The 56507-nt window shown below is 62.6% G+C and carries 53 protein-coding genes and 1 pseudogene (1 of these 54 only partly in view); 41 read left to right on the top strand and 13 right to left on the bottom strand.

Annotated features, from left to right (window positions below):
• Positions 1–615 (bottom strand): cyclase family protein (locus C5L10_RS17920; protein WP_105430771.1); only part of this gene is annotated, 615 nt, incomplete at its 3' end.
• 457 nt (positions 616–1072) lie between these two features.
• On the opposite strand from C5L10_RS17920, the gene C5L10_RS17915 reads away from it, so the two are divergent.
• Positions 1073–1588 carry a MarR family winged helix-turn-helix transcriptional regulator gene (locus C5L10_RS17915; RefSeq protein WP_105430770.1) on the top strand — a complete coding sequence of 172 codons (516 nt, stop codon included), beginning with the start codon at positions 1073–1075 and terminating at the stop codon, positions 1586–1588.
• A gap of 15 nt (positions 1589–1603) precedes the next feature.
• On the opposite strand, the gene C5L10_RS17910 is transcribed toward C5L10_RS17915, so the two are convergent.
• Both C5L10_RS17910 and C5L10_RS17905 read right to left on the bottom strand, forming a co-directional pair.
• A complete protein-coding gene (locus C5L10_RS17910) occupies positions 1604–2278 on the bottom strand; it encodes an amino acid ABC transporter permease (RefSeq protein WP_105430769.1) in 675 nt (224 codons plus the stop codon).
• 76 nt (positions 2279–2354) lie between these two features.
• Positions 2355–3152, bottom strand: a complete 798-nt coding sequence (locus C5L10_RS17905) for an ABC transporter substrate-binding protein (RefSeq protein WP_105423175.1) — start codon at positions 3150–3152, stop codon at positions 2355–2357.
• 373 nt (positions 3153–3525) lie between these two features.
• Here C5L10_RS17905 and C5L10_RS17900 point away from each other — a divergent pair, with 373 nt between their 5' ends.
• The gene (locus tag C5L10_RS17900) at positions 3526–4230 is read left to right on the top strand and encodes a hypothetical protein (RefSeq protein ID WP_105430768.1); all 705 of its coding nucleotides are present in this window, start codon (positions 3526–3528) and stop codon (positions 4228–4230) included.
• 25 nt (positions 4231–4255) lie between these two features.
• Here the strand turns inward: C5L10_RS17900 and C5L10_RS17895 are convergent, their stop codons facing one another.
• The 4 genes from C5L10_RS17895 to C5L10_RS17880 form a co-directional block, all read right to left on the bottom strand.
• Positions 4256–6133, bottom strand: a complete 1878-nt coding sequence (locus C5L10_RS17895; RefSeq protein ID WP_105430767.1) for an ABC transporter ATP-binding protein — start codon at positions 6131–6133, stop codon at positions 4256–4258.
• Between the two features lies 1 nt (position 6134).
• Positions 6135–7010 carry an ABC transporter permease gene (locus tag C5L10_RS17890; RefSeq protein WP_105430766.1) on the bottom strand — a complete coding sequence of 292 codons (876 nt, stop codon included), beginning with the start codon at positions 7008–7010 and terminating at the stop codon, positions 6135–6137.
• Between the two features lies 1 nt (position 7011).
• Complete coding sequence (locus C5L10_RS17885) at positions 7012–8028, bottom strand: ABC transporter permease (RefSeq protein ID WP_046605374.1); 1017 nt, start codon at positions 8026–8028, stop codon at positions 7012–7014.
• A gap of 76 nt (positions 8029–8104) precedes the next feature.
• Positions 8105–9640, bottom strand: a complete 1536-nt coding sequence (locus tag C5L10_RS17880) for an ABC transporter substrate-binding protein (protein WP_105425742.1) — start codon at positions 9638–9640, stop codon at positions 8105–8107.
• A 403-nt stretch (positions 9641–10043) separates the two neighbouring features.
• Between C5L10_RS17880 and C5L10_RS17875 the strand changes: the two genes are divergently transcribed.
• From C5L10_RS17875 to C5L10_RS17850, 6 genes are all read left to right on the top strand, one after another.
• Entirely contained in the window at positions 10044–10472 is a 429-nt protein-coding gene (locus tag C5L10_RS17875; protein ID WP_105430765.1) for a hypothetical protein, read from the top strand.
• A gap of 10 nt (positions 10473–10482) precedes the next feature.
• Positions 10483–12096: an AMP-binding protein gene (locus C5L10_RS17870; protein ID WP_105430764.1), complete on the top strand. Its 1614-nt coding sequence runs from the start codon at positions 10483–10485 to the stop codon at positions 12094–12096.
• Positions 12097–12166: 70 nt separating this feature from the next.
• On the top strand, positions 12167–12592 hold the full coding sequence (locus C5L10_RS17865; RefSeq protein WP_105430763.1) for an organic hydroperoxide resistance protein: 426 nt from the start codon (positions 12167–12169) through the stop codon (positions 12590–12592).
• Positions 12592–13767: a thiolase family protein gene (locus C5L10_RS17860; RefSeq protein ID WP_105430762.1), complete on the top strand. Its 1176-nt coding sequence runs from the start codon at positions 12592–12594 to the stop codon at positions 13765–13767. The genes C5L10_RS17865 and C5L10_RS17860 overlap by 1 nt, the downstream gene beginning before the upstream one ends.
• Entirely contained in the window at positions 13764–15011 is a 1248-nt protein-coding gene (locus C5L10_RS17855; RefSeq protein WP_245448031.1) for an SDR family NAD(P)-dependent oxidoreductase, read from the top strand. The genes C5L10_RS17860 and C5L10_RS17855 overlap by 4 nt, the downstream gene beginning before the upstream one ends.
• Positions 15008–15799 (top strand): cyclase family protein, encoded by a 792-nt coding sequence (locus tag C5L10_RS17850; protein ID WP_105430760.1) that lies wholly within the window; start codon positions 15008–15010, stop codon positions 15797–15799. The genes C5L10_RS17855 and C5L10_RS17850 overlap by 4 nt, the downstream gene beginning before the upstream one ends.
• Here C5L10_RS17850 and C5L10_RS17845 read toward each other — a convergent pair.
• A complete protein-coding gene (locus tag C5L10_RS17845) occupies positions 15778–16320 on the bottom strand; it encodes a winged helix DNA-binding protein (protein WP_051903914.1) in 543 nt (180 codons plus the stop codon). The genes C5L10_RS17850 and C5L10_RS17845 overlap by 22 nt on opposite strands.
• Positions 16321–16418: 98 nt before the next feature.
• On the opposite strand from C5L10_RS17845, the gene C5L10_RS17840 reads away from it, so the two are divergent.
• Positions 16419–17225 carry an aspartate/glutamate racemase family protein gene (locus C5L10_RS17840; RefSeq protein ID WP_105430759.1) on the top strand — a complete coding sequence of 269 codons (807 nt, stop codon included), beginning with the start codon at positions 16419–16421 and terminating at the stop codon, positions 17223–17225.
• 6 nt (positions 17226–17231) lie between these two features.
• On the opposite strand, the gene C5L10_RS17835 is transcribed toward C5L10_RS17840, so the two are convergent.
• Entirely contained in the window at positions 17232–18158 is a 927-nt protein-coding gene (locus C5L10_RS17835; protein WP_105430758.1) for an NADP-dependent oxidoreductase, read from the bottom strand.
• Between the two features lie 28 nt (positions 18159–18186).
• Entirely contained in the window at positions 18187–18942 is a 756-nt protein-coding gene (locus C5L10_RS17830) for an HpcH/HpaI aldolase/citrate lyase family protein (RefSeq protein WP_105430757.1), read from the bottom strand.
• Positions 18943–19136: 194 nt separating this feature from the next.
• On the opposite strand from C5L10_RS17830, the gene C5L10_RS17825 reads away from it, so the two are divergent.
• From C5L10_RS17825 to C5L10_RS17815, 3 genes are read left to right on the top strand one after another with little or no spacing between them, the layout of a single operon-like run.
• On the top strand, positions 19137–19844 hold the full coding sequence (locus tag C5L10_RS17825; protein ID WP_105430756.1) for a GntR family transcriptional regulator: 708 nt from the start codon (positions 19137–19139) through the stop codon (positions 19842–19844).
• Positions 19841–20935 carry an LLM class flavin-dependent oxidoreductase gene (locus C5L10_RS17820; RefSeq protein ID WP_105430755.1) on the top strand — a complete coding sequence of 365 codons (1095 nt, stop codon included), beginning with the start codon at positions 19841–19843 and terminating at the stop codon, positions 20933–20935. The genes C5L10_RS17825 and C5L10_RS17820 overlap by 4 nt, the downstream gene beginning before the upstream one ends.
• On the top strand, positions 20932–21441 hold the full coding sequence (locus tag C5L10_RS17815) for a flavin reductase (RefSeq protein WP_105403783.1): 510 nt from the start codon (positions 20932–20934) through the stop codon (positions 21439–21441). Before C5L10_RS17820 ends, C5L10_RS17815 begins: the two co-directional genes overlap by 4 nt.
• 43 nt (positions 21442–21484) lie before the next feature.
• Here the strand turns inward: C5L10_RS17815 and C5L10_RS17810 are convergent, their stop codons facing one another.
• Positions 21485–22762 carry a cysteine desulfurase-like protein gene (locus C5L10_RS17810; RefSeq protein ID WP_105430754.1) on the bottom strand — a complete coding sequence of 426 codons (1278 nt, stop codon included), beginning with the start codon at positions 22760–22762 and terminating at the stop codon, positions 21485–21487.
• Positions 22763–23012: 250 nt separating this feature from the next.
• On the opposite strand from C5L10_RS17810, the gene C5L10_RS17800 reads away from it, so the two are divergent.
• Positions 23013–23705 carry a GntR family transcriptional regulator gene (locus tag C5L10_RS17800; RefSeq protein WP_105430752.1) on the top strand — a complete coding sequence of 231 codons (693 nt, stop codon included), beginning with the start codon at positions 23013–23015 and terminating at the stop codon, positions 23703–23705.
• A 41-nt stretch (positions 23706–23746) separates the two neighbouring features.
• Here the strand turns inward: C5L10_RS17800 and C5L10_RS17795 are convergent, their stop codons facing one another.
• Positions 23747–24565: a sugar phosphate isomerase/epimerase gene (locus C5L10_RS17795; RefSeq protein WP_105430751.1), complete on the bottom strand. Its 819-nt coding sequence runs from the start codon at positions 24563–24565 to the stop codon at positions 23747–23749.
• Between the two features lie 401 nt (positions 24566–24966).
• Here C5L10_RS17795 and C5L10_RS17790 point away from each other — a divergent pair, with 401 nt between their 5' ends.
• The 17 genes from C5L10_RS17790 (at position 24967) to C5L10_RS17710 (ending at position 43131) form a co-directional block, all read left to right on the top strand.
• Positions 24967–26604, top strand: coding sequence for an ABC transporter substrate-binding protein (locus tag C5L10_RS17790; RefSeq protein ID WP_105430750.1), 1638 nt, complete (start codon positions 24967–24969; stop codon positions 26602–26604).
• Between the two features lie 108 nt (positions 26605–26712).
• Complete coding sequence (locus tag C5L10_RS17785; RefSeq protein WP_105430749.1) at positions 26713–27726, top strand: ABC transporter ATP-binding protein; 1014 nt, start codon at positions 26713–26715, stop codon at positions 27724–27726.
• Positions 27723–28706 (top strand): ABC transporter ATP-binding protein, encoded by a 984-nt coding sequence (locus tag C5L10_RS17780; RefSeq protein WP_105430748.1) that lies wholly within the window; start codon positions 27723–27725, stop codon positions 28704–28706. The genes C5L10_RS17785 and C5L10_RS17780 overlap by 4 nt, the downstream gene beginning before the upstream one ends.
• A gap of 12 nt (positions 28707–28718) precedes the next feature.
• Complete coding sequence (locus C5L10_RS17775) at positions 28719–29645, top strand: ABC transporter permease (protein ID WP_105430747.1); 927 nt, start codon at positions 28719–28721, stop codon at positions 29643–29645.
• Between the two features lie 12 nt (positions 29646–29657).
• Positions 29658–30539, top strand: coding sequence for an ABC transporter permease (locus C5L10_RS17770; RefSeq protein WP_105430746.1), 882 nt, complete (start codon positions 29658–29660; stop codon positions 30537–30539).
• Between the two features lie 375 nt (positions 30540–30914).
• Positions 30915–31568: a TerC family protein gene (locus tag C5L10_RS17765; protein WP_105430745.1), complete on the top strand. Its 654-nt coding sequence runs from the start codon at positions 30915–30917 to the stop codon at positions 31566–31568.
• Between the two features lie 278 nt (positions 31569–31846).
• Positions 31847–32803 (top strand): VOC family protein, encoded by a 957-nt coding sequence (locus C5L10_RS17760; RefSeq protein WP_105430744.1) that lies wholly within the window; start codon positions 31847–31849, stop codon positions 32801–32803.
• 15 nt (positions 32804–32818) lie between these two features.
• Positions 32819–33547 (top strand): PIG-L deacetylase family protein, encoded by a 729-nt coding sequence (locus C5L10_RS17755; RefSeq protein ID WP_046665258.1) that lies wholly within the window; start codon positions 32819–32821, stop codon positions 33545–33547.
• 16 nt (positions 33548–33563) lie between these two features.
• Positions 33564–34235 (top strand): 4-carboxy-4-hydroxy-2-oxoadipate aldolase/oxaloacetate decarboxylase, encoded by a 672-nt coding sequence (gene ligK / locus C5L10_RS17750; RefSeq protein WP_205837061.1) that lies wholly within the window; start codon positions 33564–33566, stop codon positions 34233–34235.
• Between the two features lie 52 nt (positions 34236–34287).
• Positions 34288–35343, top strand: coding sequence for a 4-oxalomesaconate tautomerase (locus tag C5L10_RS17745; RefSeq protein WP_105430743.1), 1056 nt, complete (start codon positions 34288–34290; stop codon positions 35341–35343).
• Between the two features lie 15 nt (positions 35344–35358).
• Positions 35359–36231 carry an NAD(P)-dependent oxidoreductase gene (locus tag C5L10_RS17740; protein ID WP_105430742.1) on the top strand — a complete coding sequence of 291 codons (873 nt, stop codon included), beginning with the start codon at positions 35359–35361 and terminating at the stop codon, positions 36229–36231.
• A 158-nt stretch (positions 36232–36389) separates the two neighbouring features.
• Positions 36390–37145, top strand: a complete 756-nt coding sequence (locus C5L10_RS17735) for a GntR family transcriptional regulator (protein ID WP_371411948.1) — start codon at positions 36390–36392, stop codon at positions 37143–37145.
• Between the two features lie 161 nt (positions 37146–37306).
• Positions 37307–38719: an aminomethyltransferase family protein gene (locus tag C5L10_RS17730; RefSeq protein WP_105430740.1), complete on the top strand. Its 1413-nt coding sequence runs from the start codon at positions 37307–37309 to the stop codon at positions 38717–38719.
• A gap of 92 nt (positions 38720–38811) precedes the next feature.
• The gene (locus C5L10_RS17725; protein WP_105430739.1) at positions 38812–39735 is read left to right on the top strand and encodes a 5,10-methylenetetrahydrofolate reductase; all 924 of its coding nucleotides are present in this window, start codon (positions 38812–38814) and stop codon (positions 39733–39735) included.
• A gap of 81 nt (positions 39736–39816) precedes the next feature.
• Positions 39817–41067: a LysR substrate-binding domain-containing protein gene (locus C5L10_RS17720; RefSeq protein WP_105430738.1), complete on the top strand. Its 1251-nt coding sequence runs from the start codon at positions 39817–39819 to the stop codon at positions 41065–41067.
• A gap of 96 nt (positions 41068–41163) precedes the next feature.
• Positions 41164–41943 (top strand): IclR family transcriptional regulator, encoded by a 780-nt coding sequence (locus C5L10_RS17715; RefSeq protein WP_105430737.1) that lies wholly within the window; start codon positions 41164–41166, stop codon positions 41941–41943.
• Between the two features lie 174 nt (positions 41944–42117).
• Positions 42118–43131: an amidohydrolase family protein gene (locus C5L10_RS17710; RefSeq protein WP_105430736.1), complete on the top strand. Its 1014-nt coding sequence runs from the start codon at positions 42118–42120 to the stop codon at positions 43129–43131.
• Between the two features lie 56 nt (positions 43132–43187).
• Here C5L10_RS17710 and C5L10_RS17705 read toward each other — a convergent pair whose 3' ends face one another.
• Complete coding sequence (locus tag C5L10_RS17705; RefSeq protein ID WP_105430735.1) at positions 43188–43991, bottom strand: MBL fold metallo-hydrolase; 804 nt, start codon at positions 43989–43991, stop codon at positions 43188–43190.
• 196 nt (positions 43992–44187) lie between these two features.
• Between C5L10_RS17705 and C5L10_RS17700 the strand changes: the two genes are divergently transcribed.
• From C5L10_RS17700 to C5L10_RS17655, 11 genes and pseudogenes are all read left to right on the top strand, one after another.
• On the top strand, positions 44188–45267 hold the full coding sequence (locus C5L10_RS17700) for an acyltransferase (protein WP_105430734.1): 1080 nt from the start codon (positions 44188–44190) through the stop codon (positions 45265–45267).
• 59 nt (positions 45268–45326) lie between these two features.
• Positions 45327–45908: a DUF2239 family protein gene (locus C5L10_RS17695; protein ID WP_105430733.1), complete on the top strand. Its 582-nt coding sequence runs from the start codon at positions 45327–45329 to the stop codon at positions 45906–45908.
• A 166-nt stretch (positions 45909–46074) separates the two neighbouring features.
• Positions 46075–46878: an SDR family NAD(P)-dependent oxidoreductase gene (locus tag C5L10_RS17690; protein ID WP_105430732.1), complete on the top strand. Its 804-nt coding sequence runs from the start codon at positions 46075–46077 to the stop codon at positions 46876–46878.
• Between the two features lie 324 nt (positions 46879–47202).
• Positions 47203–49059 carry a TRAP transporter large permease subunit gene (locus C5L10_RS17685; RefSeq protein ID WP_105430777.1) on the top strand — a complete coding sequence of 619 codons (1857 nt, stop codon included), beginning with the start codon at positions 47203–47205 and terminating at the stop codon, positions 49057–49059.
• Between the two features lie 45 nt (positions 49060–49104).
• Positions 49105–50124 (top strand): TRAP transporter substrate-binding protein, encoded by a 1020-nt coding sequence (locus C5L10_RS17680; protein WP_046638027.1) that lies wholly within the window; start codon positions 49105–49107, stop codon positions 50122–50124.
• 35 nt (positions 50125–50159) lie between these two features.
• Positions 50160–51035 (top strand): IclR family transcriptional regulator, encoded by an 876-nt coding sequence (locus C5L10_RS17675; protein WP_105430731.1) that lies wholly within the window; start codon positions 50160–50162, stop codon positions 51033–51035.
• 16 nt (positions 51036–51051) lie between these two features.
• On the top strand, positions 51052–52221 hold the full coding sequence (locus tag C5L10_RS17670) for an acetyl-CoA acetyltransferase (RefSeq protein WP_105430730.1): 1170 nt from the start codon (positions 51052–51054) through the stop codon (positions 52219–52221).
• Positions 52218–53858, top strand: a pseudogene (locus tag C5L10_RS34345) (acyl-CoA synthetase); the annotation flags it as partial. The gene C5L10_RS17670 and the pseudogene C5L10_RS34345, both read left to right, overlap by 4 nt.
• Before the next feature lie 123 nt (positions 53859–53981).
• Entirely contained in the window at positions 53982–54722 is a 741-nt protein-coding gene (locus C5L10_RS34910) for a PCC domain-containing protein (RefSeq protein ID WP_371411949.1), read from the top strand.
• A 2-nt stretch (positions 54723–54724) separates the two neighbouring features.
• Positions 54725–55474, top strand: coding sequence for an SDR family NAD(P)-dependent oxidoreductase (locus C5L10_RS17660; protein WP_105430728.1), 750 nt, complete (start codon positions 54725–54727; stop codon positions 55472–55474).
• A gap of 136 nt (positions 55475–55610) precedes the next feature.
• On the top strand, positions 55611–56507 hold the 5' end (the start) of the coding sequence (locus tag C5L10_RS17655) for an alpha-2-macroglobulin family protein (RefSeq protein WP_105430727.1). The gene runs 4551 nt beyond the window's last position; 897 of the gene's 5448 nt are visible here — the first part of the coding sequence; it begins with the start codon at positions 55611–55613; its stop codon lies beyond the right edge, outside the window.

The raw sequence follows: 56507 nt of genomic DNA, 5'->3' as shown, positions 1-56507 counted from the left end.
GTTCATGCCGCCGGCCGAACCGGCGTCGGTGCCGATGGTTTCCTGGCCCCAGCCGATAATGTCCTTCGAAATCAGGTATTGGATCGCTTCGGCGGTCGGGCCGGGAGAGTGCGGGCCGTTCTCGTCGGCATTCAGGAAGGTGTCGGTCGAGCCGTTGCGCTTGTACCAGTCGGAGCGCATCAGCACCCAGCTGCCGGCTTCGATCGCGCCGTGCTCGGCTTCCCATTCCTTGATGCTCTCGACGGTGAGCAGATAATCCGGGTTTTCGGCGGCTTCCCTGGAACGGTCGATGACATTGACCGGCGCCACGAAATTCTGCGGCGGGATGGTGTCGGTCGTGTTGTTCGGTTTGTCCTTACCGGTGATCCAATGACAGGGCGCATCGAAATGGGTGCCGGTGTGCTCGCCGAGCTCCAGCCAGTTCCAGGCCCAGAACGGACCGTCCTCGTTGTATTCGGAGATCGTATGGACGGCGACCTTAGGCGTGTTCTTGCCGAACTGCGGCGGCAGGTAAAGAACGGGGGTGTCCGGCCCGAGCGGCGCCGTCAGGTCCACGACCTTGACCGAGCCGGAGAGAAGAGCGGAAGCGAGACTGGTGAGCGTGCTGGAAGACATGGTGCCGGGGTCCCCTTGAATGACCGGTTTCGTTAAGCCGGGCAGCAGCCGGTTTCCTCTCCGGATGCCGCTAACCGATGAAGGAGCCTATTGCAGAAAATATGAGGATGCAAGCAATCGGGTGGGGCTGCGTCGAGCAAATTTCCGTGGCGCATTCTCGAACAAAACCGCAAGTTTCCATAGGAAGCAGCTTGTTTCTGACTTCATAGAGGGCAAGTTCGAGCGGCAATTCGCCTGCCGGCAAATTGCCCATCCATGCTCCTCTCGTGAGAAAGTATATGCATATGGATGAATAATAGGACCGAGTGAGGGCGCCTTTTGACCCGGCGGTGATCGAGCGGCGGCGATAAAGGGCTTGCGAGCGGCATCCGTCAGCGGGGCAATGGCAGCCTGCGAACCTTTGACATTTCAAATATCTGCTTCTAGACGGTGGTCAGTGACAGAGGCAACATTCGGAATGGCAGAAGCGGATGCGATCGACGTCGATCTGGAGATCATCGTCCATGGCGCCCATGGGCGGTCGAAGCCCGAGCTACGCCTGTGGCTGCGGATGCTGTCTACCACCAAGCTGATCAGCCAGGAAATCCGCCGCCGGCTGCGTGCCGAATTCGGCGCGACCCTGCCGCAGTTCGACCTGATGGCGCAGCTTTATCGCGAGAAGGACGGGCTTCGTCTCGGCGAACTTTCCAAGCGCACCATGGTCACCAACGGCAATGTCACAGGGCTCGTCGAGAGGCTCGAAGCGGACGGCTACGTCCAGCGGGTGACGCCGCAGGGCGATCGCCGCGTGACGGTCGCAAAACTCACCGAGGCGGGTGCGACACTGTTTGCGGCGATGGCCGCGGCGCACGAAGGCTGGCTGCAGGACATGATGGCGGATATCGGCCCGGATGCGGTTGCTGCGCTCTGGGCGGAGATCGGCACGGTCAAGACCTCCGCCAACAACCACCTTTCCGGCGCCGCCTTCGAATAGGCTATGCCGCCGGCGTCAGCGCTTCTTTTCCTTGTTGAACCTCTGTTCGAGCAGATTGACCAGCCGCACCATCGGCCAGAGGAAGGCGATGTAGATCAGCGCAGCCCCGATCAGCGGCGTCGGGTTGGCATGAAGCGCCTGCGCGTCCGTGGCTTCCTTGAGGAGCTCCGGTAGCGCAACGGTTGAGGCGAGCGAGGTATCCTTGAACATCGAGACGCAGTTGTTGGTCATCGGCGGAATGACGATGCGGATCGCCTGCGGCAGCACGACCTTGCGCAGCGTGACGAAGAAAGGCAGGCCGAGGGCCGCCGCCGCCTCGAACTGGCCGCGAGGAATGCCCTCGATGCCGGAGCGGAAGATTTCGGCCGAATAGGCGGCCATGACGATCGAGAAGGCAAGGCCCGCGGATGTCCAGGAGGACAGGCGGATGCCGACGAACGGCAGCGCGTAGTAGATCAGGATCAGCACCACCAGCATCGGCGCCGCGCGGAAGATGTCGATGTAGAAAACCGCCAGATACCGCACCGGCTTCGGTCCGTAGAGGCGCAGGAGCGCGATCACCAGGCCGATCGGAATGCCGATGCCGATGCCCGCCACGCCGAGCAGGAAGGTGTTGATCAGTCCGCGCAGCAGCGCCGGAAACGCGTCGCCGAGAACCCCGAGGTTGAAGAATGTATCGAGGAGGGTCATTTCCTGGTGCCTCTAAGCTCATGAAAAAGCCGGCCGTCGCCGGCCGGCATGATTGGGTGCAATATCGGTAGCCGGCTCAGGGCTTCGGCAGCGGCTGTTCGACGGCGGAGGCGGAACCGGCGGCCGGATCTGAGCCGAACCACTTCTTGTGGATCGCGGCCAGCGTGCCGTCCTTCTTCATGGCGGTGATCGCGTCGTTCGCCTTGGCGAGCAACGGATGGTCCTTGGTCATCATCAGGCCGTACTGTTCGCCGGTCTTGATGCGCACCTTCACGGCAAGATCCTTCATCTTGAGGAAGGCATATTCCATGCCCGGGACGTCGCTGACGGCCACGTCGGCACGGCCGGAGGAGAGATCCATCAGCAGATCCTGCTGGGCATTGTAGCTCTTGATGTCGGTGATACCGTATTTTTCCTTGTTGTCCTTGGCCCACTTGTCGCCCGTGGAGCCGGCCAGGACGCCGACGACCTTGCCCTTCAGGTCTTCGACCTTGGACACGGTCGCTTCCTTGCGGGTGGCGATGCCCATGTCGGCGTCATAATAGGCCTGCGTGAAGGACTGGCTGCCGAGACGCTCCTTGGTGATGGTGATCGAGGAGATCGCCACATCGATGCGCTTGGAGGAGGTGGCGGCGAACAGAGCCTGGAAGCCGAGGTCTGAAATCTCAACCGTCATGCCGAGGCGCTTGGCGACTTCGTTGACGATGTCGACCTCGAAACCCTCGAAAGTACCCGTCGCCGTCTTGTATTCGAAGGGCGGATTGCTCGGATAGGAGCCAACGGCAAGCGCTGCGGCGGAGGCCAGACCGGCGCTTGCGACGGACAGGGCGGCAGCACCCGCGAGGCCTAAAACGGCGCGGCGGAAAAGGCTCATGGTCATGATTGCGTTCCCTCTGTTTTGGTGACCGGCGGGCGTTTTTTCTGCCGGATCGGATGCGAAATTGTTCTTGATGGCCGGCAGGTGGAGCTACGTGACGCAAGCCCTCTCCCAAGAGCTATCCGGCGGCGTCCCTATCCTCTTCAACGCGCGTGGAAGCGGATCGTGATCGAAAATCCAGCAAGATTCAAGCGGAAAGATTGAAGCTTAAATCATGTCGGGGTGGTTCGTTTTGGTCAGGTAAACCTGCTTGAAAAATAGTTTAGGTCTAAACTTGTTTTTCGCCGCCAGCGGTTCGATAGTGGACCACCAACGGGGAACAGAGGCCGCCCGCAATCGTTGCGGTCCCATAGAAGCAGGAAGCCGAGCCATGCGTTTTGCCTATTTCGCCTTTTTCGAGAATGTCGATGGAAGTCAGCTCGCCGTGAGCAAGGCAGACGTCGAGACCGTCGCTGAAATCATCAAGCTGACGCCGGGGCTGACCACCGCCAATCTCTACACGCCTGAAGTTACCAAGGACATGTACAACAAAGACGAGCAGTCGCCGATCTTCGGCATGCAGCTCTACTTCAACGAGTTGACCGAGCTCGAGGATGCGATGGCGCCGGCCGGCCACCTGCATCAGCTTGCGGCATCCGGCGTGCTGTCGAGCATTCGCGGCGCCAGGGGCACGCAACAGGCCATGTATGCGCGGCATTTTCCGGTCGACGACGCCAAGCTCGATATAGAAAAGAACGGCAATCCCTGCTCCTACGTGGTGCACTATACCGGTCCGGCCGAGGACCTGAACGTCTGGATGCACCATTACGTCAGCCATCACCCGCAGGTGATGCGCACCTTCCCGGGCATCCGCAAGATCGAGGTCCTGTCGCGGGTCGACTGGTGCGGGTTCCTTCCCTGGGAGCGGGTCAACCACATGCAGCGCAACCGGGTGATGTTCGACAGCCCGGCCGCATTGCAGGCGGCGCTGCAGTCGCCGGCGCGCATCGCCATGCGCGAGGACTTCAAGACCTTCCCGCCCTTCGAAGGCGGCAATTCCCACTTCCCGATGGAGACTCAGATCGTCGTCCCGTAAAAAGGCTCGCCGGCTGAAGGCGAAGTCATTCGACCTGATAGCCGGCTTCCGCCAGCACCGGCGACCATTCGGCATTGACGTCGTCCGGGGGCACGGCGGCGAGCAGGCTGCGGGTATAGGCGTGTTTCGGGTCGGCAAATACCGTTTCCGTTCGGCCGCTTTCCACCACTTCACCGCGATACATGACCATCACCCGATCGCAGAGATAACGCACGACGGAAAGGTCGTGGCTGATGAACAGCATGGAGAAGCCATGCTCGTCGCGAAGCTTCAGCAGAAGGTCGAGAAGCTGGGCCTGAACCGAGACGTCGAGGCCGGAAACGATCTCGTCGGCGACGAGGATTTTCGGCAGAGTGCAGAGCGCGCGGGCAATGTTGACGCGCTGTTTCTGACCGCCAGAAAGCTGCGAGGGGAAGCGCATCGCCGCATCCGGCGGCAGGCCGATTTCTTTCAGCAGTTCGGCGGCGCGGTCCATGCGCTCGCGGGTGCTGTTGTGCAATCCGCTCGCCTCGTTCGCCTGGGTGACGATGCTGCCGATCCGCCGGCGCGGGTTGAGCGCCGATTGCGGGTCCTGGAAGACCATCTGGATGTATTCGCGGCGATAGGCCCGGTCGGCATTGCCGTTGGCGGTAATGTCGCGGCCGGCCAGCGTGATCCTGCCGTCTGTCGGCGTGTCGAGGCCGACGACGAGGCGTGCGAGCGAGCTCTTGCCGCTGCCGCTTTCGCCGACGATGCCGACGAACTCACCCTCGCCGAGCGCAAAATCGACGCTGTTGACGGCCTTGAAGCTGCTGCGCTTGGCGAACGGACTCCAGGCGGTGGTGTAGGCCTTGGTGAGCTTCTCGCCGTTGAGATGGATCTTGGCCGAGGCGATCTCGCGGCCGGGCGCCAGCGGCGGCGGCACGATGTCCGGCGTCTTTTCGGTGCGGATGCAGGCGGCGATATGGTTCGGGCCGATATCGGCCAGTGGCGGTTCCGCCTGGGTGCATGCCTCGATCGCGTTCGGACAGCGCGAGGCGAAACGGCAGCCCTTCAACTCCTTCAGCACCCGCAGGCCCGGCATGCGCTCGGGCAGGATGAAGAGGCCGCGGCGCGGGCCGGTGATGGTCGGATTGGCGAGCTGCAGGCAACGCGTATAGGGATGCGCCGGGGACGAGAAAAGCTGCTTTGCCGGGCCGCGCTCGGCGGGCCGGCCGGCATAAAGTACCATGATCTCGTCGCTGATCTGCGAGGCGAGGCGCAGGTCGTGGGTGATGAAGATCACCGCCGTGCCGTCGCGCTTCTGCATTTCGGCGATCAGCTTGACGATGCGGGCCTGGATCGTCACGTCGAGCGCCGTGGTCGGTTCGTCGGCGATCAAGAGACGCGGGTGGCTGGCAAAGGCCATGGCGATCAGGATGCGCTGGCACATGCCGCCGGAAAGCTGGTGCGGATATTTTTCGAGCAGCGCCGCGCCATGCGGCAGATGTACGGATTCGAACTCCTTCAGCGCCCGCTCGCGCCAGTTTTCACCGGGGGCAAGGCCGATCCGCAGAAGATGTTCCTTGATCTGCTGACCGACCGTCAGCACCGGGTTGAGGCCGGAAAGCGGCTCTTGCGGGATGAAGGCGATATCGCGGCCGAGCAGGCTGCGGCGGCGTTCCGGCAACATGCTCACCAGGTCCTCGCCATCGAAGGCGAGCGTGCCCTTGGTGACCGCAAACCCCTTTGGCAGATATTGCGAGATGGTGCGGCCGATCATCGACTTGCCGGCACCGGATTCGCCGACCAGGCCCAGGATCTTGCCAGGCTCCAGCGAGAAGTTGAGGTCGGTCAGGACCGGGAAACTTTCCTTGGCTCCTACCGATTCGACGCAGAGATTTCGCGCGGAAAGAATGGGATTTTTGGGCGAGGGAATGGCCATGTCAGGTGCGCTCCGTCTGGGTCAGGCGCGTGTCGAGGGTGCGGCGCAGGCCGTCGCCCAGGATATTGAAGCCGAAGACCGCGAAGAAGATCGCGAAGATCGGCGCGATCAGGTTGAACGGCGCCTCGTAGATGTTCTGGCGCGCATCGGCGATCATCTGCCCCCAGGCCGGCGTTTCCGAGCCAACGCTCATGCCGACGAAGGAGAGGATCGCCTCGACGATGATGGCGACGCCCATTTCGAGGCTCATCAGTGTGATCAGCAGCGGCAGGGTGCCAGGCAGGATTTCGCGGGTGATGGTGCGCCAGTGCGAGAAGCCGATGAGCTGCGCGGCGGAGACGTAGTCTCGCCGGCGCAGGACGATGACTTCGCTTCGCAGCACCCGACAGAAGCGGGTCCAGTCGACCAGGATGATGGCGAGCACGACGTTGCGCAGCCCGGTGCCGAGGCCGACCATCAGGATCAGCGACAGAATGACCGGCGGAAAGGAGAGCCAGATTTCGACGATGCGGCCGATCACCCAATCGACCCAGCCGCCGAAATAACCGGCGACATGGGCGAAGAAGGCGCCGATGATCATCGCGCCGATCGAGGCTGTAAACGCCACGGTGAGCGCCACGCGGGCGCCAAAAATCAGGCGGGACAAGACGCAGCGGCCGAGGCTGTCGGTGCCAAGCGGAAACATCGCATCGCCGCCATCGGCCCAGACCGGGGGGGTCAGGATCGACAGCAGGTTCTGTTCGTTCGGATCGTTGGGCGCCAGATAGGGCGCAAAGATGGCGCAGACGGCCAGAATGAAGATGATGACGAGGCCCGTCTGGACGCGGCCGGATTTCAGCCAGAGCGGAAGCGGTCGCCCCTTCGCATATCGCAGCATGTCAACGCACCCTCAGTTTCGGGTTGAGGATCAGGTAGAGGCTGTCGACCACGATGCTGATCACCAGAACGGCGACGCAATAGGTGAGCCCTGCACCCTGGATGATCGGCAGGTCGGCGTTGCGGATCGCATCGACCATCAGGTTGCCCATGCCCGGATAGGAATAGATGATTTCGACCAGCAGGGTGCCGCCGAACAGGAAACCGAACTGCACGCCCATAAGGCTCAGCGTCGGCAGGATGGCGTTCTTCAGGCCGTGGCGGATCAGGATCCGTTTTTCGGAAAGCCCGCGAAGCCGGGCCTGCTGGATGTAGTCGTCCTGGTAAGCATCGAGCAGGCTCGAGCGCAGCACGCGCATGAGCGACGGAGACAGCGCGATGCCGAGTGCGAGGCACGGCAGGATCATGTGCTGGAGCGCATTGAGGAAGGTCGGGATATTGCCGGTGATCAGGCTGTCGAGCAGCAGGAAACCGGTGACGAGCGGGCGCTCGAAACCGGGGCTGAGACGGCCTGTGAAGGGCAGGACCTCGAAAAAGACGCCGAATATCAGCAGCAGGAACAGGCTCCAGAGAAATTCCGGAAGCGAGAGCAGCAGGATGGAAACGAAATCCATCACCGCTTCGGCGCGGGTGCCGCGCACGTAGAACAGGAAGAGGCCGCCGGCGAGGCCGAAGACGGTTGCGACCATCATGGCGATAACGGCAAGCTCGATAGTGGCGGGCAATGTCGAACCGATCAGGCTCGTCACGTCCTGGCGGAAATGGATGGAGCGGCCGATATCGCCGTGGAAGAGCTTGTTCAGCCAGATGCCATATTGCTGATAGAGCGGCAGGTTGAGCCCCATCTCCGTGCGCATGGCCTCGACTTCCTGCACCGTCGCATTGGGCGGCAGGGACATGGCGGCCGGATCGACCGGCAGGATGCGCAGGATGCAGAAGAGAAGCGCGGAAACAAGCAGCAGGATCGGTATCGCGGTGAGGACACGCTTTACCAAGAGCTTGGCAATGGTCGCAAACATGCGCATGCCCCGTATGACGACGTGAAGGAATGGGTCCGGGCGTACCCGGACCCGAGGGTGGCGGGTTCAGCCGGTATCAGGACCAGGACATGGTACTGCCCAGGACCCAGGCATTGCCGTACTTGACGTAGTTCAGGCTCTTCTTGCGCACCAGCGTCTGGACGCTCTGCAGGATCGGGATGTTGGCGCCGGTCTCGACAGCTTCCTGCGCGACGGCCTTATAGCCGGCAATGCGCTTCTCGTAGACCGGTTCGACAAAGAGCTTCAGGATCTTGTCGCCGATTTCCGGACCCTTCCAGGCGCCGAACGGCATTTTCGGGTTCATCAGATAACCGGAGAAGATCTCCGGGTCGCCGGTGGCGTTGTCGAAGCTGTAGAGGGTCGCTTCCGGCAACTGGCCGCCGCGGTTCAGTTCGAAATATTTGGAATATTCGATCTGCTGCAGTTCGACCTTCAGGCCGACCTTCTGCCACATCTGCACCAGCGCACGGGCGATATCGAAATCGCTCGGGAACTGGCCGTTGGTGGCGGCAAGCGTGAAGGTCGCCGGCTTGTCGGCGGTGTAACCGGCATCGGCCAGAAGCTTCTTCGACAGCTCCGGGTCGTAGGCGAACTTGTAGTCCGGCAGGTAGCCCGGCGTGCCGGGCGTGGCCGGTACGGAGAGCGGCACGGCCGCACCGCCGTAAAAGGCCTTGGAGAGCGCTGCCTTGTCGATCGCGTGATGGGCTGCAAGACGGACGGCCATGTCCGTAAATCCCTTGTCATTGCGCATCTGCAAAAGGATCAGGCGCGTGAAAGGGTTGATTTCGGCGGTCAGGCCTTCGGTCTTGCCGAGGCGCTCGGCTTCTCGGACCGGAATGTTGACTGTCAGGTCCACCTGGCCGGACTGGATGGCCGCGGTCCGTGCCGACGGATCCTTGATGATGTCGATGGTGACGCGCTTGATCTTCGGCTTGGTGCCGAAATAGGCGTCGTTGCGCTCCAGCACGATACGGGAATTCATCTGGTAATCGACGAGCTTGTAAGGGCCGGTGCCGACCGGCTTCTTGGCGAATTCTTCCGGACCGACGGATTCGATATACTTCTTCGGCACCAGATAGCTGCCCAGAAAAGCCAGCCACTGCGGCGCGGTCGGGGTCGGGGCGGAGAACTTCATGACGCCGGATGTCGGCGACAGGATTTCGATGTCGGTGAGCGTGCGCCAGGAATTGGCGATGTCGAGCTTCAGGCCCGACTTGATACGGTCGACGAAGGTATATTTGAAGTCCTCCATCGTCATCGGATCGCCGTTGTGGAACTTCACGTCGCTGCGGATCTCGAACGGCATAGAAAGGCCGTCCGGTTTCAGCTCCCACTTGGTGATGAGGTTGCCGATGAGCTTCAGGTCAGGCGACTGATCGAGCGGCTGGTCGAAGACCATCTTGAAGAGCGGCTGCGCATCCGGGACGAAGCGCAGGTTCGGGTCCCAGGACGGCACGTCGGACGGCCAGCCAATGGTGACGCTGTCGGTGCCCTGTGCGAAGGCGAAGCTGGCCTGCGAGAGCACGGAGCCGCTGACCGCGGCAAGGCCGAGCATCTGAAGGAGATTTCTGCGGTCGATTTCAAAAGTCATGACGATCCCTCTGGTTTGCCCGTCGATCGCGACCGACGGACCTGCGGCGGTTGGTGAAACGCAAGCCTGCAATCCTGCCAGGGGCTTCGGTTTTTCTTCTGACCCGCTTTTCGCGGTTGTCCCCTTAACAATTGAGGGGATCGTAGAACGAGGTATAAATTACTTCAAGCCTAAAATTTCGGATCGTCGGAAATTGAGAATCCCGTCGACTTCTGCGTGTAGAAGACCGGAAATGCCGGGTTTTCCTCCGCCTGCAGGTTGAGAACGTGACGAGTGGCGATCGCCAAAGCGGCCGCCGAAGACCGAGGACACAAAAATCCATTGACGTTCTTTCCAATTATTTTATGCTTAAAATGTCTTTTAGAAAAAATGACGCCTCGATGCGACTGAAAGAGGGACGCTCATGATCGATCCGCATTGTCATTCCAGCAGCATCATGGTGGAGCGCCCGGCGGCGGTCGCGTTCGAACTGATGTCGGACGGGCTGAAACAGGGCCAGTGGGCGTGGGGCAGCCTCAACCGCGCCCAGGTCGAACCCGGCCTCTTCGTCGGCACCTCGACCTTCACGGGGAAACAGACATTCGTGCGGCTCCATGTCGACCGCGGCCGCTTCCAGGTGGATTACGAAGTCGGCGCGGCCAAGGACGCCATGCAGTTCCGCAATATGTCTCGCGTCATCCCCGGCGAACTGCTGCGCATGGGGCCGGACAGGTGCGTGGTGACGCTGCTGACCTGGCGGCTGGAGACGCAGACGGATGCGGAATGGATCCAGTTCGGCACGATCCACGAGGCCGAGATGTTCCTGATCAAGGGTATCCTGGAACGGGCATAAGGACAGAGCCATGCATTCTCCCTATCTCCTACTCGAGAACCAGGCGCTAAAAAACCCGGATGCGCCGATGCTGATCGCGCCGGCCAGTGCCAAGCTTCCTTATGCGCCCGAGGGCTTTCGCTACAGCTACGGGGACGTTTTCGCCCGTGTCGGCCTTCTGAAGCAGAAGTTTGCGGCGGCAGGATATGGGATCGGGGTTCGCGTCGCCCTTCTCCTCGAAAATCGTCCGGAATTCTTCGACTACTGGCTGGCGCTGAACGCGATCGGCGCCTCGATCGTGCCGATCAATCCCGACCTGCGCCGCGAAGAGCTGCTCTTCCAGCTCGACATGGCCGAGGCTCCGCTGATGGTCGTCATCCGCGAGCGGCTGGATGATCTGCGGGATATCTCGCCCGGCAAGGTGACAGTGATCGCTGCCGGCGGCGACATTCCGGCTTCGCCGGAAACACGGGAGGCACGACCCGGCGGCCCGAATACCGAATGCGCGCTGCTGTTCACCTCCGGCAGCACCGGCAAGCCGAAGGGTTGCATCCTTTCGAACATCTATTTTATCGGCATCGCCGAATGGTACACGACGCAGGGCGGTATCGCCGAAATGGGCGAGGGAACCGAAGTGGCGCTGACGCCGCTGCCGATGTTCCACATGAACGCGCTCGGCTGCACGGCGGTCGGCATGATCATGAAGGGCGGCGCGATCGTGCCCCTCGATCGGTTCCATTCGAGCAGCTGGTGGGCGTCGATCGCCGATTCAGGCGCGACGATCATCCATTGCCTCGGCGTCATCCCGGCGATCCTGCTGCAGCTCCCGGCCGTCGAAGCGGAGCGGGCACACAAGGTGAAGTTTGCTTTGGGACCAGGCGTCGATGCCCGTCACAAGATCGAGTTCGAGAAGCGCTACAGCATCCCGATCGTCGAGGCGTGGGCGATGACCGAAACCGGCGGCCGGGCGGTAACCACCACCGCGGCGGACGATTATACTCCGGGCCTGCGCTGCATCGGGCGGCCGCGTGCCGGTATGGATTTTCGGATCGTCGACGATGCGGGCAATGATGCGCAGCTCGGCAAGCCCGGCGAATTGCTGGTGCGCGCCCAAGGCACGAACCCGCGCGACGGTTTCTTCAGCGGCTACCTGAAGGACGAAAAGGCGACCGAAGAGGCCTGGGAGGGCGGCTGGTTCCATACCGGCGACGTCGTCTATGCCGACGAGAAGGGACTTCTCTATTTCTTCGACCGCAAGAAGAGCATCGTGCGGCGCAGCGGCGAGAATATCGCCGTGCTGGAAGTGGAAGCGGCCCTTGCCAAGGATCCGGCGGTCAAGGCATCCGCGGTGACGCCGGTGCCGGACGACCTGCGCGGCGAGGAGGTTTTTGCCTTCATCGTTGAAAGCGAGACCGCCGGAGCGGGCGAGCCGGCCGAAAAGGCGAAGCGGATCATCGAGGCTGCCGGCGCTCATATCGCCTATCACAAACTTCCCGGCTACGTGGTCTTCATCGACAGGCTGCCGGTGAGCTCGACCCAGAAGCTGCAGCGCGGCGAGATCAAGACGATGGCGGCAAAGGCGGTCGAGGACGGTTCGGCGATCGACCTCAGGAAGCTGAAGGCATCGATCCGCAAGGCGGGATGAATTTCCCCACGGGTTTCATCTTTGGTGTTATATAATAAATCACAGCTTAAATCCTGCTATGGAGGCATGCATGACCCCGGAAAAGATTCTCTATGAGACCTCGGTTACCGCGCATGGCGGCCGGGAAGGAAGGGCGCGGAGCACCGACGGCAGTTTCGCGGTCAATCTGTCGGTGCCGAAAGGACTCGGCGGCCCGGGGGGCGAGGGGACCAATCCGGAGCAGCTTTTCGCCGCCGGTTACGCGGCATGCTTTCTCGGTGCGGTGAAACTCGTGGCCCGAACCAGCAAGATCGCGCTGCCGGACGACGTCTCGATCACCGCCAAGGTCGGCATCGGCCCGGTACCGGTCGGTTACGCGCTGGCGGTCGAGCTGGTGGCGTCCTTGCCCGGCATCCAGCGCGCAGTCGCGGAAGAGATCGTCGCCGGTGCGCACGAACGCTGCCCCTATTCCAATGCGACGCGCGGCAATGTCGACGTCAAACTGACGGTGGCCTGATGGTCTTGTCCCGCGCGCGGCAATCCTACGACGGCGTGGTTCTGGCGGTACCGGTGACGGTGCCCTACCAGCGCTATTCCATTGAGACCGCGCATTGGTGGATGGGCAAGGCGCTCAGGGCATTGGCGGAAGGCGCCGGCATCAGCCACCGGGATTTCGATGGTTTTTCGGTCGCAAGCTTCACCATGGGGCCGGATGCGGCGATCGCGCTCACCCAGCATTTCGGGCTGTCGCCGCGCCACATCGACCACGTGCCGATGGGTGGCGCTGCGGGCATCGTCTCGCTGCGCCGGGCGGCGCGGGCGGTGCAGGCGGGCGACGCGGATATCGTCGCCTGCGTGGCGGCCGATACCAATCAGGTCGATACGTTCCGCAAGACGCTCGCCAACTTCTCCCGCTTTGCGCAGGATGCTGCCTATCCCTATGGCGCGGGTGGCCCCAATGCGAGTTTCGCGCTGATCGCACGCCACTACATGGATCGCTACGGTGCAACTCGGGAAGAATTCGGCAAGCTTTGCGTCGCCCAGCGCGACAACGCGCTCAAAAACCCGGATGCGCTGATGAAAAAGCCGCTGACGCTCGAGCAATATATGTCGGCCCGGCCGATCGCCGAGCCGTTCCATCTGTTCGACTGCGTCATGCCCTGCGCCGGTGCGGAAGCCTTTCTGGTGATGCGCGAGGAGACGGCGGTCTCGCTCGGCCTGCCGTTCGTCCGGCTGCTGTCGGCCATCGAGCGGCACAACGCATTTGCCGAGGATCCTGTGCAGGTGCGCGGCGGCTGGGTGGTCGATCGCGACGAGCTTTACGGCATGGCCGGTTCGAAGCCGGACGACATGGATTTTGTCCAGACCTATGACGATTACGCGGTGATCTCGATGATGCAGTTCGAGGACCTGGGTTTCTGCGCCAAAGGTGAGGGGCCGGATTTCGTGCGGCAGAATACATTCACGATCGACGGGTCGTTTCCGCACAATACGTCCGGCGGCCAGCTTTCGGTCGGCCAGGCGGGGGCCGCGGGCGGGCATCTTGGGATTACCGAAGCGATGCGCCAGCTTTTGGGGACAGCGGAAGGCAGGCAGGTCGAGGATGCGAAGCTCGGGCTGGTTTCAGGTTTCGGCATGATCAACTACGACCGCGGGCTCGCCTCTGCAGCCGCCATTCTGGCGAGGGCATGATGACCGGACCCTTCCTCAAGCCGAAGCGAAAGAACCCGCTCGCTCGCACCACTCAGCCGCTGCTGCCTCCCTCGACCCGCAGCCGCAAGGCGCATGGGCTGACGCTCGCCGCATCGGTCGGGCGGTTCATGCTGCAATGCTGCGGCGAATGCGGGCGCTACACCTATCCGGCGCGTGAAGCCTGCCCGAACTGCCTTTCGTCCGACCTGACATTCAAGGACGCGCCGGCCGGCGGATCGCTGCTGTCGGAAACGCGGATCGAGGTCACCAGCGATCACTATTTTCGCGAGCACATGCCCTGGCGCACCGGACTGGTTCAGCTCGATTGCGGGCCGATTGTCGTCGTGCATCTGCATGGCGATTGCGGCGGACCCGGTAGTCGGCTCAAGCTTTCCTTGCAGCTGGACCAGGCCGGACAGGCCGCGTTCTTTGCCAAGCCCCTTTCGGAGACGCCGCACATGGAAGACGATCCTCAATGGCGCGAGATGAGCGCCGATCCAAAGCACCGTCGGGTCTTGATCACCGATGGGCGCAGCCCGCTCGCATTGCCGCTGGCGCAGGCTCTTGGGAAAGCGGGAGCGTCCAAGATTTTTGTGGGCGTGACAGATCGCTGGAAACCTTTCGACCAGCAGGCGTCGCTGGAGGCGATCGAGGGCGTCGAATTCGTCGATCTGGATCTGACGAGCGAGCGTTCCGTGCAGGAGCTGTCAATGGATATTGGCGCCAAGGTGGAGATCCTGATCAACACCGCCGATCACGTCCGGCCGGCGCATCTCTTCGATGTGGGTGCGGCCAATATAGCGCGCGAGGCGATGGATCATACCGTGATGGGACTGATGCGCCTTGCCCAGGCTTTCGGGCCGGTGATGCGCTCGCGCGGCGCCGACGGTGCGGCTGGAGCCGTTGCCTGGGTCAATGTGCTCTCGGTCCACGGACTCAGCAACGTGCCGCAGTTCGGCGTCCATTCCGCCGCGCACGCGGCGTGCCTATCGCTGTCGCAATGGCTGCGCACCGAGCTCAGGCCGGGCGGTATCCGGGTCATCAACGCATTCGTCGGGCCGCTCGATACCGAATGGTTCCAGACGGTGCCGCCGCCGAAGGTGGCGCCAAAGGCTCTGGCCGACGCTGTTCTCGATGGATTGAAGCGTGGATTGGAAGACATTTACGTCGGTGACGTCGCCAAGGATATCGAGGCGCGGCTGTTCGACAATCCGAAAGCCGTTGAGCGGGAGGCCGGCCAATGAGCGGCGATATTCTGGGAAAATTCGCGGGGGCATTGGCGAGCGGTGCGGTGCGCGTCGTCGACCTTACCCATACCCTGTCTCCGGATTTTCCGGTCATCGTCATGCCGCCTGAGCTTGGGCAATCCGCGCCGTTCCGGATGGAGCGGATTTCGCGCTACGACGACGGCGGGCCGGCCTGGTATTGGAACAATCTCTCCTTCGGCGAACATACCGGCACGCACTTCGATGCGCCGATCCATTGGTATACGGGCCGCGATTTGCCGCTCAATTCCGTCGATACGCTGCCGCCGGCCGATATGATCGCGCCGGCCTGCGTGATCGACTGCTCGCAGCAGGCGGCCGAGGATGCGGATTTCCTGCTGACCGTCGCTGACGTGACGGCATGGGAAGAGAAACATGGCCGCATTCCGGCGCGATCCTGGGTCTTCTTGCGCACCGACTGGTCGAAGAAGTCAGGTGCTGCCTATGCCAATCTGCAGGCGGATGGCGCCCATACGCCCGGACCGGATGCGGAGGTGATGCGCTGGTTGGTGGCGGAGCGTGGCATCATCGGGTTCGGCACCGAGACGATCGGCACGGATGCCGGCCAGGCCGGGCATTTCTCGCCGCCCTATCCGGCGCACCACTACCTTCACGGCGCCGGCCGCTACGGGCTGCAATGCCTCACCAATCTCGACCAGCTGCCGCCGACCGGCGCGATGGTCGTTGCGGCGCCACTCAAGATCCAGAACGGTTCGGGCAGTCCCTTGCGCGTTCTGGCGCTCGTTCAGGAACGCTCCACCAGATGAGATCCGCTCGCCACCCGCCGGGCAGCGGTGTCGTAGAAGCTCGTCAGCAATTCCAGCATTTCGGTCGCCTCGCCGAGCCCCTGTTCCGCGTGATCCATCTTCTGGATCAGCGACACGAGAAGCTGCCGGCGCAGAGCCCGATAATCCTGGGTAAGTTTGGTGCCCTTGCGGGTCGGCGTGTAGAGCGTGTCCTTGCGCGACCGGCCCTTGACCCTTTCGATGAGCTGCAGGGTCTGGAGCTTCTTGATCGCATATTGAATGTTGGCGGTGTCGTCGCGGCCGAGCAGGCGGGAAATCTCGCCAAGCCCTTTCGGCTTGTTGCGATAACGGATCGTGTGCAGGATGGCGGTGTCCAGGCCGCTCAGGCCCGCGCCGGCAAGCTCGCTTGAACTTTCCGACTGCCACCGCAGGAAGGCAGCGGAAATTCGCCAAAGCGACCATTCGAACTCGGTCAGCGCTGCTTCCGACATCTCGACGGTCGTATCGCTCAGCGGGTTTTCAGGCGTGGTCGACACAGTCATGCGGCTCTCCGAGCGGTTTCTGTGCCCGGAGTAAAGCCTTAAATTGGGGTTTTGACGAGTGCGAATCGCACCCGGAAAATGAACGAAACGAGGGGAACATGCGCATCTTCTGGCAGAGCTTCATCGATGCCACTGCAAGCGCCGCCTATATGACGCGGCTCTCGGACTATCTTAACAGCATTGCCGAACCGGGCACGACAGTCGACGTCTTCGGCATCAGCCCGCCGGACCGGCATTTCGGGCGGCTGGCGGAGTTCCGCTGCGCGGCGATCGCCATCGACAACGGGCTGGAGGCCGCGAGCCGCGGATATGACGCGGTCGTCATCGGCCACTTTCAGGATCCCGGCCTCTATGAGCTCAAGTCGGCACTGACCATTCCGGTGATCGGCGCCGGCGAGGTTTGCATGCATTATGCGGCACGGCTCGGCCGGCGCATGGCGCTGGTCACCCTCGATGACGTATTTCAGGCCTGGCATTACGAGCAGGCCGATCTCTACGGCCTCGGCGGCCGTGTGAAGCACGTCGCCGGCATGAACTGCGAACCCTCGGATTTCAGCGCGGCCTTTGCGGGAGACGACGAAGCGCGGCGGCGGATGCTCGCCAGTTTCACCGCCTGCGCCGAACCGCTGGTGCGCGACGGCGCCGATGTCGTGGTGCCGGCAGGCGTGTTGCCGGGACTGCTGGTCGGCGGCGAATACGGTTTCAAGGTCCTGCATGCGCCGGTCGTCAACACGGCGGCGGTGGCGCTGAAGAGCGCCGAGATGGATGTGCGGCTGCAGAAGATCAGCGGCATCGAGGTGAGCCGCGGGCCGTTCTGTTCGCTCGCCAACGCGCATGCTATCGAGGATTTCCGGACTTTCGTCGCAAACGGCCGTCAGGCGCCGCTGTTTCCGAGCGGCGCTTGAAAAACGTCACATCGTCAGCATCAGGCGCCCGCGCGAGATGGCGCCTTTTTCCATCAGACGGTGGGCTTCGGCCGCTTCCGACAGCGGCATGGTGCGAGCGACCTGAGGCTTGAGCAGCCCGGCGCCGGCGAGATCCATCATCGATTGCAGCGCCGACTTGTCGTCGGTGATCATCGCCCGGGTGACCTTGACGCCGAATTCCTCGCCGCGATCCCGAATCGGGTCGGCGACCAGCCAGACCATGTGGCCGCCCTTTTTCAGCACCTTGTAGGACTTGTCGTGGACTTCGCCGCCCATCAGTTCGAAGACGATGTCCTGATCGGTGAGGAGCTCGGAAAAGTCCTCCTCGTCATAGGCCACGACGCGGTCGGCACCGAGGCCGATGACATAATCGCGGTTGGTCGAGCGGCAGGTGGCGGTGACATGGGCGCCGAGATGGTGGCAGAGCTGGACCAGCAATCCGCCGACAGCGCCGGAACCGGAATGCACGAGAACCTTGTCGCCGGATTTGACTTCGGCAGTCCGTACCGCGATCCAGGTGCTCAAGCCGGCATTGGTCAGCGCCACCGCATCGACGGTCGAGAGGTTGTCCGGAATTTTCACAGCATGCTTTTCATCGACGGCGATCATTTCCGCATACCCGCCCTGGGCGAAAACGCCGGCCATGACTGCGGCCCGGTCTCCTAGCTCGAATTCCGTGACGCCGTCGCCGACGGAAACCACCGTACCGCCGCCATCGCGGCCGGGCACGCTCGGCATCGGCAGGGTGAAATGGCTTTGCAGATGTCCGGCGCGGAGCTTCCAGTCAAAGGGCGTGACGCTGGCGGCCTCGAGCTTCAGCAAGATCTGACCCGGTCCGGCGACGGGATCGGGCAGGTCGACATAGTGCATCACATCGGCCGGGCCGTGTTCGCTGTACTGGATGGCTTTCACGTCGTCACTCCTGGAAAATCGATGCGGCTTATGCGGAGCGCGCGGCGGCGACGTCGGCCGCGATACCGGCCCCGAGAAACCTCGTATCGCTGGAGAGCAGATAGAAGCTGATGCCGGCTTCCGACCATTTTCCGACGTCGTCGGCGGAGGGGCGGAAGATGCCGACGGCCTTGCCCGCTTTGCGGGCGGCCTTGGTGATCGTCAGAATGGCCGCATCCAGCTTCTCGGCTCCATCCGGCCCTATCGCGCCGATCGAGACGGAGAGGTCACCGGGGCCGATGAAGACCACGTCGACGCCCTCGACGGCGACGATGTCCTCGGCATTGGCGAGCCCTTCGGCGGTCTCGATCTGGATCGCGAGGACGAGGCTTTCATTCGCCGATTTCAGATAGTCGGGAATGCGGTAGCCGTAGCCCGCGGCACGTCCCGGGCCGACGCCGCGTTCGCCGATCGGCGGATAGCGGGTCGCCAGAACGGCGGCCTTGGCCTGGGCGGCGGTCGAGACCCGCGGCACCAGCACGCCGGCAGCTCCGGCATCGAGCACGGCGGCTATCGATTCCGGGGCGTGGCCCGGAACACGCACCATGGCGGGCACGCGATGGACATCCGAGGCACGGACGAGGTTTTCGATCAGTTCGCGGCCGATCTGAGCATGCTCGGCGTCGATGCAGATGAAGTCGAGGCCGGCCGCAGCGGTCACCTCGATTGCGACCGGATGCGGGATCGCCGCGAATGTGCCGATGACGCGCTCATGGCCAATACATTTCCTGCGGAAGTCGCTCATCGGGATGCCTTATGAAATCTGCTGAAACGGCTTTCAAACCTGCGCCAAATTAAAATTTAAGCCTAAAATTCCTGGAGCTGCAAGCAATAAAACCGTATACTGAAAATGACATAAATTTAAGCATCCGTGCGTAATTCCGGAAAATTTACTTGATACGCGGTAAAATCAGTATACGGTTTTGATAGGAGATTTCGATGTTGAAGCCGAGCGACAATCTGGTGGATGCGATTTATGCCGATCTGCGGCTGAAGCTGCAGCGGAGTGCCGTTTCGCCGACCGATCGCCTGGTGGATACCGAAATCGCCAATGCCCACGGCATTTCCCGCATGCCGGCGCGCGAGGCGCTGCTTCGGCTGGTTTCCGAAGGTTATCTGGTCGGCACGACGCGCGGTTTTGCGGTTCGGGAATTGTCGCTGGAGGACATTTCCGGGCTTTTCGAGGTGCGCCGCCAGCTCGAGCCGCGGGCCGCCGCCTGTGCCGCCCGCGACATGACGCCCGAGATCGAGGCGGAGATCACGGGGGCGATGAACCGGGTGGAACTGGCGCTGAGCGAAAGCGATATTCCAGCCCTGCTGGCGGCCAATGTTGATTTCCGCAATGCATGGCTGAAGGCGGTCAACAATCCGCATATGGCGGCGACGATTTCCCGCTTCATCGATTATTTCCAGTCTGTGCGGCTCGGCACGTTCGCCGACCCGGCTACGGCTGGCCTTTATATCGATGGCCTTTCCCGCATTCATGCCGCCTTCCTCGCGCACGATCCGCTGATGGTCCAGGACCGTATGACGCTTTTCATGTTCGCGGCGGAGGAGGCTTATCTCTCCGTCCGGCGGCGCCAATTGCAGGAGGCGGAGACGGCGCGTCCGGCCCGCAGAAGAATACAAAAGAGAGGAACAGCATGATCAAGCCGCATCCGCTGAAAGGCCCAAGCAGATTGAAACTCGGCGTCTTTTCGCCGAATGCGGACGGTGGGCTTGCGATCACCGACGTGCCGGAACGCTGGCAGGCCCGATGGGAGGACAATCTCAATGCCGTCCAGATCGCCGACCGCGGCGGGCTCGATTTCTTCCTGCCGATCGCTCGCTGGAAAGGTTTCGGCGGCAAGAACCGGGTGCGCGAATGGTCGTTCGAGACGTTCACCTGGGCGGCGGGGCTGGCCTCGGTGACAGAGCGAATCGGGCTGTTCATGACGGTGCATGTGCCGCTTCTACATCCTCTTTATGCGGCGAAGGCACTGGCGACAGTCGATCATATCAGCAACGGCCGGGCGGGCCTCAATATCGTCTGCGGCTGGAACCCCAAGGAATTCGGCATGTTCGGCGTGCCGCTGGTCGAGAAGGGTTATGATCAGGCCGGTGAATGGCTGGAGATCATGGAGCGGGCCTATACGTCGGACGCGCCATTCGACTACGACGGCACCTATTACAAGCTGAAAGACGTCGTCAGCCGGCCAGCCAGCCTGCAATCACCGCGGCCGGTCACCATGAACGCTGCCTTCGGCGGCCCGGGCCGGGATTTCGCGGCCAAGAACTGCGAATACCTGTTCACCACCTTCACCGAGATCTCGGAGGCCGGCAAACACGTGGAAGACATCAAAGCCCGCGCGGACAAGCTCGGGCGCGATGTCGGCGCCTATACGGTCTGCCACGTCGTCTGCCGCGAGAGCCAGCAGGAGGCCGAGGATTATTACGAACGGTATGCGGTGACGATGGCCGATCACGCGGCGGTCGATGCGCATATGGCCGGCAAGAAGGAATTCACCCAGTCGCACGACAAAAGTGCTTACGATCTTTATCGAAAGCGGTTTGCAGGCGGCGCTGGCGGTTATCCGCTGATCGGCACACCGGAAAAGATCGTCGAAGACATGATCGCGATCGCCGAACAGGGGTATTCCGGCATTGCCATGTCTTTCGTAAACTACACCTATGAGCTGCCTTTCTTCTGCGATCGCGTCATGCCTTTGTTGAGAAAAGCGGGGCTGAGGGTCGAATGACGATAAATATTCAAAGCGACGAGGTGGACGCGACGCGGCTCGCCTTCCGGGAGGGCATGGCGCAGCTGGCGGCGGCGGTGAACATCGTCACGACAGACGGCCCGGGCGGTCTTGCGGGCTTCACGGCGTCGGCCGTCTGCAGCGTGACGGACCGGCCGCCGACGCTGCTCGTCTGCCTCAACCGGTCGAGTTCGGTCGCCGGCATGTTCGAGAAAAACCGTGTGCTCTGCGTCAATACGCTGGCCGCAGGCCACGAGCCGATGTCGAGGCTGTTCGGCGGTTCGACGCCGCAGGATGACCGGTTTGCGGTGGGCGATTGGGTGCTCGCCGCGACGGGATCGCCGCGGCTGACCGATGCGGTCGTGTCTTTCGATTGCGAAGTGGAAAATGTAGTCGAGAGCGGCACGCATCACGTGCTGTTCTGCCGGGTCGTCGGGATTGCCCATGGCCCGGAGGACGAAGAAGCGCTCGTCTATTTCCGGCGCCGCTATCACCACCTCAAGTGAGATGAGTGCCTCCGCAGGATAGGCTCCCGCGGAGGGCTTTGCATCACTTGGCCTTGGCGATGATCTCGCCGAGCACCGTTTCGAAACGGTCGATCTCTTCCACCTTGTTGTAGTGGACCATCGAGACGCGCATGCAGCCTGTCTCCATGGTCAGGCCGAGGCGCTTCATCAGCCGAGGCGCGAACATGTGGCCGTCGCGGCTGCCGATGCTGTTCTTGCCGAGCTCGGTCGAGAGAAATTGCGGCGTCAGGCCCGGAATGTTGAAGCAGATCGTCGGAACGCGCTTTTCCACCTGGGCTTCGTCGGAGACGCCGTAGATCGTGGCGCCGTGCTTTTTCAAGACCGACAGCATCTTTTTCGACAGCGTCTGCTCGTAGGCGCGGATGGCGCCCATGGCGGCGGCAAGCGCATCGCGGCGCGAATGTTCGCCGTCGGGAAGGAACCTGCGGCCGAGCTCTTCGAGATAGAGCACGGCAGCATTCATGCCGGCGACGTTCTCGTACGTGAAAGTGCCGACCTCGATCTTGTAGGGCGGCACGTCCGGAATGAAGTCTTCCTTGAAGGTAGGCAGCTTGACCAGCGCGTCATAACGGCCCCAGAGGAAGCCCATATGCGGCGAAAAATTCTTGTAGCCGGAGCAGACGAGATAGTCGCAATCCCAGGCCTGAACGTCGATCAGCGCGTGCGGGCCGTAATGCACGCAGTCGAGGAAGACCTCGGCGCCCGCTGCATGCGCCAGCTTGCCGACGGTTGCCACGTCGACGATCGTGCCGATCGAATGGGCGGTGACGGTGCAGGCGACCAGGCGGGTCTTGTCGTTCAGGAGCGGCTTCAGGTCGTCGGTATGCAGCATGCCGTCTTCGCGCATCTTCCACCAGACGATCCTGGCGCCGTCGGCCTCCAGCGCCATCCAGGTGGCGATGTCGGCGTCATGGTCCATGTCGGTGACGATGATCTCGTTGCGCTCCTGCAGCATCTTGGCGATGCCGAGGCTGACGAGGCGGATGAATGAGGTGGCGTTGAGGCCGAAGGAGATTTCCTCCGGACGGTAGGCATTGACCAGCAGGCCGACCGAGACGCGGGCTTCGGCAATGGTGCGATCGACGCCCTGGCTGTGGAGATAGGGCGCCATGCGCTGCACGTTGCAGTCTACGAGATGGGCCGCGACCGCATCGACGACGGCCTGGGGCACCTGGGCACCGCCGGCATTTTCGAAGAAGATGAAGTCCTTGTATTTCTGGAGGGCCGGAAATTTCAGCCTCAGCTCATCGACCGGAAAAGCCTTGGCGAGGTTGTCGCCTGCCGTGACATGCGTGTTCATGGATTTCTCCCAGGTGTCGTATTTATCGATGAAGAGGGGATGCAGGTGACAACCAACTTCCCCGTGTCTATGTTGGGCCTGTTGTCGAATGAGCATTTGATCAAACTTTCAAATGTTCTATTGTGCCATTGGCATTTGATCAAGGGGAATCGCGTCGGGAACAGCAGAGGGTCCGACGCCCAAGAGACTTGAAGAGCGTGGCCCGTTATGCGAGGCCTGGTTGTGATTTGAATGGGATCAGAGGGCAAGGATGGCGGATAGCGGGCTTTTGAAGGTCACGTCGCGCGTGACCGTTCAGGATACGGTCTACGAACAGCTGCGCCGGGCGCTGATGTGGGGCTCTTTCGCGCCGTCGCAAGCGATCACCATTTCGTCGCTGGCAACCGAGTTCGGCACCAGCCACATGCCGGTGCGCGAGGCGCTCCGAAGGCTTGCGGCGGAAAACGGACTGGAAATCGGCCATAACGGGTCGGCCCGGGTGCCGGCGGTTTCGCGCGAGCGGCTCGACGATCTCTGCCAGGCGCGCATCGCGCTCGAGGGGCTGGCGACGGAACTCGCCGCCAAGCATATGGCCGACGAGGATATCGACCGTTCGGAAGTGCTCGCCCGCGAGCATGAGGAAACCGGCAAGGCCGGAGACGTCTACGGCATGCTGCGCAAGAACCAGGAATTCCATTTCGGCATCTACGAGGCTTCGCGTTCCGAGGTGCTGCCCCAGCATATCGAGATGCTCTGGCTGCGATTCGGTCCCTATATGCGGATGCTGACCAACTACGTGGAAAAGGAATTCGACAAGGGCGTCGTACACCCGTTCTCCTCCTATCACTTCCGGATCGTCGCGGCGCTTCGCGAGCGCAACGGCGCGCTGGCGCGGGAGATGATGGTGGGGGATATCCTCGCCACCCAGTCGCACCTGCGGGACATGTCTCCGGAGCTGCGGTAACCCCGGCGCCGTGCGCCGGGGTCGAGCTTTCAAAGTCCGGCCTACTGGCCGAGGCCGAGCGAGGCGAGATATTCGACCGAAGCCGGGATCTTCGACTTGTCCTTGATCTCGACGATCAGGCGCGGATTGCTGGTGAGATCGGCAAGTGCCTGGAAGACCGACGGCCAGAGGATATTGCCTTCGCCGAGCGCCCAGTGGCGGTCTGCGTAACCGTCGGAATCCTGCAGGTGGACGTGCTGCAGGCGGTTTCCGGCTGCCTTCACATAATAATCGACCGGCGGAGCGCCGGTGGAGCCATGCGCGTAATGGGCGTGGCCGGTATCGATCGAGACCGCGACGGCCGGCGAATTGAAGCTGTTGGCGAGTGCCACGCGGACGTGCTGGTCGATATCCTCGATGTTTTCCAGAACGATCACGGCGCCGATATCCTCGGCCTGCTTGACGGCGTCACGCATCGTCAGATGCACGTGCTCGACGACGCGCTCCGGCTCGCCCTTGTTGTTGTCGAGGTTGTTGTAGGACCAGGTCGTATAGGGGCTGTGGGCAACCATCTGCGTCGCGCCGATTGCCGCGCAGACGTCGAGGCCTTGCTTGAGGCGCCTAGCGACGACGGCGCGGATATCCGGGTCGTTCGAGGCGATGGTGAAGCCCCAGAACGGGCCGTGAATTCCAAGGCGGCCATCAAAACCGTCCAGCAGCTTTCTGGCGCGCTCGGCAAGCGGCGACCAGTCGCCGTTCAATACGTCGGCGGTGGTGAAATCCTGGAGTTCGAGATCGCGCTGTTTTTCGAAAAGCCAGTTGCGGTGAATTTCGAGCTCGCCAAGCGTCATGGCGGCGCCGATCACGGGAAGGGGGGACATGGAAAACTCCATCGAACAAAGAAAATGTGGGGAGGGGAATGCGCCGGAAGAAGCTCCACGCAGAGGGTTCGATGCCAGAATTTTGTGTCGGCAATATTACATTTGTAACGCGAGACGATGAAATTTGCATCCGTGTTCAATTTCATCGAATCGCCAAGATAGCGTCACGGAACTGAAACACAGGCTGGCCAAATAACCCCCGTAAATCAGGGGGTCGTCATGAGCGGCAGCAAGACGCTTCTTATCGTTGTTCATCGGGCGAGCGGCTTTCATGTCCGCGGCCCGAGCAAATGGCGTGTCGTTGGCGGGCCAGGCTCTGCGAACCCCTTAATCCGTCACCGCTCGGCCCCGCAGGGGACTGATCGAGCTCGTCCATCAACCGAAGCCAAAGGACAAATTCCATGGTCAACTTCACCCGCCGCAGCACGCTTGGTCTTGCCGGCGCCGCTGCCGGTTCGCTGATCCTGCCGCGCTTCTCGATCGCACAGGGCGACAAGCGCCCCTCGATCACCATCGCCGTCCAGAAGATCACCAACAACAACACGCTCGACGTCTGGCACGAACAGTCGAATGTCGGCGAGCGCGTTTTCTTCCCGAACCTCTGGGAAGGCCTCATCCTGCGCAACTGGATGGGCAACCAGGGTCCGATCCCGGGTCTCGCGACCGAATGGAAGCGCATCGACGACAAGACGCTGGAACTGAAGCTGCGCCAAGGCGTCAAGTTCCACAACGGCGATGAGCTGACGGCCGACGACGTCGTGTTCTCGTTCTCCAGGGAGCGGGTGTTCGGCAATACGGAGCCGGCCGGCGGCAAGACGATCTTCGAATCCGAGCACAAGCCGACCACCGTCAAGGAACTGCCGGCTACCGTTCCCGGCGTCGGTCGCCGTCTGTGGCCGGCACTTGCCGGCGTCGAGGCCGTCGACAAGTACACCGTCCGTTTCCACAACGCGACGCCGGATGTCACGATGGAAGGTCGCCTTTATTCCGGCGGCAGCCAGATCACCAACCGCCGCGCCTGGGACGAAGCCAAGTCGTTTACGGAATGGGCCCGCAAGCCGGTTACGACCGGTCCCTACATGGTGGCCGAATACAAGCCGGACGTCTCGCTGACGCTCGTCGCCTTCGACCAGTACTGGGGTGGCCGCCCGCCGCTTGCCCAGATCCGCTTCGTCGAAGTTCCGGAAGTCGCCTCGCGCGTCAACGGCCTGCTTTCCGGCCAATACGACTTCGCCTGCGACCTGCCGCCGGACCAGATCGCCACGATCAGGGCTGCCAAGGGCTTCGAAGTTCAGAGCTCCACCATCTGGAACCACCGCGTTTCGACTTTCAACACCCAGAACCCGATCCTTGCCAACCCGCTGATGCGCCGAGCGATGACGCATTCGATCGATCGCAAGGCGATCGTCGAGGCTCTCTGGGCCGGCCAGACCGTCGTCCCGGCCGGTCTGCAGTTCGAATCCTTCCGGACCTCGGACATGTTCATCGAAGGCTGGGCCGCTCCGGAATTCAATCCGCAGCTCGCCAAGGACCTGATCAAGCAGGCCGGCTACAAGGGCGACCCGATCCCGTACCGCCTGCTCAACAACTACTACACGAACCAGACGGCCAACGGCCAGATCATGGTCGAGATGTGGAAGCAGGTCGGCATCAACGTGCAGATCGAAATGAAGGAAAACTGGGGCCAGATCCACGATCCGGCAGGCGTCAAGGGCGTCCGCGACTGGTCGGCTTCCAACACGATCAACGACCCGATCACTCCCCTCGTCGTGCAGTTCGGCCCGAATGGCGAAGTCCAGCAGAAGAAGGACTGGACGAACGCTGAAATGAACAAGCTTGCGCAGGTCATGGAAACCTCCACCGACCGTGCGCTGCGCAAGAAGGCGATCGCCCGCATGCTGGAAATCTGCGAGCGCGAAGACCCGGTCTATCAGGTCCTGCACCAGAACGCGGTGTTCACTGGCATGAAGTCGTCGCTCAAGTGGAAGGCCGCTCCGGCCTTCGCGATGGACTTCCGCTCCTCCAACTGGGCGATCTGATCGGATTGTCTCCACTGCTCCGGCGACCGAAGGGCCGCCGGAGCATCTGTTTTGAAAAGCGGCAATGTCGTCGGCCCGATACGGCGGAAGGCAGGAGTATGGCGGGATATGGATAGAGCATCGTCCAATCTGGTGGAGCTGCGCGACCTTAAGGTCGCTTTCGACGGCGTCCAGGTTCTGCACGGCATCGATCTCAATGTGGGCCGGGGCGAGGCGCTTGGTCTCGTTGGAGAATCGGGTTGCGGAAAGTCGGTGACGTGGCTTGCGGCTCTGGGATTGCTTCCCGGCAAGGCGAGGGTCACCGGTTCCGTGCAGCTCGATGGACAGGAGCTTGCCGGCGGTTCCCGCGAGGCTTTCGAACGGGTGCGGGGCGGCCGGATCGCGATGATCTTCCAGGACCCGTCGAGCTCGCTCAATCCGGTGCTCCGGATCGGCCGCCAGATCGTCGAGGCGCTGTCGCTGCATCGTGGCCTCCGGGGCGATGCGGCGAGAAGGGAGGCGCTGCGGCTGCTGGACATGGTCGGCATTCCTGATGCTCGCCGCCGTTTCGACCTCTATCCCCACGAATTCTCGGGCGGCCAGTGTCAGCGGCTGATGATCGCCATGGCGCTTGCCGGCGAGCCGGACCTCTTGATCGCCGATGAGCCGACGACGGCACTCGATGCGACGATCCAGGCGCAAATCCTCGACCTGCTGATCCAGCTCCGGGCCGAGACCGGCATGGCGACGGTGTTCATCAGCCACGATCTCGGCGCTATTTCCCAGGTCTGCGAACGGGTCTGCGTCATGTATGCCGGCCGGATCGTCGAACAGGGCAGCGTCGCCCAGCTCTTCTCCGAGCCGCGGCATCCCTATACGCGCGGTCTTTTCGACGCGATCCCGCGGATCGACGGTCCCCGCCACCGGCTGATCCCCATCCCCGGCACGGTTCCGAACCCGAAACATCTGCCCGAAGGCTGTTCCTTCTCGCCGCGCTGTTTTCGCGCGGTCGAGGCCTGTCGCAGCGAGCGCCCTGCGCTCGAGACGTCGGCCGATGGCCGGCAGCTCGCCTGCTTCCGGCCGGTTCCGGCCAATGAGCCTGTCGAGACAAGAACCAGAGTGATTGAGGACATGCTGCAATGACCGCCCTCATCGAAGCGGACAATCTCGTTCGCATCTACCAGATCCGCCGCGGCGTGTTTGCGCGGCCGCATCCAGTGCGCGCCGTGGACGGCATTTCGCTGGCACTGAAGCCCGGCGAGACGCTGGGCGTCGTCGGCGAGTCCGGCTCGGGCAAATCGACGCTCGGCCGGATGCTGCTTGGCATCGACACCGCACAGGGCGGCGAAGTCAGGTTCGAAGGCAAGCCGATGCCGCATCTGAAGACGCCGCAATGGCGGGCGCTGCGGGCGAAGATGCAGTTCGTCTACCAGGACCCGCTGGCAGCCCTCGACCGGCGCGTGACGATCGCAAAACAGATTGGCGAGCCACTGGAGATCCACAAGCTCATTCCGAAGCAGCATCAGGAAGCCCGCGTTGCCGAGCTGATGACGGCCGTCGGCCTGCGTCCTGATCAGGCCGGGCGTTATCCGCACGAACTGTCGGGCGGTCAGCGGCAGCGCGCCGTGATTGCCCGCGCGCTTGCCGCGCGCCCCAAGCTTCTGGTCTGCGACGAGCCGGTGTCCGCGCTCGACGTCTCCATCCAGGCGCAGGTGGTCAACATGTTGCGCGACCTGCAGGAACAGAACGGCATCGCCATGGTGTTCATCAGCCACGACCTCAAGGTGGTGCGCAACATCGCCGACCGGGTGGCGGTGATGTATCTCGGCCGGATCGTCGAGGAAGCCTCTTCCGACGTGATTTTCCACTCGCCGCAACATCCCTATACCAAGGCGCTGGTCTCCAGCGTGCCGGTGCCGGGCAAGATCCTCGAAGGACGCGTCATCCTCCAGGGCGAACCGCCGAACCCGGCCAATCGTCCGTCCGGCTGCGCCTTCCATCCGCGCTGTGCGCTGGCACGGGATGTCTGTCGTTCCGTCGTGCCGCAGCTTCGCCCGATCGGCAACGGCCGCACGGCCGCTTGCCATGTCGTTGCCGGCGAAGCCGCCTCGATCGCAGCCTGAGAGGAGCCTTCGATGATCCGCTTCGTAGCCGTTCGGCTCCTTCGGGCCTTGATCACTATCTTTGCCGTCGTCACCTTCGCTTTCGTGGTGCTGCGCATGTCGGGAGACCCGGCGCAGGTCATGCTCGGCCCCGACGTGCCCCAGGAGGCCGTCGATGCGTTCCGTCGCGCGTGGGGGCTCGACCAGCCGCTCTGGGTCCAATACCTCGCCTATATCAAATCGATCTTCACCGGCGATTTCGGCGTGTCGATGCGCGACAAGGCATCGGCGCTGGATCTGGTTCTGCAGCGCGTGCCTGCGACGCTGCAGCTCACCCTGCCGGCGCTGCTCCTGAAGCTCGTCCTGGGTATTCCGGCCGGCGTCTATGCGGCGCTTCATCGCCAGAGTTTTGCCGATCGCGGCGTGATCCTGCTGGCGGTCCTCGGCTTCACGATCCCGTCCTTCGTGATGGGCCTGTTGCTGGTGCTGATCTTTGCGGTCATCCTCGGGGTGTTGCCCTCCGGCGGGCAGGATACATGGGTGCACGGCATCCTGCCGACGATCACCATGAGCATCGGCGGCATCGGCATCCTCGCCCGTTTCTCGCGCAGCGCCATGATCGAGGTGATGGGGCAGCCCTACATCCGCACCGCATCCGCCAAGGGCCTGAAATGGCCTGATGTCGTCTGGAACCATGCGTTGCCGAATGCTGCCGTGCCGATCGTGACGATCGTCGGCTTCATGGTCGGCTCGCTGATCGCCGGTGCCGTCGTGGTCGAGTCGATCTTCTCGTGGCCGGGCATCGGGCGCCTGCTGATCGTCTCGGTCGGCAACCGCGATCTCGCCGTCGTCCAATGTATCCTGCTGATCATCGCAGCCACCATGGTGGTTTCGAACCTCGTCGTCGACCTGCTCTACGGTTGGCTCGACCCCCGCCTTCGCTCCAACGCGGCGCATTGAGGACAAAGAGATATGGCTACGATCAATCTGTCGGAAACCTCGCGGACGCCCGGCTGGTACGCGACCTTCATCTCGCGCCTGCGCCGCAACGTACCATTCACCGTCGGGCTCGGAATTCTCTGGCTGGCGGCCATGGTTGCGGTTGCGATCTTCGCCGACCAGCTCCGCCCCTACAACATCACCGCCATGGACCTGTCGAGCCGGCTTTCCCATCCAGGCGCCCTGAAACACCTGCTGGGCACCGATGAACTCGGCCGCGACGTGCTTTCGCGCCTCCTCCAGTCGGTCCGGGTGTCGCTGATCATCGCCTTCGGCGCCACGATCCTGTCTGCGGTGTTCGGCACGGCGCTCGGTTTTGCGGCCGCGCAGTTCCGGGGTGCGGTCGAACATCTCGTGCTGGTGCTTGCCGATTTCCAGGCGGCGCTGCCATTCCTGATCATGTCGCTCGCGGTGCTCGCCTTCTTCGGCTCGTCCATGGTGCTGCTCGTCTGCCTCATGGGGTTCTACGGCTGGGAGCGTTACGCCCGCATCGCCCGCGGCTTGGCGATCTCGGCGAGCTCGCAAGGCTATGCGGCCTCTGTCGTGCAGCTCGGCGCAACACCGGCGCGTGTCTATTTCCACCACATCCTGCCGAACGTCGCCTCGACGCTGATCGTCTCGATGACGCTGACCTTCCCGGAAATCATCCTGATGGAAAGCGGTCTTTCCTTCCTCGGCCTCGGCGTGCAGCCGCCGGAGACGAGCCTCGGCAACATGGTGGGTTTCGGGCGCGAATACCTGACCCGTGCGCCGTGGATCATGCTCGCTCCGTCGGTCGTGATCATGCTGACGACCCTGTCGATCAGCATTGTCGGCGACTGGCTGCGCGACAAGCTCGACCCCACCCTTTCGTAATCTCGGGGTGGTTCGCTGCAAGCCCGGCGGCCACGTCCATCGATACCGCTATTGGCGCTGTGGACGGATTACAACGGATCGTCAACGATCCCGGGCGAAAACAGCCCAAAAACCGGCTGTTTCATAAACTCGCCACTTGAGTTTCTGCGATCATGCCGCTAAATCTCACGCCACCAGGACCGGGCCCCTCTGACAGTTCATGCTTGAGCTGTGATGTCGGACTGGATTTAGTCCAACTTGGGTGCCTGGTGTTCGTGGAAATCATGTGACGACAACGGCGGTGACCTACGACAGGCGGAAATGCAGGTCGTGAGCGTCTCAAGTTCGTCTCGGTCCACTCGCGGGCACTCCCGCCTTTGAGAGATTGGGTGCCAAATGATGGAATTCTTTACGCCGGAGGCATTGTCCGCCCTCCTGCAGGTTATCATGATCGACCTCGTGCTGGCCGGCGACAATGCGATCGTCATCGGCCTTGCTGCTGCCGGCCTGCCGAAGGAACAGCGGTCCAAAGCCATTCTGGTCGGTATCATCGCAGCGACCGTGCTGCGTATCGGTTTCGCGCTTGCCACGACCCAGCTTCTGCAGATCGTCGGCCTTCTGCTGGCCGGGGGTGTCCTGCTTCTCTGGGTCTGCTGGAAGATGTGGCGCGAATTGCGCACACCCCATCTGCATGAGGACGAAGCCAACGAAGCGCTGCAGAATGCAGACCTCAATGCCGACGGTACGGTCGCGGGCGGTGCGCCGCGCAAGACTTTCTCCCAGGCTGCCTGGCAGATCGTCATTGCCGACGTTTCCATGTCGCTCGACAACGTGCTCGCCGTTGCGGGTGCTGCCCATGAACATCCAGAAGTCCTGATTTTCGGCCTGGTCCTCTCGATCGCGCTGATGGGTATTGCGGCAAGCTTCATCGCCCGCCTGCTCAACAGGCATCGCTGGATTGCCTATGTCGGTCTCGCCGTCATCCTTTACGTGTCGCTCGAGATGATCTGGCGCGGCTATCACGAAGTCGCACCTTATCTCGGCGTGTAATATCGCCTGGCGCGGCGGTTCTGCCGCCGCGCCCTTTCCTCCGGGCCTCTGACGCCCGTCTTTGCCCGCCGTTTGCTGGGCGGTTTTTCCTGATCTCAACCAAAACTTATGCCGCGTCAGCAGAACCTATTCGTCAGGCTGCCGATCTGCTTTTATGTCTTCATGCCAAGCTGCGGCGCCCATGCGCCGGCCGTGTTGGAGTGGAAGACGCGGGCTCGATTTTTGGAGGAGATGCGCCTGTCCGCCGGGCGCGATAGATCGACCATCTAGGAAAAGCCATGACCGAACCCTGTTATGATGTCGCCCATCTCGGCCACGTCGAGCTTTATTCAGACCGTTTCGAGGAGTCGCTCGACTTTTTCACCCGTGTCTACGGGCTGACCGAAAGCGGCCGCGAGGGCGACAGCGTCTATCTGCGCGCTTATGACGACTACGAATTCCACACGCTGAAGCTCACCAGGCATCACACCACGGGTGTCGGCCACATTGCCTATCGCACGTCGTCCGCCGAAGCGCTTGAGCGCCGTGTCAGGGTGATCGAGGAAAGGGGCTGGGGCGTCGGCTGGACGGAAGGAGACCTCGGTCATGGTCGCGCCTATCAGTTCAAGAGCCCCGACGGCCATCTGTTCGAGCTCTATTGGGATACCAGGGACTATGTGGCACCGGCGGAAGAAAAGCCGGCGCTCAAGAACATCGCCCAGCGTTACCATGGCCGCGGCGCAAGCCCGCGCCGCCTCGACCATGTCAACCTGCTCGCTGCCGATGTCAGCCTGATCCGCGAGTTCATGACCACGGCGCTCGGCAGCCGGGTCACCGAAATGATCCAGCTCGACAACGGCCGGATCGGCGGCTGCTGGTTCACCATCAACAACAAGACCTATGACCTTGCCTGCTCCGAGGACCATACCGGTTCGCACGGCCGCTTCCACCATGTCACCTATGCCTGCGACCAGCGCGAGGACATTCTGCGCGCCGCCGATATCTTCCTGGAAAACGGCGTGCATATCGAATCAGGCCCGCACAAGCATGCGATCCAGGGCACGTTCTTCCTCTATGTCTGGGAGCCTGCCGGCAACCGCGTCGAGCTCGCCAATGCAGGCGCCCGCCTGATCCTTCGTCCGGACTGGAAGCCGGTCGTCTGGACCGAAGCCGATCGCAAGAAGGGCCAGGCCTGGGGCATGAAGACGATCGAAACCTTCCACACGCACGGCACGCCGCCGGTGGCACACAAGTAAGTCAAGAGGCATCCCATGGCAAAGACAGCATTGGTCATCAGCGCCCATTCGGCGGATTTCGTCTGGCGTTGCGGCGGCGCGATCGCGCTTCACGAGGAAAAGGGCTACGACGTCACTGTCGTCTGCCTGTCCTATGGCGAGCGCGGCGAAAGCGCCAAGCTCTGGAAGAACCCGGGCATGACGCTCGAAAAGGTGAAGACCGAGCGCCGCAGGGAAGCGGAAAACGCGGCAAAAGCACTAGACGTCACCGACATCCAGTTCTTCGATCTCGGCGACTATCCGCTGGTCGTCGATCAGGACGCCAAGTTCAAGCTGGTCGACGTGATCCGCAAGGTTCAGCCGGAATTCATGCTCTCCCATTCCAAGTGGGATCCCTACAATACCGACCACATGTACGCGACGCAGGTTGCGATCGAGGCGCGCATGATCGCCCAGGCCTGGGGCCACAATCCGGGCGAAAAGATTCTTGGGGCGCCGCAGCTCTACCTGTTCGAGCCGCACCAGACCGAGCAGATGGAATGGAAGCCGGACGTCTTCCTCGACATCTCTCCCGTCTGGGAAAAGAAGTGGGCGGCCATCCAGTGCATGGAAGGCCAGGAACATCTCTGGGACTTCTACAAGAACGTCGCCGAGAACCGCGGCAACCACTTCATGCGCAACTCCGGCGGCCAGGCCAGCGGACGCAAGTCGACCCATGCGGAGGGCTTTCAGTCGGTCTTCCCGCGCACTGTCGACGAACTTTGATAGGGGACGAATTCTGATGCCGGTCGTCGTCCAGAATATCGAACGCGCGGATCAGTCGGTCATCGACCGGCTGGCAGCCTGCGGTGTCGCAACCGTCCATGAGGCGCAGGGCCGCAAGGGCCTGCTCGCCAGCTACATGCGGCCGATCTATCCGGGCGCCCGCCTTGCGGCGAGCGCCGTCACCATCTCGGCACCTCCGGGCGACAACTGGATGCTGCATGTGGCGATCGAGCAGTTGAAGGCCGGCGACATCCTGCTGCTCGCCCCGACCAGCCCCTGCGAAGACGGCTACTTTGGCGACCTGCTTGCCACCTCCGCCCAGGCGCGCGGCTGCAAGGGCCTGATCATCGATGCGGGCGTTCGTGACGTGGTCGATCTGACCCAGATGAAATTCCCGGTCTGGTCGAAGGCGGTCTATGCTCAGGGCACGGTCAAGGAGACACTCGGCTCGGTCAATATTCCGGTCGTCTGCGCCGGCGCCTATGTCCGGCCCGGCGACGTGATCGTTGCCGATGACGACGGCGTCTGCGTGGTTGCCCGCGAGGAAGCCGAAGCGGTTGCCAAGAAGGCGGAAACCCGGGTCGCGGCCGAAGAAGACAAGCGCAAGCGGCTCGCCGCCGGCGAACTCGGCCTCGATATCTATGACATGCGCGGCAAGCTCGCCGAAAAAGGCCTGAAGTATATCTGAGCGGTGGAGGCCGCTTTCCCTTCTCCCGGCCGGGAGAAGAAGGGAGATCGAGATGAGTGAAACTGAAACCGGCGTCCGCTGCATGTGGATGCGTGGCGGCACCTCCAAGGGCGGGTATTTCCTCGCCTCGGACCTGCCGGCTGATCGTGACAATTTTCTTCTGCGGGTGATGGGTTCGCCCGATCCCCGCCAGATCGACGGCATGGGCGGCGCCCACCCGCTGACCTCCAAGGTGGCGGTGGTTCGGAAGTCCGATCGGGAAGGGGTTGATGTCGACTATCTCTTCCTGCAGGTCTTCGTCGACCAGCCGATCGTCACCGACGCGCAGAACTGCGGCAATATCCTTGCCGGCATCGGGCCTTTCGCCATCGAGCGCGGGCTGGTGGCGGCAAAGGGCGAAAAAACCGAAGTCTCGATCTTCATGGAAAACACCGGGCAGATCGCCATTGCGACGATCGAAACGCCCGGCGGCCAGGTGACCTACAAGGGCGAGGCCCGGATCGACGGGGTGCCGGGAACTTCGGCGCCGGTGCCGATCGTGTTTGCGGATACGGCCGGCTCCTCCTGCGGCGCGCTGCTGCCGACCGGAAACCCGGTCGACATCATCGAAGGTGTCGCCTGCACGCTGATCGACAATGGCATGCCCTGCGTCGTCATGCGTGGCGACGTGCTCGGGATTACCGGCACCGAGAGCCCGAAGGATCTCGAAGCGAACCAGGAACTGCGCGCCAAGCTGGAGGCGATCCGGCTGAAAGCCGGGCCGATGATGAACCTTGGCGACGTCACCAAGAAATCCGTGCCGAAGATGACGATGGTCTCTGCACCGGCGGCGGGCGGGGCGATCTCGACCCGCACCTTCATTCCGCACACATGCCATGATGCGATCGGCGTGCTTGGCGCGGTCAGCGTTGCGACCGCCTGCCTGCTGCCGGAAGGTCCGGCTTCGGAACTGGCTGTCATTCCGGAAGGCAACGAGAAGCTGCTGTCGATCGAGCATCCGACCGGCGAGATGAGCGTCATCGCCACGATGAAGGACGGCGAGGTCTATCGCGCGGCGGTGCTGCGCACGGCGCGCAAGCTTTTCGACGGCGTCGTTTTTGGCGACTGAGAGTAGGACACTGCCATGAGGATCGCATTTCTCGGTTTCGGCGAAGCGGCACGCGCCTTTCATGACAGCCTGGCGCCGAAGCTCGATGATGTCGAATTTCGTGCCTATGACCTGCTGCTTAATGATGCCGAAAAGGCGGGCGAGATGCAGGCGGCGATGACGAGCCGCGGCGTGCAGGCGGAAGCCTCGCCTGCGGGTCTTGCCGATGCCGACTGGATCTTCAGCGCGGTCACCGCCGACCAGAGCCTTATTGCCGCCCAATCGATCGCGCCGCATCTCGGCCAGGGCGCGCTGCTGATCGACATCAACTCCGTCTCGCCCGATCGCAAGCGCGAGACCGCCGCGCTGATCGACGTGACCGGCGCCGGCTATCTCGACATGGCCGTGATGGCCCCGGTCCATCCGAAGGGGCATGCTACGCCGGTTCTGATTGCCGGCAGGAGCGCCGCCGAGCTACTGGAGCGTTTCCGCGGCCTCGGCTTCAGTGCCGATGTCGCCGGAGAAGCAGTCGGCTCTGCGACGGCCATCAAGATGGTGCGCTCGGTGTTCGTCAAGGGCCTGGAAGCGATCACTGTCGAGGCGCTCCTAGCCGCAGAGGCGTCTGGCTGTTTCGAGGAGATCCTTGCCTCGCTCTCCCAGAGCTTTCCCGGTCTCGACTGGTCGAAATTCCCGGATTACCAGTTCGAGCGCACCACCCGCCACGGCCGTCGCCGCGCCGCCGAGATGCGCGAAAGCGGCGTCACGCTGGATGCGCTGGGGCTGAACGGCGGGCTTGCCCGCGAGATTGCCGCCGTTCAGGACGAGATGGCGGCGAGCGGCGTGAAGCCGGCCGGCGATCTCAGGGAAACCGTTGCGCGGGTCCTTTCGGCTCGGCGTCGAGGCAAATAAGCCCGCCTCTTCAGCGCGTTGCCTTGTATACGCGCCATGTTTTTGCGCTCCAAACCCGCACCGTCATCCACAGCCTCTGCCCCCTGTATACATGAGGCTTGGCCAATCCATCAGATGTGGCTAAGATTTGCCGATCGACAGGCGGAGGTTGCGCCGGCTTGTCAGGCAAAGGTGCGGATTTGGAAGAGACCTCGAGAACGACCCATACGATGCGCGCGCTGATGGAGCTGCGCAAGAAAATCCTCAGCGGCGACTATCCCGGCGGCACCCGGCTTTTCGAAGTGTCGCTGGCCGAGACGCTGCAGATTTCCCGGACGCCGGTGCGCGAGGTGATGTCGCGCCTTGCGGAGGAGGGATTGCTCGACCGGTTGGCGAATGGCGGTTTCGTGGTCCGAAGCTTCACCTATGCCGATGCCGTCGATGCGATCGAGCTGCGCGGCGTACTGGAAGGGACCGCGGCGCGGCTTGCCGCCGAACGCGGCGTCTCGCAGGCTGGGTTGGATCAGCTTCGGGAAATCCTGGCCCGGCTCGAGGATTGTTTCGGCGAAGCCGCGGACGATGTGGAACTGGAGGCCTATTCCGAAGCGAATGCCAAGTTTCATGTGGTGCTGGTCGAGCTTTCCGGCAGCTCGGTAATCCAGCGGGAGGTCGAGCGCGCGACACGGCTGCCGTTCGCGTCGCCATCGGCTTTCCTGTCAGGCCGGGCCCACGTGGCTGCCTTCCGTCAGTCGCTGCATATCGCCCAGGAGCAGCATCGCACTTTGGTGTCGGCGATCGCCGGGCGCGAGGGCGCGCGGGCGGAATTCATCGCCCGCGAACATGCTCGCATCGCCCGCAAGAACCTCGAATACGCCGTGTTCGAGGATCCGGAACTGATGCTGACCGTTCCGGGCCTGGTGCTCCTCAACTCCTGAGACCCGACCGCCTGCCGCAGGTTTTGATGGTCGGAAGCCTTCGGTTTACTATCCCCGAGGCGATCGTCAGCCTGCCGAATATTTCCCCTTGAATTTGTCTTCCGATGCCGTCATGTATACACGACATCGCAAGCCACAGACAAACCATAGGGAGGAATTCCGTGACTCAGGCCAATCTCACTCAAGTTTTGAAGGATGCGGGCAACACCGTCGAGCATCTGCGCAACTCCAAGACCGGCATCTATGTATACCCGGTCGTGGCTCCGGAATTCTCCAACTGGCGTTCGGAACAGGCTGCATGGCGTGAAGGCGCGGTTCTTTTCGACCAGTCGCATCACATGGACGAACTGGTCGTCGAAGGCCCGGACGCCGCCAAGTTCCTCGAAAGCCTGTCGATCAACAGCTTTGCCAATTTCGGCGTCGACCGCGCCAAGCATTACGTTCCGGTCACGCCTGCCGGCCATGTCATCGGCGACATGATCATCTTCCGCGAAACGGAAGAAAAGTTCGTCCTCGTCGGCCGCGCACCGACCGCCAACTGGCTGCTCTACAATGCGTCGCTCGGCAAGCATAACGTCAAGCTGACCCACGACCCGCGTTCGCCTTCGCGTCCGGACGGCAAGCTCGTCACCCGCATCCACTACCGCTTCCAGATCCAGGGTCCGGATGCGCCGAAGGTCTTTGAAAAGATGAACGGCGGCCCGATCCCGGAGATCAAGTTCTTCCACGTCGACTGGATCAATGTCGGCGGCCGCAAGGTTCAGGCTCTGCGTCACGGCATGGCCGGCGCTCCGGGTCTCGAAATCTGGGGTCCGTATGCGGAGAAGGACGAAGTCCGCGCCGCCATCATCAAGGCTGCTGAAGAAGCCGGCGTCGATCTGCGCCCGGTCGGCAGCCGCGCCTACGCCACCAACACCCTGGAGTCCGGCTGGATCCCGTCGCCGCTTCCGGCGATCTACACCGGCGACGAACTGCAGGCCTATCGCGACTGGCTTTCTGCCCAGAGCTACGAAGCTTCGGGCTCGATCGGCGGCAGCTACGTCTCCGACAAGATCGAAGACTATTACCTGAACCCCTACGAGCTGGGTTACGGCGTCTACGTCAAGTTCGACCACGACTTCGTCGGCCGCGCCGCCGTCGAGAAGCAGAAGGCGACCCCGCAGCGCCGCAAGGTCACGTTCGAGTGGAATTCCGACGACGTCGTCAAAGTCATCGCCTCGGCTTTCCAGCCCGGCGAACAGGCCGCCAAGTGGATCGACTTCCCGCTCTCCAACTATGCCTCGTCGAGCTTCGACAAGGTATTGAAGGACGGCAAGGTCGTCGGCCTGTCGATGTTCAACGGCTATAGCTACAACGAGCGTTCCATGCTGTCGCTCGGCGTCGTCGATGCCGACATCAAGGAAAACGACATCCTGACGCTCGTCTGGGGCGAGCCGGATGGCGGTACTTCCAAGACCTCCGTCGAGCAGGGCCACCGCCAAGCCGAGATCCGCGTTCGCGTCGCAGCGGTGCCTTACGCCCAGGAAGCGCGTGAAAATTACGCCGAAAGCTGGCGCACTAAGAAGGCCCTCTAATCGAAGGGCGTGCGAGAACGGGCCGTTCTCGCACGCCGCTCCGTCCGTCTGACCGGACGTTTTTCACTGGCTAAACGGGGGGAGGATCAACAATGGCATTTTTGAATCTGTTCAGGGGCAAGCAGGAAGAGAAGTCCGTGGAGCCGGCCAGCTTCAGGGACCTTATCGACGGCTATTCCATCGAAGTCATGCCGCGCACCGCGGCCAAGATCGAAGATTTCAAGGCCCTGCTGCCGAAGGGCACGCGGGTCTATATCGCCCATATCGACGGGACGCCTATCGAGGACATGGTGCAGACCGCAAGGCGCCTGCACGAAGACGGCTTCCCCGTCATGCCGCATTTTCCTTCCCGCATCATTGCAAGCCATGCGATCCTGGAGGATTGGATCAAGCGCTACAGAAACGAGGCGGGCGTGGAACAGGCGCTGCTGCTCGGCGGCGGCGTATCGACGCCGGCTGGTGATTTCGACAGTTCCATCCAGCTGATCGAGACCGGCCTGTTCGACCGCTACGGCTTCAAGCGGCTGCATGTCGCAGGGCACCCGGAAGGCAACAAGGACATCGACAAGGACGGCGGTTACAGGATCGTCGACGAGGCGTTGAAGTTCAAGCAGGCCTATTCCGAGCGCACCGATGCGGAGATGGCGATCGCCACCCAGTTCGCCTTCGATGCCAAGCCTGTCATCGCCTGGGCCGAGCGCATCGCTGCCGCCGGCGTCAAGCTGCCGATCCATCTCGGCATCGCCGGACCGACCAAATTGCAGACGCTCATCAAGTTTGCGATCGCCTGCGGCGTCGGCCCCTCGCTCGGCGTTCTGCAGAAGCGCGCGATGGATCTCAGCAAGCTCCTGGTTCCCTACGAGCCGACGGAAGTGCTGACCGAGATCGCCGATTACAAGGCTTCCCATCCGGAAAGCCTGATCCAGCAGATCCATGTCTTCCCGCTCGGCGGCATCCGTGCCAGCGCGGAATGGATGAACGAACAGCTGACCGGCGAGCGCAACGTCGCACCGTGAATTAACCGAGGCGGGGCAAGTGCCGGACTTGCGCCGTTTCGACCCGCTGCCGGGAGGAGAAAGGCAGGGGAGGACAGGCACGTGGACTATCCCAATCTGCGCCATATCCGTCTTTTCTGCGCCTGCCTGCGCACCGGCTCGCTGACGCGGGCGGCCGATATTGTCGGCGTCACCCAGCCGGCGGCTTCGCAGGCGATTTCCCGCCTCGAAGACCGCTTTGGAACGCGGCTTCTCGAGCGCGGGCCGGGGCATGCGATGGCGACGCCGGCAGGCCGGGTCGTCCAGGCCCGGTCGCTCAGGGCGCTCGATCTTATCCGAACCGGCTGCCAAAAGCTCCAGGCGGATTCGGGTTCGCGCGGCTCCGGGGCCGATGCAAGACTGACCATCTCCCACCTGCGCGCCCTGCAGGCCTTTGCCCAGACCGGAGGGTTTCCGGGTGCCGCGCGTATCCTCGACCAATCAGGTGCCGCAGTTCAACGCACGGCGCGCAACGCGGAGGCAATCCTCGGCACCAGCCTCTTCGAGGCCGATGGCCGCGCGACGCGATTTACCGGTGCCGGTCGCGCCGTTGCCCGCTGGGCCGGCCTTTCGCTCAAAGAACTCGGCAACGCCACCGAGGAGGTGCAGGAACTGCGCGGCAAATTCGACGGCCTGGTATCGATCGGCGCGCTGCCCATGGCGCGCACCACCATCGTGCCCGATGCCATCGCCTCGCTGGCCCTCACCCATCCGCTGGCGCGGTTCGAGATCCTCGAAGGCAGCTACGAGCAGCTCCTCAGCGATCTGGAAATGGGACATATCGATTTTCTGATCGGGGCGCTGCGCAGCCGCCTGACGTCGACACTCGGCCAGGAGCCGCTTTTCGATTTTCGGCTGGCGGTCGTCGCGGGTGCCGGTCATCCGCTTTCGGGCAAAACGGAGGTCTCGCTTGCCGAACTTGCCTCCTATCCATGGGTGGTGGCGCGCAAGGGGACGCCCAACCGCAACACGTTCGATGCCCTCGCCGCGAAGTTTCCCGACGGGCCGCAGATGCAGGGGACCGTCGAGACCGGTTCGCTGACGGCGTTGCGCGGCATCCTGATGCAGACGGATCGGTTGGCGCTGCTGTCCCGGCATCAGCTGCGGCACGAGTTGAAGGCTGGGTTTCTCGCGCTTCTGAACTATGAAGTGCCGGGAAAGCCGCTGTCGATCGGCATTACCACCCGCCGCAACTGGCAGCCGACGGCCCTCCAGGCGGAATATCTGGCGGCGATCCGGCGTGTGGTCGCGACGGAGGAGGCGGTCAGCGCTCCTGGCGGCAGCCGACTGCCTCCGCTGAAGGCCGCCGAGTAGCACCACTTGCCATTGCAGTTTTCGCAGTTATCGTTATTGCCGCATAGGTCCGGCCGGTCTGATGTCGCGCGCCGTCAGGAAAGAGCGGGAGCATCTTTGAGAAAAAAGGCCGTCAACAGTCTCGAACGCCTTCAGGCGGTACTTGAGGTTTTCACCGAGGACCGTCTGGAATGGACCCCGGAAGAGCTGATGGAGGAACTGGGCTATAGCCGGCCGACCCTCTATCGCTATCTCAAGATCCTGAAGGACAGCGGTTTCCTTACCTCCATGCCGAATACCGGCTTCACGCTGGGCCCGAGGGTGGTGGAGATGGATTATCTCCTGCGGAAATCCGACAACCTCATCCTTTCCGGCGCGCCCTATCTCCAGAAACTCACGGGGCGATACGAGTGCACGGCGCTTCTGGTGCGCTGGTACGGCGAAAAGATCCTCTGCGTCGATTCGATCAGTTCCAGCCGCGAGGCGATCAGCAGCTATCCGCGCGGGCGGCCGATGCCGCTCAGCCGGGGCGCGATCGGGCGGTCCATCGTCGCCTTCCTGCCGCGCCGCAATCTGCTGCCGCTGATCAATCGCACACTCGACGACTGGCAGGCGGCAGGCGCCGGCGATACCGTGGAAGCCGTCCTCGACGGGCTGAAGTCGGTGCGCAAGAAGGGTTACGCCGTGGCCCATGGCGAGGTGACACCCGGTGTCGTCGGTTTCGCGGCACCGATCTTCGATGCGGGCCAGAGCCCCATCGCCAGCTTTTCGGTAACGATCGCCCAAGAACACGCCCGCGGCTCCGCTGTGGAGGATATCGGCCGGGAAGTCTTGCTTGCAGCCGGTGAGATCACCGCCGCGCTGGCCTCACATCGGCACAGGATTTCTAGTCGCTAATCTCATAATGCAAGAAAATGTGTTGACTTTCGGTGGCTGCCTTCGCATTTTGCCGCAACGGAGCATGGCCGAGATCTCGGCATCGCTCGGCTCGCGGATTTTTTAAACGCCTCGGGGCACTGGACTTCCCTCAAGTTCCCGGTGCCGTAGCAGGACAGACAGGAGGAGCATTCCATGAAGAAGATCGACGCTTTCAACCATATCTGGCCAAAGCCCTTTTTCGACAAACTGATCGGCTATATCGGCACGATGACCGACGTCACCATGCGCAGCGGCGCGGTGCCGATGATGACGGACCTCGACCGCCGTTTCCAGGTGATGGACATGTTCGGCGATGACTACCAGCAGGTCCTGTCGCTCGCTTCTCCTCCGCTCGAAAAGCTGGCAGGCCCCGAGCGCGCCTATGACCTCGGTCGGATCGGCAACGACTCGCAGAAGGAGCTATGCGACAAATATCCGGAACGCTTCCCGGCCTTCATCGCCACCGTGCCGATGGAAAACCAGGAATGGATGATGGCGGAAACCAAGCGGGTCGTCGAAGACCTCGGCGCCTGCGCGGTCCAGATCTTCACCAATTACAGCGGCAAGCCGCTCGACCTGCCGCAGTTCGAGCCCTTCTTTGAATATATGGCAAAGTCCGACAAGCCGGTTTTCCTACATCCGTCGCGCGGCGCCAACTTCCCGGACTACCTGACCGAAGACCGTTCGGAATACGAGATCTTCTGGACCTTCGGCTGGCCGTATGAAACCTCGGCTGCGATGGCGCGCCTCGTGTTCTCGCGCATCTTCGACAAGTACAAGGGTCTCAAGGTCGTCACCCACCATGCCGGCGGCATGGTGCCCTTCTTCGAAGGCCGCGTCGGTGCCGGCTGGGACCAGATGGGCAAGCGCACGTCCGATCGCGACCTTTCGGTCGTGCTGAAGGCGCTGGAGCGCCCGCATCTCGAATATTTCAAGGAGTTTTACGCGGATACGGCGAGCTTCGGTTCGACCAAGGCAATCGAGCACGCTATCGAATTTTTTGGCGAAGACCGGGTACTGTTCGCGTCCGACGCGCCGTTCGATCCGGAAGGCGGCCCGATGTACATCCGCGAGACCATCCAGGTTCTCGACAACATGGACATCTCCGACGCCACCCGCCAGAAGATCTACGAGGGCAATGCCAAGAAGCTTCTCGGCCTGAAATAAGCGGATCCGGTTCTTAGGGCTATCGGACGCGCGGGCGGCAACGCCCGCGCGTTTTTTCATTTGGAGAGCCGCTCGATATAACGCCTTGCGGAGCGGGCGACGATCGCCTGTCCATCCTGACGGACATTCTGGTGCGAAAAGGCGCCGTAGATCCGCTCGAAAGGCCAAAGCGCCAGCCGCTCCGCGACATCGGCAACTTCAGCGGCGCTGAGCGGCAGCATGTTGGGGTAGCTCCACATGAAGGAGACGTGGTCGGCGCCCGGCGTGACCTGAACGATGTCTCCGGCCAGCAGCACGCCCTTGTCGTCTTCGCCCGTCCAATGCAGGACGGTGCCGCCGGCAAAGTGTCCGCCGCCATGAACCAGCGTGACGGACGAGGAAAGCACCAGCGCATCCTCGTCCCACAGCCGGACGTGATCCGACGGACGGCAGATCCACTCTTTGTCCGCGGCATGCAGATAGATCGGCGCATCGAAGGCGGCGGCCCAATCCTGCATGGTCGTGTAATAGTGCGGATGGGAGATCGCGATGGCGCTGAGGCCGCCCAACGACTGGACGATCGCCTTGGTCGCGTCGTCGAGGAGCGCGATGCAATCCCAAAGGATGTTTCCCGCCGGCGTGCGAAGCAGCAGGGCCCTCTGGTTGATGGCGAAGGCGGGGACGGTCTGGATCGCCAACAGCTCCGGCTCGAGCTGCGTCCAAGAATTTCGGTGCGTCCGTGCGAGCTTTTCCGTCGTCGTCCAGGCTTGGCCGGAAGGCGGTATATATTGGCGCTCGTCTGTGCAGATGGGGCACGCTTCCGGCGCTTCCTCGGCTTCCTGAAAGGAAGTGCCGCAGGCGCCGCAGAGAAAAACCGACATCGAAACCTCCCTCGGGACTGTCCATGGGTCCCGTCATGAATTTGACAGGAAACGATATTCGTCAAGGAAATGGAAGTCCTTGCGTCCCCTAAGGCTGGCTAGCCGGAACCGCTCGTATTCTCGGGGAAGGATTCACGTTTTCCAAAGGCAGGTGCGATAGGGTCCGGCCTTAAGCTATTTCACCCCAGAGGATCGGATGACGGCCCCGAAGACGCCAAGGCTGCTGAACCTGGATATCCTGCGTCTTGTCTCGGCGCTGATGGTGCTGACCTTCCACTACGGTTTCCGCATGCGGATTTCCGGCGAGGGCGGTGGCATCGGCTTTCCGGAGCTCGCACCGTTTGCCATGTGGTTCGATACCGGCCTGCTGATCTTCTTTGCGATTTCCGGCTATGTCATCACCATGTCGGCGGAAGGCCGCACGGCCTATGACTTCGCCGCCGGACGCTTCGCGCGGCTCTGGCCGACCTTCATCGTCTGCGCGACGATCACCGCCGTCGTGCTCGCCGTCTGGCATGTGCCGACCCTCGATCCGCCGACGGTCAGGCAATGGCTGGCGCATGTCGTCATCATCTCGCGCGGCTTCGGCCAGCCGTTTCTCGACGGTGCCTATTGGACGATCGCCTACGAGATCATCTTCTACTTCTGGGTTTTCCTGCTGATCGCCACCGGGCTTTTCGAGCGCGGCTGGCGCGTTGTCGTACTGGCGTGGCTGGCTATTTCCGTTATCAACGAGGCCTTGATCGGTAGCGGCGCAATCCAGAAACTGCTGATTACGGAATATTCCGGTTATTTCGCCTTCGGCCTGGCGCTTTACAAGGTGAGGCAGCATGCGTCCCTTTCGAGCCTCTGCGTACTTGCCGCCGCCGTCTGCTGGGCGATCGCTACGCCCTTCCTGACCGAACCGGATTTCATCGCAACATACGGACTGAGCCGCAGCGCCGTCGGGCTCGCGCTCATCGGGCCGCTGGCGCTGGCAGCGGTTGCGGTCTGCGCTATGGCGCCGTCGCTGCGCATTTCTCCGGCATTGGCCATCGGGCTCGGCGGCCTCACCTATCCGCTCTACCTGCTGCACCAGAATATCGGTTACGCGGTGTTTGCCCGTTTCGGCACGGATCAGAACCGCTGGCTCGTAGCCCTCGTGCTGGTTGCTGCCCTGCTCTTTGTCGCCTGGGTGATCGCAAGGGCCATCGAACCGCCGGCGCGGCGGGCGATCATCCGCGCTGCCAGCCATCTTCGCGACGGCTTGGGGCGCCTCAGACAGCGGACCGCCTGATCCTGATTGACGGGTTCATTTTACCCGGATAAATCTTCCTTTCAAGACAGAGGAAGCAGATGGCGGATTTTCATTGGACAGCTTTTCGGGGTGAAACCCGTATTGCGGGCGGATCGCCGGCCGAGGTCGTCACGGCGATCAAGGCCGGTGGCCATGAAAGCGTTCTGGTCTTCGACGATGCGACGGGAAAGCCGGTCGATCTCGATCTCCGCGGCACACTCGAAGACTGCCTCGGTCGCCTTCCCAAATCCGATGTGGATTCTGTTGAACCGGTGGAGCGGCGGCCCGGCCGGCCGAAGCTTGGCGTGGTGCCACGCGAGGTGACACTGCTGCCGCGGCATTGGGAGTGGCTCGGCCAGCAGCCGGGCGGCGCCTCGGTGGCTCTGCGCAAGCTCGTCGATGCGGCGCGCGCAGCCGGCAGTTCGGGAGACGACAGGCGCCGGGCTCAGGAGGCCGCCGACCGTTTCATGCGGGCGCTCGGCGGGGATCAGCCGGGATATGAGGACGCGGCGCGGGCGCTTTATGCGGGGCAAGAGGATCGCTTCAAGGATCTGACGGAGAGCTGGCCGAAGGATGTCCGGGACCACGCCCGATATCTCGCCCGGGCTGCATTCGGGGCCCGCTCTGCCGAAGAAAAATAACTTCCGTTATTTCGAGTAGTCGCCGAAAAATGCCGCCGTCATCAGGCAATCCGGAGCAGTCAGGTACTTTTTGAACATGTTCTGTCCGCGATTGAACATGGACCGGATGAAAACCGCACCGTAAGTTGCTTTGCGCCGCCGGGGAGGGTGGCTCGGAGGAGCAGTTATGGATCGCATGAAGAATAAGGTCGTTCTCGTCTTTGGTGCCGGTTCGGTCGGCCCGGGTTTCGGAAACGGCAAGGCTGCGGCCGTCGCCTATGCGCGCGAGGGCGGCAGCGTCGTCTGCGTCGACGTCGATCTCGATGCAGCGAGGAACACGGTCGACGTCATCGAATCCGAGGGCGGCACCGGCCTGGCGCTCGCCGCCGACGTCACCAAATCCTCCGACATTGCGGTCGTCGTCGAATCGACCATGGAACGCTTCGGCCGTATCGACGTGCTGCACAACAATGTCGGCATCAACCTGCCGGGCGGTGCGGCGGAGGCAACCGAGGAGAGTTGGCGCAAGGTGATGGACGTGAACCTGACCAGCGCCTTCCTGACTTGCAAGGCCGTTCTGCCGATCATGGAAAAGCAGGGCGGCGGGGCGATCATCAATATTTCGTCGCTCGCCTCCATCAGGTGGACCGGCTACCCCTACGTTTCATATTATGCATCGAAGGCAGCCCTCAATCACTTCACGCGGGCGATTGCGATCGAATATGCGGCCAAGGGCATCCGCGCCAACGCGATCCTGCCGGGGGTGATGGACACGCCGCATATCCAGAAACAGATCAGCGGCTATTACGGTTCTGCCGAGGAGATGAAGGCCAAGAGAGACGCTCTTTCGCCGATGAAACGCCAGGGAGACGGCTGGGATATTGCATGGGCCTCGGTTTTCCTCGCATCCGACGAGGCGAAATACATTACCGGAGTCGAGCTTCCCATCGACGGCGGGCTGCATGTGACGGTGTCCGGGAGCTTGAGCTGAGGCAATTGCAGCTACGTTGGAGAGAGATCCATGGTGTGGATCGGTTTTAAAGTTTTCTGCCCTGACGGCAAATTTAGGCTTGCCTAATCCTTCCGTGTTCAGCAAACTCCGGCAACTTGAAGAAAACAAGATCCAGATAATGGACCACTGCGGATGGCTGGAGGAGCCGGACGTCGGGAGGAAAAGCGGTTGCGCCGGAGAGGGGTGTAGTCCGCCTGGATTTGCGGCTCGACCGCGATCGATCCGGAGTGTTTCTTTCGTTTGTCCCCTTCCCAGCACTGAGGAGGATGACGCGTGACGGCAGCCCATAATACGATCGAGCCCATGGATGAGGCTTCTCTGCTCGCCGGGCTTGAGGGCGTGGCGCCGCAGCAGAGCGGTTCCGTCTGGATGCGACCGGTGGAGGCGATCGCCGCGGCGCTTCTCGTCGGCATCATCGCGCTTCTGCTGGCCGGAGTGATTTCCCGTTATGTCTTTTCGCTGCCGGTCGTCTGGATCGACGAGGTGGCATCGATCTCCTTCCTCTGGCTCGCCATGCTCGGCTCCGCCATGGCCGTCGATCGCAGCGAACACCTGCGGCTGACGCTCTTCGTCGGCATGCTGCCGGAAAAGCTGCACGGCTTGGCGAACACGCTCGCCCTGCTGCTGATGGCGCTCTTCCTCGGCGTGATGCTGCGGCCGGCCTACGAATATGCGATCGAAGAATCCTACATTACCTCGGCAGCGCTCAACATTCCGATGAGTTTCCGCGCCGCCGCCCTGCCGGTCGGCATCGGGTTGATGCTGATCCTCGCGGTCGTCAACGCGCTGAAGGGATCGACCTTCCGGCAGGTAGCGATGTCCGTTGTGGTCATCGCCGCCGTGACTGCGCTGCTCTGGCTCGTCGGGCCGGGCCTGAAGCAGATCGGCAACTGGAACATCCCGATCTTCCTCGTCGGTTTCGTCGCGCTGTTCCTGGTTCTCGGCGTGCCGATCGCCTTCTGTTTCGGCCTCGGGACGCTGGCTTTCCTGACGTTTACCACCTCCGTACCCGTGTTCGTGATGATCGGCCGCATGGACGAGGGCATGTCGAGCATCATCCTGCTGTCGGTGCCGATCTTCGTGCTGCTCGGCTGCGTGCTCGATGCGACCGGCATGGGCGGGGCGATCGTCGAGGTGCTGGCCTCGCTGCTCGGCCATGTCCGGGCCGGCATGTCCTATGTGCTGCTCGGCTCGATGTTCCTGGTCTCCGGCATTTCGGGCTCCAAGGTCTCCGACATGGCGACCGTCGCGCCGGCGCTGTTTCCGGAAATGAAGCGTCGCGGCCACAAGCCACCGGAGATGATCGCGCTTTTGGCGACCGGGGCGGCGATGGCGGAAACCGTACCGCCATCGATCGTGCTGATCGTGCTCGGCTCCGCCGCCGGCGTTTCGATTGCCGGGCTGTTCACGTCCGGTTTCGCGATCGCCATGGTCCTGCTGCTGGTTCTCGCGATCCTGGCGCGCTGGAAGGCGCGGCACGAATCCATGGCGGGTGTGCGCCGGGCACCGCTTTCGGTGATCAAGAAAGCGTTTCTGGTCGCCGCGCCCGCACTGCTCTTGCCCTTCCTGATCCGCACCGCCGTCGGCGAGGGCATTGCCACCGCGACCGAAGTTTCGACGATCGCCGTCCTCTACGCGATGATCATCGGGGCGACGCTCTACGGCGGCATCAGCCTGAAGAAGCTCTATTCCATGCTGGTGGAGACGGCAGCGCTGTCCGGCGCAATCCTGATGATCCTGGGGGCCGCGTCCGCCATGGCCTGGGCGCTGACCCAGACAGGGTTTGCGGCGCAGCTCGTCGAGGCCGTGCAGGGCCTTCCGGGTGGGTGGATGACCTTCATGGGCGTCACTATCCTGATCTTCATGGTGCTCGGCTGCGTGCTGGAAGGCCTGCCGGCGATCGTGCTGATGGCGCCGATCATGTTTCCGGTCGCCCGCTCGCTCGGCATCAACGACATCCACTATTCCATGGTGGTGGTGACGGCGATGAACATCGGCCTGATGACGCCACCGATCGGCATCGGTTTCTACATCGCCTGCAAGATCGGCAATGTCTCGCCGGACGAAGCCATGAAGGCCATCTGGCCCTATATCGGCGCGCTGATGATCGGCCTTCTGGTGATCGCAGCCGTGCCCTACTTCTCGACGGCCTTTCTCTAAGGGCTCTGAGGCAAAAAACTGGGAACGAAATCGGAGGAGGATTTCATGAACGTCAACCGCAGAACGCTTCTTTTGGGCGCGGCCACGACCGGCATCGCCACGACCTTTTCAATCCGCACGCGGCCGGCCAATGCCGCCGAGTTCACCTACAAGTTCGCCAACAACCAGGCGCTGACGCATCCGATGAACGTCCGCGCCAAGGAAGCCGTCGCCAAGATCCAGGAGGAGAGCGGCGGCCGCATGGCCATCAACATCTTCCCGTCGAGCCAGCTCGGGGCCGACACCGACATGCTGAACCAGGTGCGCTCCGGCGGCGTCGAAATGTTCAGCCTGTCGCCGATCATCCTGTCGACGCTGGTGCCGAATGCCTCGCTGAACGGCGTCGGTTTCGCCTTCCCGAGCTATGACAAGGTCTGGCCGGCAATGGACGGCGAACTCGGCAAATATGTTCGCGGCGAGATCGAGAAGAAGGGCCTGCTGACGCTCGACAAGATCTGGGACAACGGTTTCCGGCAGATCACTTCGTCCAAGGGGCCGATTACGACGCCGAAGGACCTCGAGGGCTTCAAGATCCGCGTGCCGGTGAGCCCGCTCTGGACCTCCATGTTCACCGCCTTCGGTTCGGCGCCCGCCAGCATCAACTTTGCGGAAACCTATACCGCGTTGCAGACCGGCATCGTCGACGGACAGGAAAACCCGCTCGCCATCCTGACGACAGCGAAGCTGTTCGAGGTGCAGAAATACGTCTCGATGACGAACCACATGTGGGACGGTTTCTGGATCCTCCTCAACCGCCGCTCCTGGCAGGCGCTGCCGGCAGATCTGCAGGGTATCGTCTCGAAGCACTTCAACGCCGCCGCCGAGCTGCAGCGCAAGGACGTCATGGGCCTCAACGCCACCGTCCAGGCCGAACTCGAAGGCAAGGGCATGAAGTTCAACAAGCCGGACGGCGCGCTTTTCCAGGAAAAGCTGCGCGCTGCGAATTTCTACAAGGACTGGAAGTCGAAATACGGCGACGAGGCCTGGGCGATCCTCGAAAAGGCTATCGGCAAGTCATTGAGCTGATCGGTAGCGGCCATGCATCTGATGGGAAACGGCATATGCAACAGGTGATCGAAATCCCTTCGGGTCTTCGGGAAGGTGTCGTTTCCGGCTCGCAGGCGGTGGAGCGGGCGCTGCAGCTCCTCTCCATCGTCGGTCGCGGCGCGGAAAAGGGCGTGGCGCTGGCCGATGTGGTCGCCGATAGCGGCCTCAACAAACCCACCGCCCGGCGGTTGCTGATGGCGTTGATGCGGTCCCGCCTCGTCGAACAGGACGAGCTTACCCGCCGATATTATCTCGGCGGGGAGCTTTACGTACTCGGCATGCTGGCCTCTCGCCGTCACGGCCTTCTGGAAATGGCGGGCGAAAGCCTGAAGCGGCTTTCCGGCAAGTCGGCCGATACGAGTTTCGTCTCGATGCGGCGTGACGATTACGCCGTCTGCCTGCATCGCGAGGAGGGCACGCATCCGGTGCGCACCCACGCGCTGCTGACCGGCGACCAGAACCCGCTCGGTGTCGGCGCTGGATCACTTGCCATGCTGGCGGCATTGCCGGACGCGGAAGTGGAGGCGGTTCTCGGTCGCATTGAAGGCGTCATTGCCGCGCAATATCCGGGCTATTCCCCTCAGATTATCCGAGAGGATGTCGCTCGCTCACGCGAACTCGGTTACGCGCTCAATCCCGGGCGGGTAATCGCCAATTCCTGGGGGATCGGCATGGCGATCCTGCTGCCCGACGGGCGGCTTGCAGGAGCGTTGTCGATTGCCGCGATCGACAGCCGCATGGGTGAGGCGCGTCAGAAGGAGCTCGCGGCCCAGCTCGCCCACGAGGTCGAGCGGGTGCAGGGCAAGCTGAAATCGCTGTTCAGTTCGGAGAAGCCGGCGCTTCGAAAGGCGCCGCAAGCGGCACGGTCGAGAACACCGGAACGGGTTTGAAACGAAGGAGAAGGTCATGGCAGGAGCGCAGATCGTCGGTTGGGCGCATTCGAAGTTCGGCAAGTCCGAAGCGGCCTCGACGCGGGAATTGATGGCCGAGGTAATCAATCCGGCCCTCGAACATGCCGGCATCACGGCCAAGGATGTCGACGGCATTTTCGTCGGCGTGTTCAACAACGGCTTTTCGAAGCAGGATTTTCAGGGCGCCCTGGTGGCGATGGCGGCCGACGGGTTCGACCATGTGCCGGCGGTGCGGATGGAGAATGCCTGCGCCACCGGTTCGGCGGCGCTCTATACAGCGCTGGACTTCATCGCTGCCGGCCGCGGCAAGATCGCGCTGGTCGTCGGCGCCGAGAAGATGACCGCTCTGCCCACGAAGGAGACGGGCGACATCCTGCTGTCGGCCTCCTACCGCGAAGAGGAGGCGGACGTTGAGGGCGGCTTTGCCGGTCTCTTCGGCCGCATCGCCAGCCATTATTTCCAGCGCTATGGCGACCGCTCGGAAGAGCTGGCGATGATCGCGGCCAAGAACCACGCGAACGGCATGAAGAACCCCTATGCGCATATGCAGAAGGATTTCGGCTTCGATTTCTGCAACACGGTGTCCGACAAGAACCCCTATGTGGCAGCGCCCCTGCGCCGTACCGACTGCTCGCTGGTGTCCGACGGTGCGGCCGCCCTGGTGATTGCGGCACCCGAAGTCGCGGCCGGCATGAAACGCGCGGTCGCCTTCAAGGCGCATAACCATGTCAACGATATCCTTGCCATGTCGCGTCGCGACCCGATCGCCTTCGAAGGCGCGCGCAGGGCCTGGCAGAAATCGCTGGCGGAGGCGGGCGTTTCGCTCGACGATCTCAACTTCGTCGAAACCCATGACTGCTTCACCATCGCCGAACTCATCGAATACGAGGCAATGGGGCTCGCCGAGCCCGGCAAGGGTTATCGCGTCATCCGCGAAGGCATCACCCGCAAGGACGGCCGCCTGCCGGTCAATCCGTCGGGGGGCCTAAAATCCAAGGGCCATCCGATCGGCGCGACCGGCGTTTCGATGCATGTGATGGCGGCGATGCAGCTTTGCGGCGAGGCGGGCGAGATGCAGCTGCCGAAGGCGACGATGGCCGGTGTCTTCAACATGGGCGGTGCTGCCGTCGCCAATTACGTGTCGATCCTGGAGCGGACGAAATGAACGCGACGACCTCGGTTGGCGTCGGCGATCGGACTGAGCCGAAGGGAGGGCTCAGCCCCCGCTCGACGCGGGTAATGAACCTCGCCCGCTTCGTGACGCAGGTGATGCGCCGCGAGCCGCAGGGTATTGCCCTTGTCTGGGCCGAAAAGTCCTGGACCTGGGAAGAGTTCGAGGCGCGCATCGACGCGATGGCGGCAGCGCTGCAGCAGCGTTTCGGGGTGACCAAGGGCGACCGTATCCTGGTCCAGTCGCAGAACTGCAACCAGATGTTCGAGAGCATGTTCGCCTGTTTCCGGATCGGCGCCGTCTGGGTGCCGACCAATTTCCGGCAGACGCCGGAAGAGGTCGCCTATCTCGCCAAGGCAAGCGGCGCGACCGGTTTGATCTGCAACGCCTCGTTTCCGGATCATGCGCGGGTGGTGCGGGAGAACAATCCGGAGATCGGTTTCGTCCTTGCCATCGGCGAGGCGCATTTCGGGCCGTCCTACGACACTATCGTCGAGGAATTCGGCGGCAGGAAGCCGGCCGAAGCGCGGGTCGAGCGCGACGATCCGTGCTGGTTCTTCTTCACGTCGGGCACGACCGGCCGGCCGAAGGCGGCGGTGCTGACCCATGGCCAGATGGCCTTCGTGATCAACAACCATCTCTGCGACCTGATGCCCGGCGTGACCTCCGCCGATGCAGCGCTGGTTGTTGCGCCGCTCTCGCATGGCGCCGGTGTCCACCAACTCACCCAGGTGGCGCATGGGGTGAAGACCATCCTGCTGCCGACCGAAAAATTCGATATCGACGCGGCGTGGGCGCTGGTCGAAAAATGGCGCGTCTCGACGATGTTCACGGTGCCGACCATCCTGAAGCTGCTGGTCGAGCATCCGGCCGCCGAGAAACACGACCACTCCTCGCTCCGCTACGTCATCTATGCCGGTGCGCCGATGTATCGCGAGGACCAGAAGCGGGCGCTGAAAGCCCTCGGGCCGGTGATCGTGCAATATTTCGGGCTCGGCGAGGTGACGGGGGCGATCACCGTCCTGCCGCCAGCCTTGCATTCGGCCGAGGACGGCGAAGCCGCCAGGATCGGGACCTGCGGCATGGAACGCACCGGCATGCAGGTGTCGATCCAGAACGATGCGGGGGAAGAGGTCGGGCCTTGCGAGACCGGCGAGATCTGCTGCATCGGCCCGGCCGTCTTCGCGGGTTATTATGACAATCCCGAGGCCAACGAGAAGGCGTTCCGCAACGGCTGGTTCCGCACGGGCGATCTCGGCCATATGGATGCGGAGGGTTTCCTTTACATCACCGGCCGCGCCTCCGACATGTATATTTCCGGCGGCTCGAACGTCTATCCGCGCGAGATCGAGGAGAAGCTCCTCACCCATCCGGCAATCAGCGAGGTGGCCGTGCTCGGCGTGCCGGATCCGCTCTGGGGCGAAGTCGGCATCGCCGTCTGCGTCGCCAAGCCGGGTTCGGCGGTGACCGAGAAGGATTTGTTCGCATTCATCGACGGCCGGATGTCCCGATACAAGATGCCGAAGCGCTTCATCTTCTGGGATGCGCTGCCGAAATCCGCCTATGGCAAGATCACCAAGAAGATGATCCGCGAAGAGCTGCAGGCACGCGGCGAGCTCGATAATAAGTCGGCTAACGATCCGCCGGCGTTACGCCAACTCAAACATCCGGGTCCCATCGCGCCGATCAGGCGAGAGGCGGTGCGAACCGTGGTGAAGCCGGTCGAGGGCGTGCTGCGGGCCGGCGAGGTTTTCATGGCCGAAGTGGCGCGCGTTTTCGCGGAGGCGGGCTGCAAGGGCGGTTTCGTCAATATCGAGGGCGGCGCCTGCGATCCGTTCCGTTATGTCCTGCCGGCCTTCTCACCGGACGAGGATCATGCTGCCTGGTATAGCGCGACCTTCGCGCCGGAGGCGGGCGGCAGGTTTTTGGCGGCGACCGCCATGGTCGGCGAACGGGACGGGGCGCCGTTCCTGCATTGCCACGGCATCTGGGATACCGGCGAAGGGCTTTTGCGCATGGGGCATGTGCTGCCCTTCGACAGCATTGTCAGCCGTCCGATCGCGGTCAAAGGTTATGGCAGCGCCACCGCGACCTTCTCGTCGATTCCCGATCCGGAAACGAATTTCACCCTGTTTTCCGCCAGGGGCGAAAGCGGCGAGGGCAACGGCATCTTGCTGCGGGTACGCCCGAACGAGGATGTCGGGATGGCGATCGAAGACGTCTGTCGGGAGCATGGCATAGAGAACGCCCGCATCTACGGCATCGGCAGTATCAATGAGCCCGTGTTCGAGGATGGGCGTCGCGTGGTCTGCCTCGCGACCGAGATCGCCATCGAGAACGGCGTGCTCGAAATGACACCGGATGGGCTTCGGGCCTCCATCGACGCCGTGGTCGTCGATACGGATGGCGTGATCTATCACGGCCGGCTGGCGCGGGGCGACAATCCCGTCGGCGTCACTTTCGAACTGGTCATCATCGAAAACCGGGAGAGCTGAACATGCGCAGCGTCGTCGTCACGGGTGCGGGATCGGGTATCGGCCTTTCGACGACGGAGCTTCTCATCGAAGCCGGCTGGCACGTGCTGGCTGCAGACCGCGACGTCGCGGCACTCGAACGGCTGATGGAACGGCTCGGAAATCGGTCCGGTCTCCTCACCACCGTTCTTCTCGATATCACCGACGAGAAGGCGATCGCCGAACTCGCCGATCGCTGCCAGGCGCTTCAAAACCCGCTGCAGGCGCTGGTCAACAGCGCGGGCATCGGTTCGAACGTTCGTTTCGCCGATACCACGACCGATCAGCTGCGGCGGATCTACGAGGTCAATGTCGTTGGCGCGTTTGCGCTGTCGCAGGCGCTGGCGCCGATCATGCGGGAAAACGGCGGCGGGTCGATCGTCCACATCGCCTCGGTCTCCGGCATCAAGGGCAATCTTGGCCGTTCCGCCTATGGCGCGTCGAAGGGCGCGCTGGTGACGCTCACCAAGATCATGGCGGTCGAACTCGCTGACGACCTGATCCGCGTCAACGCCATTGCGCCGGGTCCGGTCGAGACGCCGATGGTCAAGGAAAACCACACCGCCGCGACGCGCGAGGAGTGGAAACGCACCGTGCCGATGCGCCGCTACGGCCGGCCGGAGGAGATTGCCACGGCCATCGCCTTTCTCGTCGACGAACGCCAGTCCTCCTATGTGACCGGTCAGATTCTCGCCGTCGACGGCGGATTTACGGCTGCCGGGCTGATGGCCTGATCCGTTCCGGCACGACGTTCGTCATATGACAATCTCTTCATGAAAATAGGCGGCCCGACGCATCGACGCTCGTTGACAAGTCACGGGATAGATTAGAAAACTGCCAGCTTCCGACGGCAGCCACGGGGGGACTTCCATGTCTAGGCGCGCGATATTCGGCTTTCTCGCTCTCATCGTTACCGCATTCGCTTTCGGCTCGCCGCTGACGGCGGCCGACCGGCGGATCGAAAGCACTCCGAACAGCGATTATCTCGGCTTCGATCTCAGAACCGTGAAAAATGTCAGCCAGCCCCAATGCGAGGCGGCCTGCATCGGCGACAATGCCTGCAAGGCTTTCACCTATAACGAGAAGGCCAAGTGGTGCTTCCTCAAGTCGGATTACAGCCAGCTCAACCCGTTCCAGGGCGCAACAGCCGGCAAGATCGTCGTAACGGCTATCGAACCGGATATCGGTGCTCCGCCGAAACTGTCCTTCCTCTCGGAAGACGTTCTCCAGCAGGCGCGTGATCAGAAGGATGGCCTGGCGCTCGGCGACAACCAGCAGGGTTACGGCGTCGAGAACCTCAAGACGATTGCCCAGGGCCAGTTGCTCGCCGGCAATGTCGATACGGCGATCTACAATTTCAAAGGCGCGCTTTCGATCATCCCCGATGACGGCGCGCTGTGGATCGAGCTCTCGCGCGCTGCCGGCACGGCCAAGAACAACAGCAGCGCCGATGGCGAAGGCACGCTTGCCGCGGTCAACGGCTACCAGCTTTCGCGTACCACGCAGACCCGGGCCGATGCGCTGGCGGTTCTCGGGGCCGCGCTTGCCAAACAGCAGAATTATCGCGCGGCGCTGAACGCCTACAAGGCAAGCCTTGGGCTGGTGAATGCCCGCACCGTGCAGGCCGCCTATAACGACCTGCGCGAACGCCAGGGTTTCCGCATGACCGGCAATACGGTCGATGCCGATAGCGTCAACCCGCGCGTCTGCGTGCAGTTCTCCGAACCGCTGGTGAAGATCGGCGTCGACTACGCTCCCTTTGTCGTG

Origin of the sequence: Neorhizobium sp. T6_25 (assembly GCF_002968555.1) — a bacterium.
In the GTDB taxonomy this organism is placed as follows: domain Bacteria; phylum Pseudomonadota; class Alphaproteobacteria; order Rhizobiales; family Rhizobiaceae; genus Neorhizobium.
The sequence above is the reverse complement of the archived record's forward strand: the minus strand, read 5'-3'. Positions and strand labels throughout refer to the sequence as shown.

Excerpts from the sequence above, each read along its gene's own strand:
- C5L10_RS17915 (WP_105430770.1), top strand. The coding sequence starts at position 1,073 with ATGGCAGAAGCGGATGCGATCGACGTCGATCTGGAGATCATCGTCCAT.
- C5L10_RS17910 (WP_105430769.1), bottom strand. The coding sequence starts at position 2,278 with ATGACCCTCCTCGATACATTCTTCAACCTCGGGGTTCTCGGCGACGCG.
- C5L10_RS17905 (WP_105423175.1), bottom strand. The coding sequence starts at position 3,152 with ATGAGCCTTTTCCGCCGCGCCGTTTTAGGCCTCGCGGGTGCTGCCGCC.
- C5L10_RS17900 (WP_105430768.1), top strand. The coding sequence starts at position 3,526 with ATGCGTTTTGCCTATTTCGCCTTTTTCGAGAATGTCGATGGAAGTCAG.
- C5L10_RS17895 (WP_105430767.1), bottom strand. The coding sequence starts at position 6,133 with ATGGCCATTCCCTCGCCCAAAAATCCCATTCTTTCCGCGCGAAATCTC.
- C5L10_RS17890 (WP_105430766.1), bottom strand. The coding sequence starts at position 7,010 with ATGCTGCGATATGCGAAGGGGCGACCGCTTCCGCTCTGGCTGAAATCC.
- C5L10_RS17885 (WP_046605374.1), bottom strand. The coding sequence starts at position 8,028 with ATGTTTGCGACCATTGCCAAGCTCTTGGTAAAGCGTGTCCTCACCGCG.
- C5L10_RS17880 (WP_105425742.1), bottom strand. The coding sequence starts at position 9,640 with ATGACTTTTGAAATCGACCGCAGAAATCTCCTTCAGATGCTCGGCCTT.
- C5L10_RS17875 (WP_105430765.1), top strand. The coding sequence starts at position 10,044 with ATGATCGATCCGCATTGTCATTCCAGCAGCATCATGGTGGAGCGCCCG.
- C5L10_RS17870 (WP_105430764.1), top strand. The coding sequence starts at position 10,483 with ATGCATTCTCCCTATCTCCTACTCGAGAACCAGGCGCTAAAAAACCCG.
- C5L10_RS17865 (WP_105430763.1), top strand. The coding sequence starts at position 12,167 with ATGACCCCGGAAAAGATTCTCTATGAGACCTCGGTTACCGCGCATGGC.
- C5L10_RS17860 (WP_105430762.1), top strand. The coding sequence starts at position 12,592 with ATGGTCTTGTCCCGCGCGCGGCAATCCTACGACGGCGTGGTTCTGGCG.
- C5L10_RS17855 (WP_245448031.1), top strand. The coding sequence starts at position 13,764 with ATGATGACCGGACCCTTCCTCAAGCCGAAGCGAAAGAACCCGCTCGCT.
- C5L10_RS17850 (WP_105430760.1), top strand. The coding sequence starts at position 15,008 with ATGAGCGGCGATATTCTGGGAAAATTCGCGGGGGCATTGGCGAGCGGT.
- C5L10_RS17845 (WP_051903914.1), bottom strand. The coding sequence starts at position 16,320 with ATGACTGTGTCGACCACGCCTGAAAACCCGCTGAGCGATACGACCGTC.
- C5L10_RS17840 (WP_105430759.1), top strand. The coding sequence starts at position 16,419 with ATGCGCATCTTCTGGCAGAGCTTCATCGATGCCACTGCAAGCGCCGCC.
- C5L10_RS17830 (WP_105430757.1), bottom strand. The coding sequence starts at position 18,942 with ATGAGCGACTTCCGCAGGAAATGTATTGGCCATGAGCGCGTCATCGGC.
- C5L10_RS17825 (WP_105430756.1), top strand. The coding sequence starts at position 19,137 with ATGTTGAAGCCGAGCGACAATCTGGTGGATGCGATTTATGCCGATCTG.
- C5L10_RS17820 (WP_105430755.1), top strand. The coding sequence starts at position 19,841 with ATGATCAAGCCGCATCCGCTGAAAGGCCCAAGCAGATTGAAACTCGGC.
- C5L10_RS17815 (WP_105403783.1), top strand. The coding sequence starts at position 20,932 with ATGACGATAAATATTCAAAGCGACGAGGTGGACGCGACGCGGCTCGCC.
- C5L10_RS17810 (WP_105430754.1), bottom strand. The coding sequence starts at position 22,762 with ATGAACACGCATGTCACGGCAGGCGACAACCTCGCCAAGGCTTTTCCG.
- C5L10_RS17800 (WP_105430752.1), top strand. The coding sequence starts at position 23,013 with ATGGCGGATAGCGGGCTTTTGAAGGTCACGTCGCGCGTGACCGTTCAG.
- C5L10_RS17795 (WP_105430751.1), bottom strand. The coding sequence starts at position 24,565 with ATGTCCCCCCTTCCCGTGATCGGCGCCGCCATGACGCTTGGCGAGCTC.
- C5L10_RS17790 (WP_105430750.1), top strand. The coding sequence starts at position 24,967 with ATGGTCAACTTCACCCGCCGCAGCACGCTTGGTCTTGCCGGCGCCGCT.
- C5L10_RS17785 (WP_105430749.1), top strand. The coding sequence starts at position 26,713 with ATGGATAGAGCATCGTCCAATCTGGTGGAGCTGCGCGACCTTAAGGTC.
- C5L10_RS17780 (WP_105430748.1), top strand. The coding sequence starts at position 27,723 with ATGACCGCCCTCATCGAAGCGGACAATCTCGTTCGCATCTACCAGATC.
- C5L10_RS17775 (WP_105430747.1), top strand. The coding sequence starts at position 28,719 with ATGATCCGCTTCGTAGCCGTTCGGCTCCTTCGGGCCTTGATCACTATC.
- C5L10_RS17770 (WP_105430746.1), top strand. The coding sequence starts at position 29,658 with ATGGCTACGATCAATCTGTCGGAAACCTCGCGGACGCCCGGCTGGTAC.
- C5L10_RS17765 (WP_105430745.1), top strand. The coding sequence starts at position 30,915 with ATGATGGAATTCTTTACGCCGGAGGCATTGTCCGCCCTCCTGCAGGTT.
- C5L10_RS17760 (WP_105430744.1), top strand. The coding sequence starts at position 31,847 with ATGACCGAACCCTGTTATGATGTCGCCCATCTCGGCCACGTCGAGCTT.
- C5L10_RS17755 (WP_046665258.1), top strand. The coding sequence starts at position 32,819 with ATGGCAAAGACAGCATTGGTCATCAGCGCCCATTCGGCGGATTTCGTC.
- ligK (WP_205837061.1), top strand. The coding sequence starts at position 33,564 with ATGCCGGTCGTCGTCCAGAATATCGAACGCGCGGATCAGTCGGTCATC.
- C5L10_RS17745 (WP_105430743.1), top strand. The coding sequence starts at position 34,288 with ATGAGTGAAACTGAAACCGGCGTCCGCTGCATGTGGATGCGTGGCGGC.
- C5L10_RS17740 (WP_105430742.1), top strand. The coding sequence starts at position 35,359 with ATGAGGATCGCATTTCTCGGTTTCGGCGAAGCGGCACGCGCCTTTCAT.
- C5L10_RS17725 (WP_105430739.1), top strand. The coding sequence starts at position 38,812 with ATGGCATTTTTGAATCTGTTCAGGGGCAAGCAGGAAGAGAAGTCCGTG.
- C5L10_RS17710 (WP_105430736.1), top strand. The coding sequence starts at position 42,118 with ATGAAGAAGATCGACGCTTTCAACCATATCTGGCCAAAGCCCTTTTTC.
- C5L10_RS17705 (WP_105430735.1), bottom strand. The coding sequence starts at position 43,991 with ATGTCGGTTTTTCTCTGCGGCGCCTGCGGCACTTCCTTTCAGGAAGCC.
- C5L10_RS17700 (WP_105430734.1), top strand. The coding sequence starts at position 44,188 with ATGACGGCCCCGAAGACGCCAAGGCTGCTGAACCTGGATATCCTGCGT.
- C5L10_RS17695 (WP_105430733.1), top strand. The coding sequence starts at position 45,327 with ATGGCGGATTTTCATTGGACAGCTTTTCGGGGTGAAACCCGTATTGCG.
- C5L10_RS17690 (WP_105430732.1), top strand. The coding sequence starts at position 46,075 with ATGGATCGCATGAAGAATAAGGTCGTTCTCGTCTTTGGTGCCGGTTCG.
- C5L10_RS17685 (WP_105430777.1), top strand. The coding sequence starts at position 47,203 with ATGGATGAGGCTTCTCTGCTCGCCGGGCTTGAGGGCGTGGCGCCGCAG.
- C5L10_RS17680 (WP_046638027.1), top strand. The coding sequence starts at position 49,105 with ATGAACGTCAACCGCAGAACGCTTCTTTTGGGCGCGGCCACGACCGGC.
- C5L10_RS17675 (WP_105430731.1), top strand. The coding sequence starts at position 50,160 with ATGCAACAGGTGATCGAAATCCCTTCGGGTCTTCGGGAAGGTGTCGTT.
- C5L10_RS17670 (WP_105430730.1), top strand. The coding sequence starts at position 51,052 with ATGGCAGGAGCGCAGATCGTCGGTTGGGCGCATTCGAAGTTCGGCAAG.
- C5L10_RS34910 (WP_371411949.1), top strand. The coding sequence starts at position 53,982 with ATGGCCGAAGTGGCGCGCGTTTTCGCGGAGGCGGGCTGCAAGGGCGGT.
- C5L10_RS17660 (WP_105430728.1), top strand. The coding sequence starts at position 54,725 with ATGCGCAGCGTCGTCGTCACGGGTGCGGGATCGGGTATCGGCCTTTCG.